Annotated in this window: 53 protein-coding genes (2 of these 53 cut by a window edge); 25 read left to right on the forward strand and 28 right to left on the reverse strand. The window is 60.4% G+C overall.

The genetic code is table 11. From position 1 onward, the window contains the following. A protein-coding gene (locus tag O3S81_RS21420) for an alpha/beta hydrolase (protein WP_269346482.1) crosses the window boundary here: on the forward strand, positions 1 to 114 show its 3' end. Its footprint begins 726 nt before the window's first position; 114 of the gene's 840 nt are visible here — the last part of the coding sequence; its start codon lies off the left edge, out of view; the stop codon is at positions 112 to 114. A 103-nt stretch (positions 115 to 217) separates the two neighbouring features. Here O3S81_RS21420 and O3S81_RS21425 read toward each other — a convergent pair whose 3' ends face one another. Genes O3S81_RS21425 through O3S81_RS21440 form a run of 4 tightly spaced genes read right to left on the reverse strand, consistent with a single transcriptional unit; the run spans position 218 to position 3,191 of the window. Next, positions 218 to 1,024: an ABC transporter ATP-binding protein gene (locus O3S81_RS21425; RefSeq protein WP_269346483.1), complete on the reverse strand. Its 807-nt coding sequence runs from the start codon at positions 1,022 to 1,024 to the stop codon at positions 218 to 220. Between the two features lie 11 nt (positions 1,025 to 1,035). Beyond that, a complete protein-coding gene (locus tag O3S81_RS21430; protein ID WP_269346485.1) occupies positions 1,036 to 1,740 on the reverse strand; it encodes an ABC transporter permease in 705 nt (234 codons plus the stop codon). Continuing rightward, the gene (locus O3S81_RS21435) at positions 1,740 to 2,465 is read right to left on the reverse strand and encodes an ABC transporter permease (RefSeq protein ID WP_269346487.1); all 726 of its coding nucleotides are present in this window, start codon (positions 2,463 to 2,465) and stop codon (positions 1,740 to 1,742) included. Before O3S81_RS21435 ends, O3S81_RS21430 begins: the two co-directional genes overlap by 1 nt. A gap of 21 nt (positions 2,466 to 2,486) precedes the next feature. Beyond that, the gene (locus tag O3S81_RS21440) at positions 2,487 to 3,191 is read right to left on the reverse strand and encodes a GntR family transcriptional regulator (RefSeq protein ID WP_269346489.1); all 705 of its coding nucleotides are present in this window, start codon (positions 3,189 to 3,191) and stop codon (positions 2,487 to 2,489) included. A 213-nt stretch (positions 3,192 to 3,404) separates the two neighbouring features. On the opposite strand from O3S81_RS21440, the gene speB reads away from it, so the two are divergent. From speB to O3S81_RS21470, 6 genes are all read left to right on the forward strand, one after another. Continuing rightward, positions 3,405 to 4,466 carry an agmatinase gene (gene speB, locus O3S81_RS21445; RefSeq protein WP_269346490.1) on the forward strand — a complete coding sequence of 354 codons (1,062 nt, stop codon included), beginning with the start codon at positions 3,405 to 3,407 and terminating at the stop codon, positions 4,464 to 4,466. A gap of 49 nt (positions 4,467 to 4,515) precedes the next feature. Further along, a complete protein-coding gene (locus tag O3S81_RS21450) occupies positions 4,516 to 5,355 on the forward strand; it encodes a lysine/arginine/ornithine ABC transporter substrate-binding protein (protein ID WP_269346491.1) in 840 nt (279 codons plus the stop codon). A 104-nt stretch (positions 5,356 to 5,459) separates the two neighbouring features. Further along, positions 5,460 to 6,842: an aspartate aminotransferase family protein gene (locus O3S81_RS21455; RefSeq protein ID WP_269346493.1), complete on the forward strand. Its 1,383-nt coding sequence runs from the start codon at positions 5,460 to 5,462 to the stop codon at positions 6,840 to 6,842. 11 nt (positions 6,843 to 6,853) lie between these two features. After that, entirely contained in the window at positions 6,854 to 8,446 is a 1,593-nt protein-coding gene (locus O3S81_RS21460; RefSeq protein ID WP_269346494.1) for a gamma-glutamyltransferase family protein, read from the forward strand. 95 nt (positions 8,447 to 8,541) lie between these two features. Continuing rightward, a complete protein-coding gene (locus O3S81_RS21465; protein WP_269346495.1) occupies positions 8,542 to 9,822 on the forward strand; it encodes a 4-aminobutyrate--2-oxoglutarate transaminase in 1,281 nt (426 codons plus the stop codon). A 3-nt stretch (positions 9,823 to 9,825) separates the two neighbouring features. Beyond that, on the forward strand, positions 9,826 to 11,304 hold the full coding sequence (locus O3S81_RS21470) for an NAD-dependent succinate-semialdehyde dehydrogenase (RefSeq protein WP_269346497.1): 1,479 nt from the start codon (positions 9,826 to 9,828) through the stop codon (positions 11,302 to 11,304). Between the two features lie 135 nt (positions 11,305 to 11,439). Here the strand turns inward: O3S81_RS21470 and O3S81_RS21475 are convergent, their stop codons facing one another. Further along, positions 11,440 to 11,652, reverse strand: a complete 213-nt coding sequence (locus O3S81_RS21475) for a hypothetical protein (RefSeq protein WP_269346498.1) — start codon at positions 11,650 to 11,652, stop codon at positions 11,440 to 11,442. A 76-nt stretch (positions 11,653 to 11,728) separates the two neighbouring features. Between O3S81_RS21475 and O3S81_RS21480 the strand changes: the two genes are divergently transcribed. Continuing rightward, positions 11,729 to 12,091, forward strand: coding sequence for a hypothetical protein (locus O3S81_RS21480; RefSeq protein WP_269346775.1), 363 nt, complete (start codon positions 11,729 to 11,731; stop codon positions 12,089 to 12,091). A gap of 115 nt (positions 12,092 to 12,206) precedes the next feature. Here O3S81_RS21480 and O3S81_RS21485 read toward each other — a convergent pair whose 3' ends face one another. From O3S81_RS21485 to O3S81_RS21515, 7 genes are all read right to left on the reverse strand, one after another. Beyond that, a complete protein-coding gene (locus O3S81_RS21485) occupies positions 12,207 to 13,136 on the reverse strand; it encodes a sugar ABC transporter substrate-binding protein (RefSeq protein WP_269346499.1) in 930 nt (309 codons plus the stop codon). Between the two features lie 33 nt (positions 13,137 to 13,169). Beyond that, positions 13,170 to 14,135: an ABC transporter permease gene (locus tag O3S81_RS21490; RefSeq protein ID WP_269346500.1), complete on the reverse strand. Its 966-nt coding sequence runs from the start codon at positions 14,133 to 14,135 to the stop codon at positions 13,170 to 13,172. Next, positions 14,132 to 15,130 (reverse strand): ABC transporter permease, encoded by a 999-nt coding sequence (locus O3S81_RS21495; RefSeq protein WP_269346501.1) that lies wholly within the window; start codon positions 15,128 to 15,130, stop codon positions 14,132 to 14,134. Before O3S81_RS21495 ends, O3S81_RS21490 begins: the two co-directional genes overlap by 4 nt. Then, entirely contained in the window at positions 15,127 to 16,626 is a 1,500-nt protein-coding gene (locus O3S81_RS21500) for a sugar ABC transporter ATP-binding protein (RefSeq protein ID WP_269346502.1), read from the reverse strand. The genes O3S81_RS21495 and O3S81_RS21500 overlap by 4 nt, the downstream gene beginning before the upstream one ends. Before the next feature lie 80 nt (positions 16,627 to 16,706). After that, positions 16,707 to 17,564: an amidohydrolase family protein gene (locus tag O3S81_RS21505; protein ID WP_269346503.1), complete on the reverse strand. Its 858-nt coding sequence runs from the start codon at positions 17,562 to 17,564 to the stop codon at positions 16,707 to 16,709. Positions 17,565 to 17,575: 11 nt separating this feature from the next. Next, complete coding sequence (locus tag O3S81_RS21510; RefSeq protein ID WP_269346504.1) at positions 17,576 to 18,421, reverse strand: fumarylacetoacetate hydrolase family protein; 846 nt, start codon at positions 18,419 to 18,421, stop codon at positions 17,576 to 17,578. Between the two features lie 21 nt (positions 18,422 to 18,442). Next, complete coding sequence (locus tag O3S81_RS21515; protein WP_269346505.1) at positions 18,443 to 19,954, reverse strand: UxaA family hydrolase; 1,512 nt, start codon at positions 19,952 to 19,954, stop codon at positions 18,443 to 18,445. Positions 19,955 to 20,167: 213 nt separating this feature from the next. On the opposite strand from O3S81_RS21515, the gene O3S81_RS21520 reads away from it, so the two are divergent. Together O3S81_RS21520 and O3S81_RS21525 are read left to right on the forward strand one after the other, a co-directional pair. After that, positions 20,168 to 21,220, forward strand: coding sequence for an aldo/keto reductase (locus O3S81_RS21520; protein WP_269346777.1), 1,053 nt, complete (start codon positions 20,168 to 20,170; stop codon positions 21,218 to 21,220). Between the two features lie 199 nt (positions 21,221 to 21,419). Beyond that, complete coding sequence (locus tag O3S81_RS21525; protein WP_269346506.1) at positions 21,420 to 22,169, forward strand: GntR family transcriptional regulator; 750 nt, start codon at positions 21,420 to 21,422, stop codon at positions 22,167 to 22,169. Positions 22,170 to 22,198: 29 nt separating this feature from the next. Here O3S81_RS21525 and O3S81_RS21530 read toward each other — a convergent pair whose 3' ends face one another. The 9 genes from O3S81_RS21530 to O3S81_RS21570 all read right to left on the reverse strand — a co-directional run bounded on the left by O3S81_RS21530 (position 22,199) and on the right by O3S81_RS21570 (position 30,610). Continuing rightward, a complete protein-coding gene (locus O3S81_RS21530) occupies positions 22,199 to 22,528 on the reverse strand; it encodes an L-rhamnose mutarotase (RefSeq protein ID WP_269346507.1) in 330 nt (109 codons plus the stop codon). A gap of 10 nt (positions 22,529 to 22,538) precedes the next feature. Then, on the reverse strand, positions 22,539 to 23,285 hold the full coding sequence (locus tag O3S81_RS21535) for an SDR family NAD(P)-dependent oxidoreductase (RefSeq protein WP_269346508.1): 747 nt from the start codon (positions 23,283 to 23,285) through the stop codon (positions 22,539 to 22,541). A gap of 237 nt (positions 23,286 to 23,522) precedes the next feature. Further along, positions 23,523 to 24,452 (reverse strand): sugar phosphate isomerase/epimerase family protein, encoded by a 930-nt coding sequence (locus tag O3S81_RS21540; RefSeq protein ID WP_269346509.1) that lies wholly within the window; start codon positions 24,450 to 24,452, stop codon positions 23,523 to 23,525. Between the two features lie 56 nt (positions 24,453 to 24,508). Then, a complete protein-coding gene (locus O3S81_RS21545) occupies positions 24,509 to 25,450 on the reverse strand; it encodes a sugar phosphate isomerase/epimerase family protein (protein ID WP_269346511.1) in 942 nt (313 codons plus the stop codon). 78 nt (positions 25,451 to 25,528) lie between these two features. Further along, positions 25,529 to 26,701 (reverse strand): Gfo/Idh/MocA family protein, encoded by a 1,173-nt coding sequence (locus O3S81_RS21550; RefSeq protein ID WP_269346513.1) that lies wholly within the window; start codon positions 26,699 to 26,701, stop codon positions 25,529 to 25,531. Between the two features lie 83 nt (positions 26,702 to 26,784). Next, positions 26,785 to 27,687, reverse strand: a complete 903-nt coding sequence (locus O3S81_RS21555; protein ID WP_269346514.1) for a sugar phosphate isomerase/epimerase family protein — start codon at positions 27,685 to 27,687, stop codon at positions 26,785 to 26,787. 23 nt (positions 27,688 to 27,710) lie between these two features. Then, positions 27,711 to 28,532: an ATP-binding cassette domain-containing protein gene (locus tag O3S81_RS21560; RefSeq protein WP_269346516.1), complete on the reverse strand. Its 822-nt coding sequence runs from the start codon at positions 28,530 to 28,532 to the stop codon at positions 27,711 to 27,713. A 9-nt stretch (positions 28,533 to 28,541) separates the two neighbouring features. Further along, complete coding sequence (locus O3S81_RS21565; RefSeq protein WP_269346518.1) at positions 28,542 to 29,546, reverse strand: ABC transporter permease; 1,005 nt, start codon at positions 29,544 to 29,546, stop codon at positions 28,542 to 28,544. A gap of 98 nt (positions 29,547 to 29,644) precedes the next feature. Then, positions 29,645 to 30,610, reverse strand: a complete 966-nt coding sequence (locus O3S81_RS21570) for a substrate-binding domain-containing protein (RefSeq protein ID WP_269346520.1) — start codon at positions 30,608 to 30,610, stop codon at positions 29,645 to 29,647. A 148-nt stretch (positions 30,611 to 30,758) separates the two neighbouring features. On the opposite strand from O3S81_RS21570, the gene O3S81_RS21575 reads away from it, so the two are divergent. Then, a complete protein-coding gene (locus tag O3S81_RS21575) occupies positions 30,759 to 31,799 on the forward strand; it encodes a LacI family DNA-binding transcriptional regulator (RefSeq protein WP_269346522.1) in 1,041 nt (346 codons plus the stop codon). 45 nt (positions 31,800 to 31,844) lie between these two features. Here the strand turns inward: O3S81_RS21575 and O3S81_RS21580 are convergent, their stop codons facing one another. From O3S81_RS21580 to O3S81_RS21595, 4 genes are all read right to left on the reverse strand, one after another. Continuing rightward, positions 31,845 to 33,347 (reverse strand): HAL/PAL/TAL family ammonia-lyase, encoded by a 1,503-nt coding sequence (locus tag O3S81_RS21580; RefSeq protein ID WP_269346523.1) that lies wholly within the window; start codon positions 33,345 to 33,347, stop codon positions 31,845 to 31,847. After that, entirely contained in the window at positions 33,340 to 34,173 is an 834-nt protein-coding gene (locus O3S81_RS21585; RefSeq protein ID WP_269346525.1) for a quaternary amine ABC transporter ATP-binding protein, read from the reverse strand. Before O3S81_RS21585 ends, O3S81_RS21580 begins: the two co-directional genes overlap by 8 nt. Then, entirely contained in the window at positions 34,166 to 35,023 is an 858-nt protein-coding gene (locus O3S81_RS21590; protein WP_269346527.1) for an ABC transporter permease, read from the reverse strand. Before O3S81_RS21590 ends, O3S81_RS21585 begins: the two co-directional genes overlap by 8 nt. Before the next feature lie 95 nt (positions 35,024 to 35,118). After that, positions 35,119 to 36,156, reverse strand: a complete 1,038-nt coding sequence (locus tag O3S81_RS21595; protein ID WP_269346529.1) for an ABC transporter substrate-binding protein — start codon at positions 36,154 to 36,156, stop codon at positions 35,119 to 35,121. A gap of 527 nt (positions 36,157 to 36,683) precedes the next feature. Here O3S81_RS21595 and hutC point away from each other — a divergent pair. After that, positions 36,684 to 37,424, forward strand: coding sequence for a histidine utilization repressor (hutC, locus tag O3S81_RS21600; RefSeq protein WP_269346531.1), 741 nt, complete (start codon positions 36,684 to 36,686; stop codon positions 37,422 to 37,424). Between the two features lie 38 nt (positions 37,425 to 37,462). Here hutC and O3S81_RS21605 read toward each other — a convergent pair whose 3' ends face one another. Then, positions 37,463 to 38,077, reverse strand: a complete 615-nt coding sequence (locus O3S81_RS21605; protein WP_269346533.1) for a TetR/AcrR family transcriptional regulator — start codon at positions 38,075 to 38,077, stop codon at positions 37,463 to 37,465. Between the two features lie 301 nt (positions 38,078 to 38,378). On the opposite strand from O3S81_RS21605, the gene O3S81_RS21610 reads away from it, so the two are divergent. The 4 genes from O3S81_RS21610 to O3S81_RS21625 all read left to right on the forward strand — a co-directional run bounded on the left by O3S81_RS21610 (position 38,379) and on the right by O3S81_RS21625 (position 44,562). Continuing rightward, positions 38,379 to 39,455, forward strand: coding sequence for an efflux RND transporter periplasmic adaptor subunit (locus O3S81_RS21610; RefSeq protein WP_269346535.1), 1,077 nt, complete (start codon positions 38,379 to 38,381; stop codon positions 39,453 to 39,455). Continuing rightward, positions 39,455 to 40,540, forward strand: coding sequence for an efflux RND transporter periplasmic adaptor subunit (locus O3S81_RS21615; RefSeq protein WP_269346537.1), 1,086 nt, complete (start codon positions 39,455 to 39,457; stop codon positions 40,538 to 40,540). Before O3S81_RS21610 ends, O3S81_RS21615 begins: the two co-directional genes overlap by 1 nt. Then, complete coding sequence (locus tag O3S81_RS21620; RefSeq protein ID WP_269346539.1) at positions 40,537 to 43,608, forward strand: efflux RND transporter permease subunit; 3,072 nt, start codon at positions 40,537 to 40,539, stop codon at positions 43,606 to 43,608. Before O3S81_RS21615 ends, O3S81_RS21620 begins: the two co-directional genes overlap by 4 nt. Before the next feature lie 237 nt (positions 43,609 to 43,845). Beyond that, on the forward strand, positions 43,846 to 44,562 hold the full coding sequence (locus O3S81_RS21625) for a FadR/GntR family transcriptional regulator (RefSeq protein WP_269346540.1): 717 nt from the start codon (positions 43,846 to 43,848) through the stop codon (positions 44,560 to 44,562). Here the strand turns inward: O3S81_RS21625 and O3S81_RS21630 are convergent. After that, a complete protein-coding gene (locus tag O3S81_RS21630) occupies positions 44,531 to 45,958 on the reverse strand; it encodes an aspartate ammonia-lyase (RefSeq protein WP_269346542.1) in 1,428 nt (475 codons plus the stop codon). The two genes, O3S81_RS21625 and O3S81_RS21630, sit on opposite strands and share 32 nt — an antisense overlap. A 270-nt stretch (positions 45,959 to 46,228) precedes the next feature. Between O3S81_RS21630 and O3S81_RS21635 the strand changes: the two genes are divergently transcribed. From O3S81_RS21635 to O3S81_RS21675, 9 genes are all read left to right on the forward strand, one after another. Then, on the forward strand, positions 46,229 to 47,686 hold the full coding sequence (locus O3S81_RS21635) for an amino acid permease (RefSeq protein WP_269346543.1): 1,458 nt from the start codon (positions 46,229 to 46,231) through the stop codon (positions 47,684 to 47,686). Further along, positions 47,683 to 48,636: an asparaginase gene (locus O3S81_RS21640; protein ID WP_269346544.1), complete on the forward strand. Its 954-nt coding sequence runs from the start codon at positions 47,683 to 47,685 to the stop codon at positions 48,634 to 48,636. The genes O3S81_RS21635 and O3S81_RS21640 overlap by 4 nt, the downstream gene beginning before the upstream one ends. Positions 48,637 to 48,952: 316 nt before the next feature. Then, a complete protein-coding gene (kdpF, locus tag O3S81_RS21645; protein ID WP_006313429.1) occupies positions 48,953 to 49,042 on the forward strand; it encodes a K(+)-transporting ATPase subunit F in 90 nt (29 codons plus the stop codon). Between the two features lie 133 nt (positions 49,043 to 49,175). Further along, positions 49,176 to 50,879, forward strand: a complete 1,704-nt coding sequence (gene kdpA / locus O3S81_RS21650) for a potassium-transporting ATPase subunit KdpA (protein ID WP_269346548.1) — start codon at positions 49,176 to 49,178, stop codon at positions 50,877 to 50,879. A 9-nt stretch (positions 50,880 to 50,888) separates the two neighbouring features. Then, on the forward strand, positions 50,889 to 51,053 hold the full coding sequence (locus O3S81_RS21655; protein ID WP_269346550.1) for a hypothetical protein: 165 nt from the start codon (positions 50,889 to 50,891) through the stop codon (positions 51,051 to 51,053). Between the two features lie 44 nt (positions 51,054 to 51,097). Beyond that, positions 51,098 to 53,182 carry a potassium-transporting ATPase subunit KdpB gene (gene kdpB / locus O3S81_RS21660; protein ID WP_269346552.1) on the forward strand — a complete coding sequence of 695 codons (2,085 nt, stop codon included), beginning with the start codon at positions 51,098 to 51,100 and terminating at the stop codon, positions 53,180 to 53,182. Between the two features lie 12 nt (positions 53,183 to 53,194). Next, the gene (gene kdpC / locus O3S81_RS21665) at positions 53,195 to 53,761 is read left to right on the forward strand and encodes a potassium-transporting ATPase subunit KdpC (RefSeq protein WP_269346554.1); all 567 of its coding nucleotides are present in this window, start codon (positions 53,195 to 53,197) and stop codon (positions 53,759 to 53,761) included. 54 nt (positions 53,762 to 53,815) lie between these two features. Beyond that, a complete protein-coding gene (locus O3S81_RS21670; protein WP_269346556.1) occupies positions 53,816 to 56,518 on the forward strand; it encodes a sensor histidine kinase in 2,703 nt (900 codons plus the stop codon). Positions 56,519 to 56,578: 60 nt separating this feature from the next. After that, positions 56,579 to 57,268: a response regulator transcription factor gene (locus O3S81_RS21675; RefSeq protein WP_269346558.1), complete on the forward strand. Its 690-nt coding sequence runs from the start codon at positions 56,579 to 56,581 to the stop codon at positions 57,266 to 57,268. Positions 57,269 to 57,298: 30 nt separating this feature from the next. On the opposite strand, the gene O3S81_RS21680 is transcribed toward O3S81_RS21675, so the two are convergent. Beyond that, positions 57,299 to 57,671: the 3' end of a threonine aldolase family protein gene (locus O3S81_RS21680; RefSeq protein ID WP_269346559.1), read on the reverse strand. Its footprint extends 680 nt past the window's final position; the window shows 373 of its 1,053 coding nt (coding positions 681-1,053); its start codon lies off the right edge, out of view — the gene reads right to left on this strand; it ends in the stop codon at positions 57,299 to 57,301.

Below are 57,671 nucleotides of genomic sequence, written 5' to 3' on the forward strand. Positions count from 1 at the left end.
TCTGCAAGGATCATGGATGTGCCCCACCGCAACCACATGAGCGTCGTGCTCGAACTCGGCGACCCAACTTCGGTGCTCGGCAAGTGTCTCGCCGATATGATCGCGGGTGCCTAGCTCGGGCCTCATTACCAGGCTGTCTCTCCATCTGCCGTCACTCTAGATATTGTAGCGCAGCGAGGCAGGTCGAGAGTGGTGTAGTGAGCAGTCGCTCTACTCGTTAAAGTCGTTCCGTTGCCAGGAATTGACTGAACCGTGCGGACGTCGGAGATGCAAACATCTGCGCGGGTTCGCCTTCTTCCTCGATTTGCCCCTTGTGGAGGAAAACGACCTTGTTGGAAACCTCGCGTGCGAAAGCCATTTCGTGCGTCACCACCAACATGGTCCGTCCTTCTTCAGCGAGTGAGCGCATGACTTTCAGGACTTCGCCGACGAGTTCGGGATCGAGCGCCGATGTCGGCTCATCGAACAGCATCACCCTTGGCCGCTGGGCGAGCGCACGGGCGATTGCAGCGCGCTGCTGTTGGCCGCCGGAGAGATGGCCGGGATAGGCATGCCGCTTGTCGGCAATCCCCACCCTTTCGAGCAGGGCTTCCGCTTCCGCGATACATTCGCCGCGGTCACGGCCCTGCACGTGGATCGGCGCCTCGATCACGTTTTCCAGAATGGTCATGTGTGACCAGAGATTGAAGCTCTGGAAAACCATGCTGACATGTTGCCTGATACGGTCCACCTGCCGTCTGTCCGCGGGCACCGCCTTGTTGCCGCGCTTTTTCATTCTGATGGTTTCACCGGCGATGGTGATATCGCCGCTGTCGGGCGTCTCAAGCATGTTCACGCAGCGAAGCATGGTCGATTTTCCGGAACCGGACGAACCGAGAATGGAGATCACGTCTCCTTCCCGCGCTTCGAGATTGATACCCTTGAGGACCTCGACCGGGCCAAACGACTTGTGGAGATTGCGCACCGAGACAGCGGCCACATTCTTTTCTTCGACGGCGACGGGGTTCAGCTTTGTGCTGGACATTATTCCCTCCTTCATGCGGCTTGCGCCGGTTGCAGACGCAGGTGCGGTGAAAGTCCGTATTCGACAATTGCGACGATGCGCGTGAGTATTAGGTTGATTGCCAGATAGATCGCACCAGCGACGCAGAACACTTCAAAGGCCCTGAAGCTGTCGGCAATCAGCTTTCCGGCCAGTCCCGTTACCTCCATGATCGTGATAACAGAGGCGAGTGCCGTCGCCTTGACCATGAGGACGATCTCGTTGCCGTAACCGGGCAGCGCCTGCCGGAAGGCGATCGGGAAGATGATGCGCCTGAAAAGCAGGAGGCCGGACATTCCGCAGGCGCGTGCCGCTTCCACCTGCTGTGCCGGAACCGATTGCAACGCACCGCGGAAAATCTCGCCGGAATAGGCCGTGGTGTTGAGCGTCAGCGCAATGACGGCGCACCAATAGGGTTCGCGCAGGATCGTCCAGAGGCCCCATGCCTGTAACGTCGGGCGAAACTGTCCCAACCCATAATAGATGAGGAATATCTGCACCAGAAGAGGCGAGCCGCGGAACACGAACACATAGGCGCTGGCGAATTTCTTGCCGGCCACGCCACCGGAAACGGCAAGGACAGCGAGGCCTGTTGCGAGCAGCGTTCCCGCCGATATCGAAATCGCCGCCATGCTCAAAGTCAGCGGCAATCCCTTGATAAGTGTCTCGAAGGTTTCCAGAAGGAAGGTGATTTCCATCAGATTGCCCTCCTGAAGCCGCGCATGGTCCGGTTTTCCAATCGCCCGAACAGGATCGAGGAGACCCAGGTGATCACCAGATAAAGGACAAGTGCCGTGAGGTAGAATTCGAATGGTTTGCGTGTCGAACCGGCGGCTATCTGCGATTGACGCAGGATTTCAACGAGGCCTGTGACGGATATCAGCGCCGATTCCTTCAGCACCAGTTGCCAGGTGTTGCCAAGCCCGGGTGTGGCGTAACGCAGCACGAGCGGAACAACGATGCGGCGAAATTTCCGCCATGGCCGCATGCCGACCGAATCCGCCGCTTCGAGTTCTCCACGTGAAACCGCGCGATAGGCGCCGCGCAGGACTTCTGCCTGATAGGCTGCCGAGACAATGCCGAGGGCAATCGTTCCCGTGAGGAAGGCCGGCATGCCGATGTAACCATCATAGCCGGCAAAGGCGCCGATGTAGCTGAGCAGCGCACCGCCGCCGAAATAGAAGAGATAGACCACGAGAAGATCGGGCACGCCACGCAGCACGGTCGTGTAGCAGCCGCCGATCCAGCGCAGCGGGGCGATCGATGAGAGCTTCATGCCGGCAACGATCGTGCCGAGCACCGATCCGGTTAGAAAACCGCACACGGATACGGCGATCGTCACCATCATTGCCGAGGCCAGAAGGCCGCCCCATCCTCCCTGTCCGAAGCCGACAAGCGCGACATAGTTTTTGATTGCATCCATTGGTTCCCCTTTTTTTATAATTCAGGCCAGCCCGGATAGTCGCCGGTGCTGCCATATCCTCTCAAGCTTCGACATGTTCTTGAGGGAGCTTTGTATGTGCGCGCTGGCCGCCTTGGCGGCCGCTTCCGGGTCACGGGCGATAATGGCGTCCGCAATTGCCCGGTGCTCGTCGAGGTCGGTATGTTCGAGATCCACCCAGAGAACTTCGAGCCACAGCGCCAGCCGAAGCTGCTGGTAAATCTGGTCCGTTACCCGGACGAGTGCGTCGTTCTTTGTTGCCTCGGCAATGACACGGTGGATGTGGAGGCCGAGATGAAGGTTCTCCGCCGCTGCCGAGGGCGCCATGGTGTCGGTATCCTTCAGCGCCACCATCTGGTCGATGACGTCCCGCAGGCGGTCCAGATCCTCGTCGGTTGCCTTCTCGCAGGCCAGTTTCGCCGCACACACGTCAATTGCCTCGCGCACGACGAGAAGGTTGCAGAAGCCGGTTATATCGAGATCCGCGACGGTATAGCCGAGATTGCGCTGGCCGGTGATCAGGCCTTCTTCTTCCAGCTTCATCAGTGCCTCGCGAAGGGGGGTCCGGCTCACGCCGAAACGTTTGGCGAGCGTGTTTTCCGAAAGGCGCTCCGATGGGCGAAGCTGCCCGTTGAGGATCAGATCCTTCAACTGGCTATATGTCGCTTCCCGCAGCGAAACTTTGGGCTCGTTAACTTTTGCGGACACCGTCGCCTCATTTCTCTCGCCACTGGCGAAGCTTTCCGTCGCTTGCTCTGGTTCGTTTCGGCAAGGCCGGTTCAAATTTCGAGCTTGCATCCAAATTGATGTACAAATATGTATACAACATTGAGCACATCAATCAATCATCTTTTCTCGGTCTTGAGAGATGAAAGTTGCGGCGCTCGTTCGGATGCTGAAAGACGAGTTTCGGGAGGGTAAATGACGGAAATTCTGGACATGGACGCGCTTCGCGCCCGCTTCGGCAAAGCATCCGGCGGGGATGTCTTCGATCCTGAATTCGCGCAGGTGGCCAGGCTCGTTTTTGGTGAGGGCGATAGCCGGCAGGCACCCTATTGCGGGTTGCCGTCGCTGCTGCGCGCGCCCTATCGCCCGGATCTGGCGCCTTCATTCGAAGGGCTGGATGTGGCGCTTCTGGGTGTGCCGATGGACCTCGGTGTCACCAACCGTCCAGGTGCGCGGTTCGGGCCAAGAGCGGTCCGCAATGTCGAGCGCGTCGGTCCCTACGAACATGTTCTGAGGGCGGTGCCGACGGCCCATGTCCGTGTTGCCGATGTTGGCGATGTGCCATTTCGCAGCCGTTTCGATCTTGCCGCATCACATGAAGATATCGAGCACTTCATAGGTTCGATCGTTGCTGCCGGGGTGGTGCCACTGTCCGTTGGCGGCGATCATTCTATGGGATTGCCGATTTTGCGCGCCATCGGGCGCGACAGGCCGGTCGGCATGATCCATATCGATGCCCATTGCGATACGGGCGGCTCCTTCGAAGGGTGCAAATTCCACCATGGCGGCCCGTTTCGGCAGGCCGTGCTGGACGGCGTTCTCGATCCGCGACGGACGATCCAGATCGGCATTCGCGGTAATTCCGAATATCTCTGGGAGTTTTCCTACGCTTCCGGAATGACAGTCATCCACGCCGAGGAAGTGGATGAAATGGGGCTGAAGGCGGTGATCGCCAAGGCGCGTGAAATCGCCGGTGACGGCCCCACTTACGTCAGCTTCGATGTGGATTCGCTCGATCCGGCGTTTGCGCCGGGAACCGGAACGCCGGAGGTGGGTGGCCTCACCTCTGCGCAGGCGCTCGGAATTCTTCGCGGTCTCAAGGGTCTCGATATTGTCGGCGGCGATGTGGTCGAGATAGCGCCGCAATACGATCCCTCGACGAACACCGCGCAGGTTGCCGCACAGGTCCTGTTCGAACTGCTTTGCCTGACGGCGGAGGCTTTCACAATCAGAAAAGTACCAGGGAGAAATGCCTGAACATTTGAAATTCAACCGCCGAGCATCGATGCGAGGCCAACAAAGGGGAATGATAATGAAAAAAATGAAACTCATCTCTGCCGCGATGCTGCTTGCAGCAACCGGCGCCCATGCACAGTCGGCACCCAAAGAAATCACCATCGCGACGGAAGGTGCTTACGAGCCATGGAACTTCACCGGGCCTGACGGCAAGCTCGCCGGCTTCGAAGTTGATCTCGCCAACGACCTCTGCGCCAAAATGAAGGTCAAGTGCACCATTGTTGCCCAGGACTGGGATGGATTGATCCCGTCGCTCAACGCCAAGAAGTTCGACGCGATCATGGCGTCGATGATCGTCACGCCGAAACGACTCGAAGTTATTTCCTTCAGCAAGCCCTATGCGTCCACTGCTGCGACCTTCATGGTGCAGAAGGATGGACCACTGGCAAAGCTGCCGGGAACCGGCACAACGGTCGATCTGAACGGTGACGCCGCTGCCGTCGATGCCGCCCTGAAGCCGGTGCGCGATGCCATCAAGGGCAGCAGCGTCGGAGCCCAGGTCTCGACCGCCAACGTCGCATTCCTCGACAAATATCTGAAGGATGCGGTGACAACCCGCGAATACAAGACGACCGAACAGCACGATCTCGACCTTCAGTCCGGGCGTATCGACGCCGTCGTTGCCCAGAAGACGGCTTTGAGCGCAACGCTCGGGAAAGCCGAATTCAAGGACTACACGCTGGCCGGCCCGACATTTACCGGCGGCGTCTTCGGCCAGGGCATCGGCGTTGGTCTGCGCAAGGACGACGCGGCACTGAAGTCGATGTTCGACACGGCGATCGATGCGGCAAAGGCCGACGGGACGATCGACAGGCTTGCCCAGAAATGGATCAAGACGACCGTCAACTAAGACGGACGATCGTAACCAAGATAAAGGCCCGGCAGGCACCTTGGGAGATTGCCGGGCTGACCGAATGCGCGCCCGCGCCTTGAACGACCGATGGAGAAACCGACGTGACGGCTCTGCTAAATTCACTGGAAGCACGCGATACCGCCTTTGTGCTTCATCCATATACCAATGCCTCGCAACACCTGAAGGATGGCCCGATGGTCATTGCCAAGGGTGAAGGCGTCTATGTCATCGACAATGATGGCAACCGGTACATCGAGGCGCTGGGTGGATTGTTTTGCGCGTCGCTGGGTTTCAGCGAAGCGCGTCTCGTTGACGCTGCCTATCGGCAGATGAAGGAATTGCCCTTCTACCATAGCTTCGGCGGCAAATCGCATGAAACGGCGATTGAACTGGCCGAGCGCCTGATCAAGCTCTCGCCGGTGCCGATGTCGAAGGTGTTTTTCGCCAATTCCGGTTCGGAAGCTAACGACACGGCGATGAAGCTGGTCTGGTATTATCACAATGCGATCGGCAAACCGGAGAAGAAGAAGATCATCTCGCGGCAGAGGGCCTATCACGGCGTCACGATCGCTTCCGCAAGCCTGACGGGCCTTGCCAACAACCACCGCGACTTCGATCTGCCGATAGACCGGATTCTCCACACGGATTGCCCTGAATTTTACCGTTATGGCCATGAAGGGGAAACCGAAGAGGAATTTGCCAGCCGATGTGCCGCATCGCTCGAGCAACTGATCCTCAAGGAAGGTCCGGAAACCATCGGTGGCTTTTTCGCCGAGCCCCTGATGGCATCGGGCGGCTGCATCGTGCCGCCTGCGACCTATTACGAAAAAATCCAGGCCATCCTGTCGCGTTATGACATCCTGCTGGTCGCCGACGAGGTGATCTGCGGTTTTGGTCGGCTGGGTACCATGTTTGGTTCTGAAAGCTTCGGCATGAAGCCTGATATCATCACCATGGCCAAGCAATTGTCGGCGGCCTATCAGCCGATTTCTGCCGTCATGATCAATGGCAGGGTGCACGAGGCGGTGGTAGCCGAAAGCCAGAAGATCGGCACCTTCGGACACGGCTTCACCTATAGTGGCCACCCGGTTGCGACGGCCGTCGCGCTGGAAACGCTGAAGATCTATGAAGAGCGGGACATATTGGGCCACGTCAATTCCGTCATCCCGCTGTTTCAGCGACGGCTGCACGAGCTTCGAGATCACCCGCTGGTTGGTGATGTGCGCGGGCGCGGCATGATCGGTACGCTGGAACTTGTTCGTGACAAGGCGACCAAGGAGGCGTTCAAGCCCACTGATGGTGTTGCGATCTATGCCGGCAAGCGCGCGCAGGCGCACGGCGTCATCACACGCGCGCTCGGCGACAACTTCTCCTTCTGCCCGCCGCTGATCATGACCGAAGCGGAGATCGACGACATGTTCGATCGTTCGACCAAAGCGCTCGACGAAACATATGACTGGGCAAAGACCAGCAATCTCATCTGACGGGGAAAACCATGCGGAACTTTGAACAGCCCGGACGTTCGCTTGTCGTTGCACGCAACGGCATGGCTGCCACCTCTCATCCCCTGGCGACGCTCGCCGCGATTGAAATCCTGAAGGCAGGCGGTGCCGCAATCGACGCGGCGGTCGCAGCCTGTGCCGTTCAATGCGTGGTCGAAGCCGGATCGACGGGTATCGGCGGCGATTGTTTCGCCCTTCTGGCGGCAAACGGCGGCGACAGGATAACAGCCTTCAATGGTTCCGGCCGCACACCGGCGGCGGCCGAGCTCTCCTGGTACAGGCAAAATGGCATTCAGGCGATCGACCGTTCTTCCCCGCATGCCGTGACCATTCCGGGGGCGGTCGATGCCTGGACGCGGCTTGTCGCCGACCATGGGCGCATGTCGATGTCCGAAATCCTGTCGCAGGCGATCGCGCTTGCACGGGGCGGGTACGCCATCACGCCGCGTGTCGCGTCGGACCTTTCGCACCAGAAGGCCATGCTCCTGCGCGAACCTGCAACGCGCCGCACATTCCTTGCAGGCGATGAGGTGCCGCAGGTCGGAGCCGTGCAGTATCAGCCCGAACTCGCCGATACGCTTGAAGCGATCGGCCGACATGGACGCGACGCTTTTTATCGCGGTTCCGTTGCCGAGGAGATGGTTTCTTATCTGCGCGAGAAGGGCGGCCTTCACACGAAAGAGGATTTCGCCGAGGCAGCGGGCGAATATGTGACGCCGATCAGCGCGGAGTATCGCGGCTGGACGGTGCATGAATGCCCGCCGAACGGGCAGGGCATCATCGCCTTGATGATCCTTAAAATTCTGGAACGGCACAGGCCGGCTGGAGACCCGCTTGATGCCGATAATCTGATGCGGGAAGTGGAGGCGACGCGGCTTGCCTATGCTGCCCGTGACCGGTGGCTTGCCGACCCTTCTTCATCGGGTGTGCCTACGGATTTCCTGCTTTCGGATGCGCTCGCCGACGAGTTGGCCTCGAAGATCGATCTCAAGCGCCCGGTCGATGCAAGGACGATAGTCGGTGGGGTTGCCCACTCAGACACGGTCTATATTTCGGTCATCGATAAGGATCGCAATTGCGTGAGCTTTATCAACTCCATCTTCCACCCTTACGGCAGCGGCCTGATGGCCCCCAAATCCGGCGTGCTTTTCCATAATCGCGGCCAGAGCTTCGTTGTGGAGGAGGGGCATCCGAATGCGATCGGCGCTCGCAAGCGGCCGATGCATACGATCATTCCAGGCATGGTGACGAAAGACGGCAGGAGCGTGCTGTCCTTCGGGGTCATGGGTGGCCACTACCAGGCCATGGGCCACGCCCAGTTCCTGTCGAAATTGTTCGATTACGGCATGGACATGCAGGCGGCAATCGAGTTGCCGCGCCTGTTTCCCCTGCCGGGAACCGCGAAGGTGGAGATGGAGGAAAATATTCGCCTCAAGGTCGGCGAGGTCTTCACGGAGCGTGGTTTCAGCGTGCAGCCGCCCAATTGGGCAATTGGCGGCGCGCAGGCAATCTGGATCGATTGGGATAACGGGTCTTTGCTCGGCGCATCCGACCACCGCAAGGATGGTTGCGCGATCGGTTATTGATCGGCGCTGAGCCGCTGGCGCGGCACGCAAGAACAGACGCGGGCGACGAGGAAAAGCGCCTGCCCAACACTCACAGGTCAATTGGAGGAACAGCAATGTCGAATTCGGCTATAGCCGCCCGCAGGGCCGACGCGATTTCGCGTGGTGTCGGCGTTACCACCCAAATCTATGCCGACAAGGCGCAGAACGCTGAAATCTGGGATGTCGAAGGTCGGCGCTACATCGATTTTGCGGCTGGCATCGCCGTCGTCAACACCGGCCACCGGCACCCGAAAGTCATCGCTGCGGTGAAGGATCAGCTCGATCATTTCACCCACACCTGCCATCAGGTCGTGCCTTACGAAAATTACGTGCGTCTGGCCGAGCGCCTTAATCAGGCCGTTCCCGGCAATTTCAGGAAGAAGACGATTTTCGTCACCACCGGTGCCGAGGCGGTGGAAAATGCCGTCAAGATTGCCCGCGCGGCAACCAACCGTTCCGCGGTCATCGCCTTCAGCGGCGCATTCCACGGCCGCACCTTCATGGGTATGACGCTGACCGGCAAGGTCGTTCCGTATAAGGCCGGTTTCGGCGCCATGATGCCCGATGTCTTTCACGTTCCGTTTCCCGTCGAATTGCATGGCCAGACGGTGGAGGCCTCGCTTTCGGTTCTCGACAAGCTGTTCAAGGCGGATGTCGATCCCGGTCGTGTCGCGGCCTTCATCATCGAGCCGGTTCAGGGGGAGGGCGGCTTTTACGAAGTGCCGCGCGCCTTCATGCAGAAGCTGCGCGAAATCGCCGACAAACATGGTATCCTGCTGATTGCCGACGAGGTTCAGACCGGTTTTGCCCGCACGGGCAAGCTTTTTGCCATGGAGCATTTCGGCGTGGTTGCCGATATCACCACCATGGCCAAGGGGCTTGGTGGAGGGTTTCCGATTGCGGCTGTTACCGGTCGCGCCGAGATCATGGATGCGCCGGGGCCGGGTGGTCTGGGTGGAACCTATGGCGGCAACCCGATCGGCGTCGCTGCCGGCAATGCCGTGCTGGATGTGATCGAAGAAGAAGGGTTGAGCGAGCGGGCAACGCAACTCGGCAACCGATTGAAACAGAGACTGCAGTCGCTGACCGACACCGTTCCGCAGATAGCCGATGTTCGCGGCCCGGGTTTCATGAATGCCGTCGAGTTCAATGTTCCCGGCTCGGCAGCGCCCAACCCGGATTTCGCCAACAAGGTGCGCGAGAAGGCACTGGAGAACGGTCTGATCCTGTTGACCTGCGGGGTTTATGGAAACGTCATTCGTTTCCTGGCGCCGATCACCATCGAGGACGGGATTTTCAACGAAGCGCTCGGCATTCTCGAAACGACATTGCGGCAATGTGCTGCGGAGGCCTGACCCATGACCATTTCCGAAAAGCTGCTGTCAAAACTGAAGGACCCGTCGCTTGCAACGGCCAGGGCGCTCATCGGTGACGCGTGGGTCGGTGCCAGTGATGACGGAAAGACCTTCGAGGTGACCAACCCATCCACCGGTGAGGTCATCGCAACGCTGCCAGATATGAGCAGCGCTGAGGCGGCACGAGCCATAGACGCGGCCTATCAGGCCCAGAAACAGTGGGCGAAAAAGACCGGCAAAGAGCGGGCGATGGTGTTGCGCAAGCTCTATGATCTGCTTGTGGCCAACGCCGACGATCTCGCAACGATCCTCACCATGGAAATGGGTAAGCCCTTCGCCGAAGCAAAGGGCGAAATTCTCTCCGGCGCCGCTTATGTCGAATGGTTCGGTGAGGAAGCCAAGCGGGTTTATGGGGATACCATCCCCGGACATCAGCAGGACAAGCGCCTCATCGTCATCAAACAGCCGGTTGGTGTCGTTGCGGCAATCACGCCATGGAATTTTCCGAATTCCATGCTGTGTCGCAAACTTGCCCCCGCAGCGGCGGCTGGCTGCGCCGTGGTGTCGAAGCCGGCGGCGGAAACGCCACTTTCGGCACTGTCGCTTGCCGTGCTTGCCGAACGCGCAGGCCTGCCGGCCGGTGTCTTTAATGTCATCACCTCGCAGGATGCGGTGGCGATCGGCAAGGAATTTACTGCCAACGACAAGGTGCGCAAGCTAACCTTTACCGGTTCGACCAATGTCGGGAAGATATTGATGCGACAGGGGGCCGACCAGGTCATGAAACTGGGGCTGGAACTCGGCGGCAACGCCCCGTTCATCGTTTTCGATGACGCCGATCTGGATGCCGCAGTCGAAGGCGCCATGGTTTCGAAATACCGAAACAACGGTCAGACCTGCATCTGCGCCAACCGGATTTATGTCCAGGCGGGGGTCTACGAGGCATTTGCAGAAAAGCTTGCCGCAAAAGTGTCGGCGCTGAAGGTCGGCGATGGTTTCGCGCCGGACGTCAGTACCGGTCCTCTCATTACCGAGAAGGCCATGGCCAAAGTGGAGGAGCATATTGCCGATGCCCTCGGCAAGGGTGCCTCCGTTTCCGTTGGCGGAAGGCGGGATGTGCTCGGTGGCCTGTTTTTCCAGCCGACAGTTCTAACCGGCGTGAATGCCGGCATGAGGATCGCGCGGGAAGAAACATTTGGTCCCGTCGCCCCGCTCTTCCGTTTTGAAACTGAGGAGGAGGTTATCTCCATGGCGAACAATACGGAATTCGGCCTGGGCTCCTATTTCTATTCCAGAGACCTCTCAAGAGTGTTTCGCGTGGCGGAAGCGTTGGAATACGGAATGGTCGGCATCAATACCGGGTTGATTACGACAGAAGTCGCGCCTTTTGGCGGTGTCAAGCAATCCGGGCAGGGGCGCGAAGGCTCAAGATACGGCCTCGATGATTACACGGAGATTAAATATCTGTGTTTGAGCATATGAGTCTGGATGTCGGTGATGTTTGGTTTGGTACGAAAACTATCAAAAGCAAGGACGACACCGGAAAGGGCAAACGACAAAAATCGTCCTGTTGGCCTTGGCCGTTGAGGCGGGTCCTACAGGTTGTCTAGGGCCACACTACTGGCGCACTCCTTGGCTTAAGAAGCTATTGTTTTCCCGGGGTTTATCCTTTTCAGCTTCCGCCTCTTTAATTTTGGGACTGCCGGTAAGGAACTTCCTGAAGTCGAAACCTTCAGGAAGATTTCCTGCCGGACTGAAAAGGCTCAATCCTTTGGATATCGTCATATCCAGGATCGAGCGAAAGAGCAGGCGCAGTTTTATCTGTGCCATTGCCTCTCGTGGCAGAGGCGTTATCATGACCATGCTGTAGGACGGTGAGCTTTGGGAGGAGTGATACGTGAGACGGATGTGGCCAGACGAATTTGCCTTTCTGCTGGATGATGCGGAAGAGGTTGACCTGCATATTCCATCGGCAGAACATGACGATGGTTCGCCGGGGAAAATGATATCCAGAAAGGCCTTGAAGGCCCGTATCAGCCAGCAGGATTTTGAGAAAATCTGGCCTCTCGCGGAGGCTCGCTATCGGCTGAGCGGCAGGTTTTCAGGCAAGGCGATCACGTTGATCGCCAACAACCCGCACTACCAGAAATGGCATCCCTCCGATGGCGGCAGCGTCGAGAGCGTTTCTGATAGCGGTCAGAAATATACGACGCGCTATGTGGTGGTATATTTTCTTCTGGATGATGTTCGCGAACCTGCCGACGCCTGAAGTCGGCAAGGCCGGTTCCCGCCAATGACATTAAAAGGGCCGCGCAACCCACTTGTTGCGCGGCCCTTTTCTATCTGCTGGTGTGAAGACCCCGCTTATCTCCGATGCGCATCGTTCAGAAGGCGGGCTTTTCCTTCTCCACATTCGCCTTCGTCACAACCGTCAGCGGAATGGGCAGGCGGGCGTCGATCGTCTTGCCGTTCAGCACATCCGCCATGGCGTTGATCGCCAGCAGGCCATCCTCGATCGGGGACTGCACGATGGTGGCGTACATTTCGCCGTTCCGGATAGACTCGAAGGCGTCCTTCTGGCCGTTGATGCCGACAATGGGCGGCGTGGCCTTACCGGGTTTGGCTTCTTTCCAGGCGTCGATGAAGCCGCGCGCCATGGTGTCGTCATTGGCGTAGACGCCGGTGATCTTGTCGCCGAAGCGGGTGATCAGGTCGCGGCTGGCGACGAGCGCCTTCTGCTGGTCGAAATCCGCATTGACGGTATCGAGAACCTCGATCTTGCTGCCGAGCGCCTTCAGCTTGGCGTTGAAGCCGTCGACGCGGCCGATGGTGGTGCCGTTGCCGGCCTGGCCGGCGATGATGACGATGGAACCCTTGCCGTCCAGCGCCTTCTGAAGCGCTTCGGCCGCCATCTCACCTTCGGAATGGACATCCGGGCCGGTGAAGGAGGTGACGAAAGGTTTGGCAGCGTCATTCATCGGCGAGTTGATGAGATTGACGGGAATGCCGGCCGCCTTGGCCTTTGCGAGGCCGGGAATATAGGCCTGCGGATCGAGCGGCCATAAAATGATGCCGGCGGCCTTGCGGGCGATGCAGGTATTGATCTGCTGCACGCCGGTCTGAACGTCGAAATTCTGGCTGAGGCTGAGAACCTCTACCCCGAGTTCCTTGGCCCGCGCATCGATGGCCTTGTTGGCCGGCGTGACATAGGCGTGGGAATCAGCGGCCGTAACGTAACACACCGTCTTGGCCTCGGCGAAACCGGCCGAGGCAATAAGCGCTGCCATACCGGCAAACAGGGTCTTTTTATTCATGATCACAAACTCCTCCTTAAGTGACATGTCTGGTTAAAGGGATTTCAGTATCGGCATTGCCGGGCGCGGCCTTGCGCGCACGGTGCGGTCGAGCACGACCAGCAGGATCAGGATCAGGCCGTTGACGATCTGCTGGACATAGGCGGGTACGGACTGGAACTCCATTGCCGTGGTCAGCGCTGCAATCGTCAGAACCCCGCCGAGCGTGCCAAGCGCTGAACCGCGGCCGCCTTCCAGCCGGGTGCCTCCCACCACCACGGCGGCAATGATAACGACGGTGATTTCCGCACCGAAGACCGGCGAACCCGTATTGGTCGTCAGGCTTTCGAAAACGCCTGCCAGACCGGCCAGCGCGCCCGCGAAAACGAAGCTCAGGAACAGCGTCCTGCCGGATGGTATGCCGCTCGCCTCGGCGGCGATGGGGTTCGATCCGACCGCGAACAGGTTGCGGCCTGAAACGGTGCGCCTCAGCCAGAAATCGAGCAGCACGATGCCGGCCAGAAACAGGGCGCTGCGGGCCGTGAAGAACTCCGCATAGACCTGCGAAAGCGTGACGGCGAAGGTGATATCGGTGCCCGAGACCGGCTGGCTGCCGGTCACCCAATGCGCCAGGGAGCGGAAAATCAGCATGCTGGCGAGCGTCGCCACCAGCGCGTTAATCTTCAACCCGACGGTGAGAATGCCGTTGAAGACACCCGCGGCGACGCCCGTCAGCACGCCAAGCGCGGCCGCCGGCCATATGCCAAGCTCAGCCTGCAGGGAAATCGCCACGATGCCGGAGAGGGCAAAAACCGCACCGACGGAAAGATCGATCTGACCGGCGATAAGCAGCACCGTCAGGCCGATGGCGACGATGCCGATCGACGCGCCGCGATCGAGACCAAGGCTTGCGGTGGTAAGGCTGACGAAGCCGGGCACGGTGAACGCGGCGATGACCAGCGTCGCGCCCAATATGATCGCCACCCGATAGCGCGACAGTGCAGACAATAATCCGTTCATGCCACGGCCTTCCGGCGAAGCGCGACGTCGAGGGCAACCGCGAATGCGATGAGCAGCCCGAGGACGAAGCCCTGAATGGGGGTGGGAACGCCCTGCAGTACCATGACATTGGTCAAGAGCTGGACGAGGATGAGGCCGGCGATGGCGCGCGGCACGGAGCCGAAGCCGCCCATGATCGAGATGCCGCCAACTACGACGGCGGTGATGGCACTGAACTCATAACCTGTTCCGACCAGTGGACGCGCGCTTTGCAGCGTAAGGCCTAGCAGGCCGCCGCTGAGGCCGGACGCCAGCCCGGTGATGACGAAAGCCCCGGCCTTGACCGCCCTGACCGGCACGGTGCTGGCCCGCGCCGCCCGGTAACTGCCGCCGGTGGCGAGTGTCCATCGGCCCCAGATGGTGCTCGACAGGACGAAATGGCCGGCCGCTGCGACGGCGAGAAATACCAGCACGACAAGCGGAATGCCGAGGATGCGGATTTTGACGAAGGCGGCGATGGCAGGATCGGTCCCATAAACGATGACACCGCCGACCGCCGCCTGCACGATGCCGAGAATGATGGTGCCGAGACCGAGGGTGGCGATGATAGGATTGACGCCGACATAACCGATCAGCAATCCGTTGACGAGACCACAGGCGCCGGCGAGTGCGACCGCGACCAGGAAGGCCGGAACGGCGCCGATCTCCGGCTGCAACGCCAGGGACAGGATCGCGCCACAGGCGATGGTCGCCGGTACGGAGAGATCGGCAAGCCCGCCGGTGACGAGAACGAAGGTCATGCCGACAACCACGATGCCGACGATGGCCATGGATGTCAGGATGTTGATGAAATTGCCTGTCGTGAAGAAGACCGGGCTTGAAAGCGAGCCGTATAAGGTCACGAGAAGAATGGCCAGCAGGAGGCCGCCTTTGGCGAACAGGCCGGCCAGCCGCCCGCCGCTATGAAAGCGCGGGGCGACATTCTGTTTTTCGGTGATTGCGGTGATGTCGCTCACGCTGGTTCTTCCCCTGTTGCAAGCGCCATGATGCGCTCCTCCGTCAAGTCTCCACGTGCAATCGGGGCGGAAGCGCGTCCGTCGCGCATGACCACCACCCGGTCGCAGACCCCCATCACTTCAGGCAGTTCGGAGGAGATCATCACCACCGCCATGCCGCCGGCCACGAGTTCGCCGATGATGCGGTGGATTTCCGCCTTGGCGCCGACATCGACGCCGCGTGTCGGTTCATCGAGGATCAGCACCTTCGGCCCCGCCGCCAGCCAGCGTGAAATGATCGCCTTTTGCTGGTTGCCGCCCGAAAGCAGGTTGATCCGCCGCTCCGGATCGGGCGGAACGATGGAAAAATCGCGCGTATATTTCGCCGCCAGCCCGCGATCCCCGCTCATGCCGATGCGGCCGAGGCGGCTTAAGCGCCGCAGCACCGGCAGGCTGATGTTTTCGCGCACGCTCATGGACGGCACGATGCCGTCGCCTTTTCGGTCTTCGGGAACATAGGCTATGCCGGCCTTGACGGCTGCCGCCGGCGAGCCGACGGTAACGGCCTTGCCGTCTATCTCGATGTGACCGGCCGTCAATGGCGCAAAGCCGAAAATCGCCTGGGCGACCTCGGTGCGACCGGCCCCTACCAGGCCGGTCAGCCCAAGGATTTCACCCGATCGAACATCGAAACCGACATCGTGGAATTTGTCGCCGTCGCTCAGTCCCGTGACCTTGAAGGCCACCGGGCCGATCTTCGATGGCGTTTTGGGAAAGACATTGGCAACTTCGCGGCCGACCATGAGGCGGATCATTTCGGCGGCGGTGATGCCGGCGGCCGGTCGGGTTTCGATCATGCTGCCGTCGCGCAGGATGGTCACGTCGTCGGCAATCTCCAGCACTTCCTTCAGCCGATGGCTGATATAGATGATGGCGATGCCCTGGCTCTTCATCTTGCGCAGGATGGAAAACAGCGCTGCAGTCTCGTGTTCGCTCAGGCTGGATGTCGGCTCGTCGAGGACGATGATGCGTGGATCGGCGGAATAGGATTTGGCGATCTCGACGAGTTGCTGCTGGCTGATCGTCAGATCGCCGAGCCGCGCTTTCGGGTCGATTGCCGCTTCCAGTTCCTTCAGAACCGCGGCCGCCTTACGCAGCATGGCCTGCCTGTCGACCAGAAAGTGACGGCGCGGCATGCGGCCGAGATAGATATTTTCCGCAACGGTAAGGTCCGGGACGAGGTTCAGTTCCTGATGTACCATGCGGATGCCGAGTTTCTGGGCGTCGGCCGGCCGGCGCATATGCACCTCCACGCCGGCAATTTCCGTCGTGCCGGTCGTTGGCACGTAGCTGCCACTCAGAATTTTCATCAGCGTCGATTTACCCGCGCCGTTTTCACCGACGACGGCATGAATGCGTCCGTATTCGACCGTGAAATTGACGTTGGACAGCGCCTTCACGCCGGGAAAAATCTTGCTGATCCCCCGCATGCGCAGCGCACTCGCCGTTGCCGCCATGTTCTCCTCCCAGAGCATTCCAAGCTTTGTTACATTAATATAATAGTTATGGCAAGCGGACGCCCGCGTGCCGCCGGAACTTATTTCCGCGCGCCGTTCAGACGGTAGAATCGCGCAGCGTTGCCTCCCAGAACGCCGGCCATCTCGTCATGGGAAATATGGTTCTGCAAAACCGCGCGCAGCGCATTGATGACTTCCGCATAGGAGCCGGCAAGCAGGCAGACCGGCCAGTCGCTGCCGAACATCAGCCGTTTTGCCCCGAACACCGAGACGGCATGTGCGACGAAGGGCGCAAGGTCGTCCGGCGACCAGCTGTCACGGCAGGCCTCGGTGATCATTCCCGACAGTTTGCAGAACACATTGGGATGCTGCGCGACACGGTGCAGGTCATCCGCCCAGCCCTGCGTCATCCCGGTCGCGATAGGCGGCTTCGACAGGTGGTCGATGACGGCGCGGAGGCCAGGTACCGCCTCCAGCGCCTTGGCCACATGGGCAAGATGGCGCGGATAGGTCAGGAAATCGAAAGCGATGTTACGGTCGCGGATCGCGCTGAGACTGGAAAGCGCCGCCGGACGCAGAATATAGGCATCATCATCGATATCCTGGAGCATCGGGCGCAGGCCGACGAATTTTGGATGGTCGACGAGTGCATCCAGCTTGGTGGCAAAGGCCGGGTCTTCCATGTCGAGCCAGCCGACGACACCGGCGATGAAATCTTCGCTGGCGGCCAGATCGAGAAGAAAAGCCGTTTCCGCCTCGGTCGCTGCTGCCTGCACGACGATGGTGCGGTGGACGCCGGCGCGCCGCAGAAGCGGGGTGAGATCGCTCGGCAGATAATCCCGATAGAGCGGCTCGCCCATCGCCGGCGACATCCAGCCGTAATCGCCGCGTGCGATCCGCCAGAAATGCTGATGGGAATCGATGACGGCGGCATCCATGCGCTTGCCCTTCAAATATCGGCCCGGACACGCTGGATCTGCGTGCCAAGCCCTTCGATCCCGAGTTCCACGATATCGCCGGGCTTCAGCCAGCGCTGCGGCGTCATGCCCATGCCGACACCCGGCGGCGTGCCGGTGGAAATGATATCGCCGGGATGCAGGCTCATGAACTGGCTGAGATAGGAGACCAGAAAGGAAACGCCATAGACCATGGTGCGCGTCGATCCGTTCTGCATCGTCTCACCATTGACCTTCAGCCAAAGCCTAAGATTTTGCGGATCGACGATCTCGTCTTTCGTCACCAGCCATGGCCCGACCGGCCCGAACGTGTCGCAGGATTTACCCTTGGTCCATTGCCCGGAACGTTCGGTCTGGAACGACCTTTCGGAGACGTCGTGCAAAACGCAATAACCGGCGACGTGGTCGAGCGCCTCAGCCTCGCTCACATATTTGGTGGTCTTGCCGATGATGACGCCGAGTTCGACTTCCCAGTCGGTTTTGGCCGAATTGCGGGGAATAAGAACATCGTCGTTCGGACCGACAATCGCCGAGGTCGCCTTCATGAAAATGACAGGCTCGGGCGGCACCGCCATGCCGGACTCTTCGGCGTGATCGGCATAATTCAGGCCGATGCAGATGAATTTGCCGGTGCCCGCAACACAGGGGCCGAAACGCGGTGTACCCTCCACCGGTGGCAGCCGGTCGGCGGGAATGGCGGCAAGCTGCGCCAGTTTTTCCGGGGCAAGCGTTTCTCCGGCGATATCCCCGACATGATCTGAGAGATCGCGCAGAATGCCGGTCTCATCGATCAGGCCGGGTCTTTCGGCGCCGGCTGTGCCATATCGGACGAGTTTCATGACATCTCCTGCTTAATGGGCTTACATCGTCGCGCCGATGGACCAGGGAACGAACTCGCTGTCGCCATAACCGAGAAGCTCCGATTTCGTGCGCTCGCCGGAGGCGACGGCCAGTATTCGGGCGAAGATTTCCTCGCCCTTCTGCTGTAAGGTCGTGCCGTCCAGCACGTCACCGCAATTGATGTCCATATCTTCCCCCATCTTGTCGAAGATGTAGGAATTGGAGGCGAGCTTGATCGAGGGGGTGGGCTTGCAGCCGAAAGCGGAGCCCCGCCCGGTGGTGAAGCACAGGATATTGGCCCCGCCCGCCACCTGGCCGGTTGCTGAAACGGGATCGTAACCGGGCGTATCCATGAAGACCAGTCCCTTGGCGTCTACCGGTTCGGCATAGTTGAACACCGCTGTCAGATTGGTCGAGCCGCCCTTCATCGCCGCTCCCAGCGATTTTTCGAGAATGGTCGTCAGGCCGCCCGCCTTGTTGCCGGGAGAGGGATTGTTGTTCATCTCCATATCGTGCCGTCGGGTGTAGTTCTCCCACCAGCGGATGCGTTCGGCCAGCCTCTCGCCCACCTCTGGCCGTTCCGCCCGGCGGATCAAAAGATGCTCCGCGCCATAGATCTCCGGGGTTTCCGAGAGGATTGCGGTGCCGCCTTCGGCGACCAATATATCGGCGGCAATGCCAAGCGCCGGATTGGCCGTGATGCCGGAATAACCGTCTGAGCCACCGCATTGCAGCGCAAGCATCAGTTCCGAAGCGGGGGCGGGAACCCGGCTGACAAGATTGACCATTGGCAGCATCTCGCGGATGGCCGCGACGCCCGCCTCCACCGTCCTGCGCGTGCCGCCGAGTTCCTGAATGGTGAACGTGCGGAAGGTCTCGCTTTCTTTGACGCCGAAAGCATCCATCCAGCGCGGGATCTGAAACGCCTCGCAGCCCAGCCCCACCATCAGCACGCCGCCAATATTCGGGTTCTGCGCCACGCCCCATTGGGTACGCTTCAGCAATTCATAGGCCTCGCCATGAATATCCAGCCCGCATCCGGTGCCGTGAACGAGCGATATGACGCCGTCCACATTCGGGAACTGGCCGAGAATGCCCGAGCGATTGATCTCGTCGGCGATGAAGCGCGAGGCGGTGGCGGAACAGTTCACCGAGGTGAGGACGGCGATGTAATTGCGGGTGCCGAAGCGCCCGCTGGCACGCCGGAAGCCATCGAAGCTGCGTCGCTTTTCCGGCTCGACATAACGCGTGGGCTTTGCTTCCTCACCGCTCGCATAACCGCGTTCGAAGCTCTGCATCGTCACGTTATGTTCGTGGACCCATTGCCCCGGCTCGATATCCTGCGTGGCGAAGCCGATGATCTGGCCATATTTGATGATGGGCGCACGGCTTGCGATTGCCCGCACGGCCATTTTGTGACCCCGCGGAATACGATCACGAACGGCAATCTCCGCCACGGTCTCACCCGGCGCGATCGGTTCTACGGCGACGATGATGTTATCGGTCTCAGTCAGTTGGATGTAGCGAGCCATGATTTCTCTGCATGAAACAGGCGGAAACCGGAAATTCGGTCTTCGCTGTATATTGAAATACTAGTATAATGCAACATGGTCAAGAGGTGCCTGCAAGTGGCGACGCAAGCATTTTCAGTACATGAAGCGGGCGCTACACCTGCATCGGCGGCTTCCTCCAAAGAATCTTGATTTCATATTATATTAGTGTAACGATACGCCAATGCACAGGAGATTGCGATGCGGGCAAGGGATAAACGACGTCTGGGAGCCACGAAGCTTTCCGTAACGGCACTCAGCATGGGCTGCGCGTCGCTTGGCGGGCTTTATACGCCGGTGAGTGCCGCCGATGCGCTGGCGACGCTTCAGGCGGCATGGAATAGCGGCATCCGTTATTTCGATGTGGCACCCATGTATGGGCTCACCCGGGCGGAGCATCTGCTCGGGCAGTTTCTGCGTGAGGAACCGCTGCGCGATGAGGCTGTCGTCAGCACCAAGGTCGGCAGGCTTTTCGCCAACGACCGGCCAGGTCACCGCCTGCCACCGGAGCCGCCGAAAAATCCGCTGGATCCGGGCTGGCAGAATGGGCTGCCGTTTCGCGAAATCTTTGATTACAGCTATGACGGCATCATGCGCAGCTTTGACGACAGCCAGCAGCGCATGGGTACCGATCATCTCGATATTCTCTTTATCCACGACATTGGCGTCCTCACCCACGGTGAAAGAAATGCCGCGCTCTGGCGGCAATTGACGTCGGGCGGTTTCAGGGCACTCTCGGAATTGCGTGAGGCGGGCCTGATCGCCGGCTTCGGGCTCGGCGTCAACGAGGCGGAGGTGATCGCCGCCGCCATGGATGAGGTTCGCCTCGATTGCTGCCTCCTGGCCGGCCGGCACAGCCTGCTTGAACAGGATGCGGTGCCGTTGCTTGATCGCGCCCGGCGGCAGGGCACCGCCATCGTCATTGGCGGGGTCTTCAATTCCGGCATTCTGGCGACGGGCACAGCGGCCAACGCCAAGTTCAACTACAAGGATGCGCCTGCCGAGATCGTCCGGCGCACGGAGGAACTGGCGCGGGTCTGCGCCGCTTTTAACGTGCCGCTGGGGGCGGCGGCGGTGCAGTTCCCGCTGTTTCATCCCGCGGTCGCTTCGGTGCTGGTGGGGGCCAAACATCCCGATAAGCTGTTGCAATCGGTCGGATGGTTCGAGACGGACATACCGGAAGAATTGTGGCAGGCCTTGCAGGAAAACGGCCTGCTGGCGCCGATGCCGGTCTTGACCGAAACATGAGGAGCATCGACGCAGGACTGCCATGACGGGACCGGGCACTTCCAAGAGGATGGCGGTGAAAATCAAAAGCCGCCGGGTTCATCGTGTCTTCTTCCATGCACGGCTTGCTTCGAAATCATGAGGGAGGTTGGTTGCGGGCCAGAAACCGGCTAAAGAAATTTCTGCCGGTGAGTCCGGTTTTTGATGGGAGAATACGGACGTGTCAAAAGAAGAGGCGAATGCCGGCCGTTCCTTGCAGGACAAATCCGATTTGACCGGGTTCCTCAATGGCGTGACGATCACGCGGAATATGCCGCTTCGCGACCAGATCTACCAGCTCGTTCGCCGCGCCATCGTGACCGGCAGGCTTGCGCCCGGTTCACCGGTCAATGAAATAGAGATTGCCGAGCGTCTCGGCACGTCGCGCACGCCGGTACGCGAGGCCGTGAAACGTGTCGAAGATGAGGGGCTGATCGACGTCCGCGCCCAGGCCGGAACCTTCGTCAGACCCATCAGCCGCGGGCAGGTGCAGGAAGCCTATATCATCCGCATAGCGCTGGAGCGGGAAAGCGTTCGCCGTGCGGCGGAAACCATCAGCGCGGATGCGGTGCAGCGCCTGCGCGACATTATCGATCTCCATGCCCTTTCAGTCAAAAGAGGTCGCTTCGAGGATGCGATCGATCACGATGATGCCTTTCACCGGGTCATTGCCGAGGTCAACGGCTATTCCATGCTGTGGCGCGTGGTGGACATTACCAAGGCGCAGATGGATCGTTGCCGCCTTCTGTCGCTGCCTTCGCCGGGAGCAGGTGAAACGACGATCGAGCAACACAGCGCCATTGTTGACGCCCTGGAGGCGCATGACCCGGAAGCGGCCGAAAGGGCGATCAAGGAACATCTGGAGACCTCGCTCAGCAATACGCTGAAACTGCTCGGCAGTATTGAAGCCAGTGGTCTTGCCGGCGTTTGAGGCGGGCCCGGAAGAGGACGGTGCCGTGGTCAATCCATGTGGAAGACCTCGGTCATCTGCGTCCACCATTCTTCCGGCCGACGCGTTGGGAACGGCAATTGCAGAGGCTCGCAGATCGCCCACCATTCCCGCATCCGTTGGCCCTTCGCCATCTCCGCCATATCGGCGGAGAAATCATCTCCCGTATATTCCCAATAGCCGAAGAGCAGGTTCTCCGGTTCTTTCAGAAAAATCGAATAATTTGTGATATTGGCGCGGGTGATGGCCTCCAGTACCTCCGGCCATACATTGGCGTGGAGCCTCTTATATTCCTCGACCGTACCGGGCCTGAGGTTGAGGCAAAATCCCATGCGCGTCATCGGAGGTTCCTCAATAGGTCGTCCGGCCGCCGGAAAGGTCAAAAACCGAGGCGGTGGTGAAGCTGTTTTCGCGGCTCACCAGCCATGCGACCATTGCGGCAGCCTCTTCGACTTCCAGAAAGCGACCACGCGGAATTCGCGTCAGCATGTAATCGATGAATTCCGGCGTCAGCGTTTCGAGAATCCGGGTGCGTGCCGTTGCCGGCGTGATCGCGTTGACGGCAATATCATGTCCGGCAAGTTCCTTGCCGAGCGATTTGGTCAGGCCGATCACGCCAGCCTTGGCTGCGGAATAGGCTGAGAGCTTGGGATTGCCCTCCTTGCCGGCGACCGAAGAAATATTGACGATCCTGCCGTAATTCCTGGCCTTCATGGAAGGGATCACGGTCTTGTTGACATAAAAGGTGCCGTTCAGGTTCACCTCGACGACACGTCGCCATTCCTCAATGTCATAGTCCTCAAGGGTGGCATTGCCCCCGGCAATTCCGGCGGAGTTGACGAGGATCGACACGGGACCGGTCTCGGCTTCGACCTCGGCATGAACGCGTGCAAGGTCGGCAAAATCGGTGACATCAACGACCTTGCCGCTGGCACTTTCCCCAAGCACGCCGCAGGCCTGCTCGATCGCTGCCTCGCTCATATCCCAAAGGCTGACCTTCGCCCCGGATTCGATAAGTCGCCTTGCAATGGCAAGGCCAATTCCCTGTGCGCCGCCGGTCACCACGGCAACCTGTCCGTTGAGATCAATCCTGTTCATGTCATCCTCCACCTGACTGTGAGAGGAACTATTATACTAGTATTTTGAATTTAAAAAGAGGAAATCGCGCTCTCGCTCTGACGTGCGATCAGGGATGGTTTTGCCGGAGGGTGGGCGTGGAAAACTGCCGAGGGCGCGGCCTGACGCAACGTGGCGGCGCAGACAGGTTTCGCTTTATCGAGCAAACGGGGCTTGATCCGGCACCACGGGATGGGCGGTGTCCGGCGTGACTGCGCTTCAGAATCCGTTTGCGGAGAGAAATGCCCTGCTGGCCGCCAGATCGGCAAGAACGCCGCCGGCGTTACGCGGATCGCGCTCCTGCTCGATGGTGATGTAGCCGCCATAGCCAAGTTCCGTCAGGAGGCTGCGGATAGCCGGATAATCGATCGAACCGCGGCCGATCGGGCACATGACGCCCTTGGCGCAGGCGTCGAAGAAGCGGATGTGTTCTCCCGTCACCTCTTCAAAAACCGCGGCGTCGATATCCTTGAAATGAATATAGTCGACACGGCCCCAATAGCGGCGAAGCGTGGCGGCGGGGTCCATTCCGGAATAGGTCATATGGCCGGTATCGAGGCAGAGGCCCGCAAGATCGGCGGGAATATCCTCGATGATCCGTTGCAGCTCGTCTGCAAATTCGATGTAGCCGCCGGCATGCGGATGGATCGTGGCGCGCACGCCATATTTGTCACGCGCGAGCGTTGCGATGGCGCGGATGTTTTCGACCATGCCGTTCCATGCGGCTTCATCGAGGCGCGGCGCGCGGTCTGAATGGCCGGCGGCATAATCGCGTTCGTCATGGCCCCAGTCCATCACTGTCAGGTAGGGGGCAGGAAAACGCTGGCAGGCATGGGTTTCCGGTTTCGGCAGGCGGGTAATCAGTGCGCAGATCTCGTCGGTCTGGCGCAGCAGGTTGTTGCGGTTTTCCGGTGAGACCAGATCATCGAAGATCGTGCCGGCGACGATCTTCAGACCACGCTCGTCCAGCGCCTGCGAAACGCGGCTGAGATCGAGCGGCAGATAGCCGTAGGGACCAAGTTCCAGCCCGCCGAAGCCGGCGGCCTTTGCCTCGTCCAGCACTTTTTCCCAATCGGGCAGATGGGGGTTCTTGACGTCGTCGACGCCCCAGCAGCAGGGAGCGGTGGTGATGGTGATCGGGTTGGTCATGGCGTCCTCGTGGCGCGATCGGTATCGAGCCGCATTTCTGCGGCCCGGAGCGGGTCTCAGCGGCTGATGGTGGCCTGAAGGGCATCGATGGAGGACTGGATGCCCGCCTCGGTGGACATGGTGAAATCTTCCATTTCCAGGCTGACCCAGCCGTTGTAACCGGCCATGCGCACCACGGAGAAGAACTCCTTCCACCATTGCAGGTCGCGGCCGGCGCCCACCGCCACATAATTCCAGCTGCGGTTGGCGACATCAGTCACCTCTTTCAGCTCCAAGAGGCCGTTGACATCCGCCAACCCGCGTTCGATGCGGGTGTCCTTGCCGTGGCAATGATGGATTGCGCCGCCGAGTGCACGGGCAGAGGCGATGGGATCGGCCCCCATCCACATCAGATGCGACGGATCGAGATTCATGCCGACCGTCGGGCCGACCTCGTTGCGCAGGCGAAACAGGGTTTCCGGGTTCCAGACGAGCATGGCCGAGAAATTCTCGAGTGCATATTTCTCGACGCCGGCTTCCTTGGCGAGCTTCACGAGCCCATGCCAGAGCGGGAAGGCGCGATCTTCCCATTGGTAACGGTCGCGCTCAGGCATCTCGTTCGGCCAGCTCTTGGTGTAGACGAGCCAGTTCGGCACGGTGTCGCCAGGCGCTGCCTCCGGCAGGCCGGACATGGTGACGATCTTCGTCACGCCGATTTCGCCCGCCAGCCGGATGGTGTCTTGCATCTCCTTCAGGTGGCGCTTGCCCATATCGCTGGGATCGAGCGGGTTGGCCGAGCAATTCAGCGCAGCGATTTCGAGGCCGCGAGCCTCGATTTCCTGCAGCCTGGACCTGAGAAGCCCCTTGTCCGCCAGAAGTTCGTCGGCGCGGAAATGCGGGCCGCTCGACCAGCCGCCGCCGGTCATCTCGATGCCTTCGACGCCAAGCGCGACGCATTTGTCGAGCATCTCGGTGAAGGGCAGGTTTGCCATGACATCAGTACAAATCGCGAGTTTCATCGTGTCGTCTTTCTGAAAAAAATGGGGACGCGCTTGAGGAGGAGGACGGGAGAGTTGTCCGGCGCGTCCCCAAGCCGATTATGCGAAATCGATCCAGGCGGCGCCGGCATCGGCTGAGCGGACGCAGTTTTCCAGCCAGCGAACACCTTCGGTGCCAGCCGTGATGCCGGGATAATGGTGGGTCTTCAGAAAGGCCCTGTCGCCGCGATTGGCCGCGTCGATCGCCTGGGCGATCCAGAGATAGATGTTCGACCAGCTATCGCCGAGACCTTCGGTATGCAGCGCGCCCATACGGTCGATGGCGAGGCTTTCCTGTTCCAGATAGGGCATGCCGTGGTGCAGGATGCGGCCGGGCTCCCCCTGAACCTCGTAGATCAGCTGGTCGGGATGGGAATCGGACCATTCAAGCGAGGCCTTGGAACCGACGAAACGGTAACGCTGCGATCCCATATTGCCGGCATTGATGGAGGAGACCCAGAGGCGACCGCGTGCGCCATTGTCATAATGCATCAGAACGGTGGCGTGGTCTTCCAGCGGCGCGCGGGTGGGGATGAAGGCCTTGCGGTCGCAGAGCAGGCGTTCCACCCGCATATGGGGCAGGACGACTTCCGAGAGATAATAGAGATGCGTGCCGATATCGCCCAAAACGAAGGTCGGGCCGGCGGTGCGGGGATTGGTGCGCCATTTGACGGCCTCGCCCGCGCCCACATCGTCACCGGCGTTGAAGCCGTGGGTATATTGCAGGTCGACGATGCGGATATCGCCCAGCATTCCCTTTTTCACCATGGCCGCCATCTGTTGGACGAGCGGGTGCCCGGTAAAGCCATAGGTGACGCCAACGATCAGGCCCTTCTGTTCGGCCAGTCGCGCCACCTCGTCGCATTCAACCACGGTGAAGAATAGCGGTTTTTCGCAGATGACATGCAGCCCGGCCTCAAGGCAGGCCTTGGTGATTTCGTAATGGGTGAAATTGGGGGTGGCGATGGATACGACATCCACGCCGTCTTCGCGTGCCGTTTCGCCGGCAATCAGCGCCTTGTAATCCTGATAGCAGCGTTCCGCCGCCACGCCGAGATTGACGCCGAAATCGCGGCCCCTTTCGGCATCGAGATCGAAGGCGCCTGCAACGAGCTGGTAGTTGCCATCACGAAGCGCGCCGGTGCGGTGTTTATAGCCCACCTGTCCCGTGCGTCCGCCGCCTACCATGGCCCAGCGCAGCGGGCGCGAAATCAGTCTTTCTCCATTGATCATGTCAGTCGCCTTTTGATTGGATGTTCCGAATGGCCCGTGGCCGCAGGCAAGCTCCGCCTCGGCATCGGTGCCGGTTTGCCGCGCTATTTCTTGAAATAGAGGTCGATATAGTCCTGCATCTTGCTTCGCATGAACCGGCTCGATTCATCCGCCCTGTCCTCCCAGGCGAAAACGCAGGAGGTCATGATGCCGTCGAAGCCGATTTCGGAAAGCGTGCCGAAGAAGTCGTCCCATGGCACTTCGCCCTGGCCGATATTGAGATGCTGATGCACCCGCGCCTGCGTGCCGGGCGGATTGAGGATGTAACGCAGCCCGGAACTGGCCTTATGGTTGAAGGTGTCGCCCACATGTACATGGGCGAGCACATCCTTCGCCTCCCGCAGCATCGCCTTGGTGTCGTCGCCGAAATAGAAGGTATGCGGGGCGCAATAGAGGAACTTGACGTTCTTCGAATTGACGGTGCGGATGATATCGAGCGCCGGCTGCAGCGTTTCGCACCAGTCTTCGGGATGCGGCTCGACATGCAGATTGATGCCTTCGCGCTCGAAGATCGGCACCAGTTCTTCCATCGAGCGCCACCAGGCGTCCTCGCAGGCCTCGATCATCGAGCCGGTATGGCAGCAGTAACATGATCCCTTGTCGGGATGTGGTCCGCGGCCGAATTCGGAGTTCATCGTGTCGACCTCGAGTTCGATGGCGATCTCGATGGCGCGTTTCCAGTGCTTTACCGCTGCCTGGCGTTCGGTCTCGTCATTGGAAGCCCAGCGATACATGGGCAGCAGCGAGGCGATGCCGACATCGGCGTCTTTCAGCGCCTTCCTGAACGACCGGATGCGCTCGGGAAAGACGCGCGGCGCCTTGAACCATTCAAGGAAATCGGCGCGTGGGCTGAGTTCGATCCAGTCGTAGCCGAGTTCCTTCACCTTGGCGGGCAGCTCATCGAGGCTGGTGAAACGGTGCATGTGGGGGTCGATGGCGATTTTCATCGGTCTTGATCCTTCTCTACGTCTTAATTGGATGGCTGCTGCGGCGGGTGGCCGTCATGGCTGGCCATGTAATTTTCCACCTCGGCACCGAGATCGGCGAGCGCCTCGCCGCCGGCCATCAGATCGGTGATTTCCTCGCGGGATTTTTCGCCCTTGCGGAAATTGGCAGCGACCGCACCGCGGATGAGCACGGCGAAATGATCGCCTACGGCGATGGCGTGGGTGACCTGATGGGTGATGAAGATCACCGCGATGCCGCGCTTGCACGCTTCCAGCACGATACGCAGAACGTGGGACGCCTGTTTCACGCCAAGTGCCGCCGTCGGTTCATCGAGGATCAGAACACGGGCGCCAAAATGTACGGCGCGGGCGATGGCAAGTGATTGCCGCTCGCCACCGGAAAGCCCGCCGATCAGCCGGTCGCCGTCGTCGATGCGGGTAATGCCGAATTCCTGCACCGCCTTGACGGCAATTTCATTGGCCTTCTTGCGGTCGTAGACCCGGAAAGGCCAGAAGCCTTTGGTGGGTTCAGCGCCGACGAAGAAAGAGCGGCCGATGCTCATTAGCGGAAAGGTTCCGCCGAACTGGTGTACGGTGGAAATGCCCATGCGCTGCGCATCACGTGGCCCGTCGAAATGAACCGGCTTGCCATCCATCAGCACTTCGCCGGAACTGGGCTGGTAGACGCCGGCGAGCGTCTTGATGAGCGTGGATTTGCCCGCGCCATTGTCTCCCAGCAGGCAGAGCACTTCGCCTGCCCGCACCTTCAGCGAGATATCGTGAAGCACGTCGATGGGGCCGAAGGATTTGTTGACGTTTCTGAGTTCGAGAATGGGTGTCGTCATGGTCCGGCCTCACTTCTTCTTCGGTGAATAGGTGAGCGCCATGACGCGGAAGGTGTTGTTCATCAGCACCGCCAAAAGCAGCATGACGCCGATGATGAGGCTCGACCAGTTGCGGTCAAACGAGGTGAAATAAATGCCCTGATTGACGATGGCGAAGGTGATGGTGCCGAGAAATATGCCGATGACCGAACCGAAGCCGCCGGTCAGCAACACCCCGCCCACGACGACCGCGATGATGGAGTTGAAGATGAAGGTCATGCCGGCCGAAACCTGGGCGACATTGAACAATATGGCCTGGCAGACGCCGACGAAGGCGGCGCTGACGGAGGAAAGGACAAAAAGCGTGACCGTCAGCTTGTCGGTGGGGATGCCGGCGTTGCGGGCGCTCACCCGATCACCGCCCATGGCGAATATCCAGTTTCCGAAGGGCGAATAGTGGACATAGAAGATATAGATCGCCGTTAGCAGCAGCCACCAGACGATGCTGACCTGAAAACTGCCGCCGATGAATTGGCCGAACAGGAATTTGGCAATCGGGCCGGACTGGGCGGGGCTCAACGCCACGCTGGTCGTGCCGGTCAGCAGCACGGAAAAACCGAGGATCAGCCCCTGCACCGCAAAGAGCGTGCCGAGCGTGACGATCAGTGACGGCACCACGGTCCGTATCACCAGAAAGCCGTTGATAAGCCCGACAAGCACCCCAAGGCCAAGCGCGCCGATGATGCCGAGCCAGATCGGCATGCCGTAATAACCGGTGATGATGGCGACGGTCAGAGCGCCGGCCGGGATCATCGCGCCGATGGAAATATCCAGTTCGCCTGAAATCATCAGCAGCCCGACGGGAATGGCGACGATACCGAGATTGGCGGCGACATTCAGCCAGCTTGCGGCACCTGCGGGCTTGAGGAATTCAATGCTGCCGAAGACAACGAAGAAGACAAGAACAAAAACAAGGCCAAGAAAGGCGCCGGATTCCGGGCGGCGCAGAAGGTCGCCCAAAGAGAGATTTTTCACGTCGTTCACTCCACTATTGATGCTGGGGTTTGCTGCGATGTTCCTGCCGCCTTGCCCCGAGCCCGAATTCGGGATCGGGACAGGGCGTGGGTCATCGCTCAGCGCGCACCCTTGGCGACGCCGGCAAGCGTGGCTTCGATGTTGGATTTGTCGACGATTTTGGGTCCGGTCAGGATCGGCGCGGTTGGCAGGTCGGTGCCGAAATCGATGGCCGAGGCAAGCAGCGTCACGGCGAGCAGGGATTGCAGATAGGGCTGCTGGTCGATTGCAAAACCCTGCGTGCCGTCCTTGATGCGGTCGAGGCCGGACTGGTTGAGGTCGAAAGTGCCGAGCAGGGCGGCTTCGGTCTTCCCGGCCTGCATGACGCCGATGGCGGCGGAATCCGCGTCGCCTGCCGAAATGGTGAGGACGCCATCGATCTTGCCGTCCTGAAGCAAGGTTGCCTTGATCGCCTCGGCCACAGCGGTAGCATCGCCGAAACTGGTGGCCGGAAGCGGCAGCTGCTTGCCGGCGCCGCCGGCTTTGGTGATGCCGTCGATGACGCCTTTGCAACGCGTCTCCTGATTGGCGGCTCCTGGAACGGTGTTGACGCAGATGACGTTCTTTTTGCCCTGTTTCGCGAAATATTCGCCGCCCGCGACGCCGGCAATATATTCATCGGAGCCGACATAGTTGATCGCGCCGAGTTCCCTGGCCTTCTCGTGCCCTCCGGCATTCATGAGAATGACCTTGATGCCGGCACTGATGGCCTCCCGTATCGCCGGGTCCTCACCTTCCGGGACCCAGTTCGGAATGACGAGACCGTCGACCTTCTGGCTGATGGCGGTCTGGATCAGTTGCACCACATCGGGCGCAAAATTGTCATAGGTCTGCAGGCGCAGGTAATTGACCTTGCCGCCGTTCGCCTCGACCACGAGGCGCGCGTCATCCAGACCTTTTTTGATGAGGTTCCAGAACGCATCGTCATTTTTGCCGCCAACGACGGCGATATTGGCCGCAGATACGCCGGATGCCAGCGCCAGCGATGCGGCGCCCGCTATGAGAAATTTCCTGAAAAATGCCATTGTTTCCTCCCTGTCCGTTCTCCCGACGGACGAAAATGACAGGATGATTTATATCTTTCATTCCTTCGGAAATGGAATTTATATTTCATTTGATGTTGCATTTAATATCATTTCATGTCATTCACGAATGATACGATTGTGAGGCCAGATGAATCGACCGACCATTGCCGATCTTGCCAAAGCCGCCGGCGTCAGCATTTCCACGGTGAACCGGGTGCTGCACGGTTCGAGCGCCGTGCGTGAGGATACGATCGACCAGATATTGCAGGCGGCGGAGGAGATCGGTTTTTATGGTCTTGGCACCATCAGGGACCGGCGCCGCGAGGCCATGCCCCATTTCCGGCTAGGTTTCCTGTTGCAGCAATCCCATCGGCCGCTTTATCGGTTGTGGGCGGAAGGCATTGTTACGGCGGCGCGCCAGAGGACGGACAGTGTCATAGAGCCGGATGTCGTTTTCGAAGATGATCTCTCACCGGAGGCGGTTTCCGCCAATCTTCTGAAGATGGGGCAATCCTGCAGCGCGATTGCGGTCATCACGGCCGATCACCCGCTCGTCAGCCAGGCGATTGACGAGCTGCGGAGCAGGAGCGTTCCGGTGGTCACCTATGTGTCCGATCTGTCGGCGGCGAGCCGTGCGGGGTTTGTGGGAACCGACAGCTGGAAACGCGGCCGCACGGCGGCATGGTTTCTCAGCCAGACGGTGAAGGGGGAGGGAGTGGTGGTGCCGCTGATCGGCAGCAACCGCTATCAGACCCAGGATGTCTCGGACGCAAGCTTCCGCTCCTATATGCGCGAAAACACGCCCGAACTTCAGGTGGCCGAAACGCTGCTGACCCACGAGGAGCCGGAAAACGCCTATGTCATCATCCGGGACATGATTGCTGCCGAACCCGGCCTCAGAGGGATTTATGTCAATGGCGGCGGCATATCGGGGGTCCTGCGTGCGCTCCGGGAACTGCCGGCCGAGAAACAGCGCGGCATCAAGATCGTCTGCAACGATATCGGTCCGGAAACGCGCAAGGGCCTGAACGAAGGGCTGATCACCGCCGCGCTTCCGCTTCCCCTCGACAAGATGCCGCATCAATTGATCGACGTGATGTTACGGCGTATCGAAAACGGAGATTCGTCCTCCGTCGAACAGCGGATCGTTCCTTTCGAGATACTGACGCCCGAAAGTATCTGGACATAGGAACGCGCTGCCCGCTGTTGGAACAGGGTGAGAGCGATGATGCCTTCAGTTGAAGGCTTCAGTCGCACGGGTTTCTTGCAGCAGGTCACGAACGGCGGTCACCATATCGTTGAGCGGACGGTCGTCACGGTAGAACGGCACCGTCATCCGAACACGCCGGTAGAGCGCATCCGTGCCGGGTGCTCGGCCATCCCGGTCGGGCTGCATATCGTAAGCCTGTGCCGCACACATGATCTCGATCGCGAGAATGGTTTCCAGATTGCCGATAATCGAAAGCGTCTTGTCGGCAGCGGCTGTGGCGTGCGTTAATATATCCTCCTGCAATGCGGAGGTGATGCCGCCATCGAGGCTGGCGGGCGCAGCGAGGCGGCGGTTTTCCGCGGCAAGCGCTGCAGCGGTATACTGGATGATCATGAAACCGGAGCAGACACCGTCACCATCCGCGAGAAAGGCCGGTAGACCGCTCACGAGTGGATTGACGAGCCGGTCGATGCGACGCTCGGAAATCGCCGCAAGTTCGGCCGTGGCCGTTGCCAGCCCATCCATGGCGAGGCCAAGCGCAGCACCCACGGCATGGGCCTGGGAGTGGACTTCGGGCGCCTGCGACGTGCCGGCGACGACAGGGTTGTCGGTGACGCTTGCGAGTTCTCGGTTCACGACGTCGGCGATCTGCGCCACGCTGTCGCGCACGGCGCCATGCACCTGCGGCACGGCGCGCAGGCTCAGCGGATCCTGCGTGCGGGAACCGGCCGACCGGGCGAGAAGCGGGCTTGCCGCCAAAAGACGGCGCAGGTTTTCGCCGACGGCCTGGATGCCGGGCGAGATACGCAAGGCGAGCGGTCCCGCAGCGAAGGGGTCTGCCTGTGCGCCCAGATTTTCATAGCTCATGGCCGCTGCCGCATCGGCCCAGTCAAGCAGGCGGGTGGTGCGGGCAAGCGCGAGGCTGGCGAGGCCCGTGGCGCAGGGTGTACCGTTGACGAGGCTCAGCCCTTCTTTCGCCCGCAGAACCATGGGTGCCAGGCCAAGCGCTTCGAGCGCCTGCCTGCCGCTGATCAATTCGCCCCGGTGGCGGGCCCGGCCTTCGCCGATCAGCACGAGGCCTATGGCCGCGGCATGGGTGAGGTAACCCACCGAACCCTTCGAGGGAATGAGGGGAAGGATATCGCCGTTCAGCAGGGTCAGCAGTGTTTTCACTGTCTCCACCTGCACGCCGGAATAACCATGCGCGAAGTTGTTGATCTGGGCGGCCATGATGGCGCGTGTTTCTTCGCGCCCGAGCGGCTCTCCGACGCCGCAGGAATGGCTGAGCAGGATGTTGCGGGAGAGCGCCTGCTGCTGGGGAATATCCACGATCACATCGCAGAGCGCGCCTACACCGGTATTGATGCCATAACCGCGCACGCGCTTTTCGACGAGGGCATCGACGATGGCGCGCGCGCGGGCAATGCGTTGCCAGGCATCATCCGACAGGTGAAGCGTCGCACCCTTTGCGACAGCGGCAATCTGCTGCCAGGTGAGAGGGCGATCGATGGTGATCGTCTCAGCCATGCTGGCTTTCTCCCGCCGCACCCGCGCGGCGTTCCACGAAACGGGCGACGTAGTCGTTTGCGGGGCTGTTGAGGATCTGGTCCGGGGTTCCGACCTGAACCAGCTTGCCATCCTTCAGGATCGCGATCTGCGCACCGATACGAAGCGCCTCGTCGAGATCGTGGGTAATGAAGACGATGGTCTTGTGCAGGTTCTTTTCAAGCTGCAGCAGCTGGTCCTGCATGTCGGCGCGGATCAACGGGTCGAGCGCCGAAAAGGCCTCGTCCATCAGGATGACATCGGTATCGGCTGCGAGCGCCCGGGCGAGACCGACACGCTGTTTCATGCCGCCGGAAAGCTGGTGCGGAAACTTGTCCTCATAGCCCGAAAGTCCAACGGTCTCGATCCACTTCATGCCGATGGGCCGTGCATCCGCCTTGGTCAGCCCGCGTACGCGCTGGCCATAAACCACGTTCTGCAACACGGTGCGGTGCGGCATCAGGCCGAAATTCTGGAATACCATGCTGACGCGACGGTTGCGGAAATCCCGCAGCTCCTTCGCCTTGAGGGCGAGAACATTGTCTCCACCGACGAGAATCTCGCCGCTTGTCGGTTCGATCAGGCGGTTGATGTGGCGCACCAGCGTCGACTTGCCGGAGCCGGAAAGACCCATGATCACGAAAATGCGGCCGGCTTCGATGTCGAGGCTGACATTGTCGAGGCCGACACTGCATCCCGTCTTTGCCAGGATTTCGCTTTTCTCTGCGCCCTGCTGGGCCATGCTCAGCGCAGCTTTCCAGTTGCCGCCGAATATCTTGGACACGTTGCGGATATGGATATCAGTCATTGCCCATTTCCTTCCGGCTGGATCGGCCAAAACCCTGGGTGATGCGATCGAGCACGATTGCGAGAATAACGATGCCGAGACCTGCTTCCAGACCCTTGCCGACATCGAGCGTCTGGATGCCGTTCAGCACCTGCTCGCCAAGGCCGCGCGCGCCGATCATCGAGGCGACGACGACCATGGAGAGTGCCATCATGATCGTCTGGTTGAGACCGGCCATGATGGTCGGTGTGGCAAGCGGCAATTCGACACCGAAAAGGATCTGTCTCGGGCTGCCACCGAAAGCGGTCGCCGCCTCCACCACTTCCCGGTCCACCTGCCGGATGCCGAGATCGGTCAGGCGGATCAGCGGCGGCACGGCATAAATGATGGTGGCAAGCACGGCCGGAACCTTGCCGAGGCCGAACAGCATGATGGCGGGGATGAGATAAACGAAGCTCGGCATGGTCTGCATGACATCGAGGATCGGCAGGGTGATGCGCCGCGCCCATTCGCTTTTCGCAAGCAGGATGCCCATGGGCACGCCGATGACGATGGAGATGAGGCTGGCAATCAGCATCAGCGCCAGTGTCTGCATCGTCAGGTCCCAGAGACCGAGCGCGCCAACGATGAACAGCATGACGGCGACCATGATGACCAGCGAAATCTTTTTCGCGGCAAACCAGGCGAGCATCAGAAAGACCAGAAAAATGGCCCACCACGGCAGCCCGCGCAGGGCCCATTCTACGAAGAGGATCGCCTGCAGGATCGTCTGCGAGATCGCCTTGAAAACGTAGCCGTAGTTCACCACCAGCGAGCGCACGATTTCATTGATCGGGCCGCGGATGGAAATATGGAAAACTTCAGGAAACATCGGTGTAGTCCTCGCGCCTGCCGACTCCGATCTGCGGAGCCGACCCCTGTCCTGACGGGAAAATGCGCGCCGGAAGCCCGGCGCGCCTGCCATCCTTACTTGACGGCGGCTTCGATACGCGCCTTGGCGTCGGCCGAAACCCAGCCACCCCAGATATCGGCCTTGGTCTGCAGGAAGGTCTTGGCAGCGGCGGTCGCATCGACCTGCTTGTCCGTCATATAGGCCAGGCTGGCGTTGATTTCCGCCAGCGGGAAAGTCGCCTTTTCAAGGATCGCCATGATTTCCGGCGCGTCCTTCGCAAAGGTGCTGTTCACGCCATAGGCCACCTCGACGGAGGGGAATGCGCAGCCGGCATCGCGCTTTCCGTCCGCGCTTGTCAGTTCCTTCCAGCAGGCGTCGCTATAGGCGGGCTCCTGCAGCTGGATGAGCTTGTATTTGCCCATGATCGCCGTCGGGCTCCAGTAATAGAACAGCATCGGCTCGCCCTGAAGGTAGCCGGCGGCAATTGCGGCATCAAGCGCGGTGCCGGTGCCGGGACGGAAGTTCACATAGTTTCCTTCGAGCTTGTAGGCCTGAAGCTTGGCGGTGTTGACGCCTTCGCAGGTCCAGCCCGACGGGCAGTTGAGGAACCGACCCTTGGTCGGCTCTTCCGGGTCCTTGAACAATTCGACGATCTTCGGATCGGAAAGCTGGTCGACGCTCTTCAGATCGGGAGCCTTCGCTTCGATGCCTTTTGCGGGGTCGCCCTTGACCAGATATTCCGGCACGAACCAGCCTTCGGCGGCGCCGACAAAGGTCTTGCCGACCGACTTCACCTGGCCGGCTTCGGCGGCCTTGTTCCAGACATCGGAACGGCCGATCCATTCTTCGGCGAAGATTTGCACGTCGTTATTGGCGGTCGCCTGTTCGAGCGTCACGGAATTGCCGGGGATGGAATCGACCTTGCAATCATAGCCCTTGGACAGGATTTCCTTCATGACCTCGGTGATGAAGGCGCCGCTTTCCCAGTCGATACCGGCGAAGGTGATGGTCTTTCCGGCGCTGCAATAGCCTTCCGCCCTGGCGGCGCCGGCATATGCTCCCATGACAAGCGCGGTCGTGGCCAGCGCGATTTTCAGTTTTGAATTCAGCATTGCATTCCCCTTTTGGTTTGATGATTGGCAACTTGCTGGCATGCGTTTTTCAGGTTCGGCCGGGCACTCCGTTCAAGTGATAAGCCTTGGGGCCGGTTGTCATCGAATCGCTGTGGAAGTCGAAGCTCGCCGTAAATCGGCTTGTTGAAAGTTCACTATACAACTTTGAAATATTCGCATGGCGCGGATGCTTTGGAAATATTGCGGCCGCGGCGCATGCGGTGGGCTGGTTTTGGGAAGAATGATCTTGCGGCGGGCAACGAACTGGTTCGGCCGCCCATGCGGCGGCAGCTTTGCCTAGGCAGTTCCCGCCACGGCGCTGGGCGGGCATGCGGCTCTCGCCCCGAACGCCGGCGGCTGACTTGCGGCTGTTAGAGATCGAGTCCTCGCTCGCCATTATTTTTCCCTCAAGTTGTATATGTAACTTCACACATTTACAAAAGACAAGCAAGATAGGATGTGATAATTTTGTGCTCGTACGGATTCTGGCTGCGTTTTGTGCAGTCGCCCGATTTTTAGGAGTTTCAATGCTGCCCGTCACCGAAAGCGAGTTTTCTGTCCCGGGTGATCGCTCCTCCCTGCCGCTCTATGAGCGTGTGAAAGAACAGATCAAGGAAAAGATCGCCAGCGGAGAGTGGTTGACGAACCACAGGATACCTTCTGAAAACGAGATGGTCGACATGCTGGGTGTCAGCCGCATGACGGCAAACCGTGCCCTGCGGGAACTGGCAACCGAGGGTGTGATCGTGCGCGTGCAGGGGCGCGGATCCTTCGTCGCCCCGAAAAAGCGAAGCGCCGGCATGATGGGCGTGCGAAACATCGCTGACGAGATCAAGGAGCGCGGTTCCACGCATCGGCCGAGCCTGATTTTGGCTCAGACGGAGGTCTGCGGGCCGGATCTCGCAACCGCGCTGGAGATTGCTGTGGGAGCGAAGGTGTTTCACTCCATCATCGTCCACCATGAGGATGATGTGCCGATCCAATTGGAGGATCGTTTCGTTAATGCGGAGATTGCGCCGGATTATCTGATGCAGGATTTCAATACGCTCACGCCGAATGCCTATCTGACGGCGGCGGCACCCATTTCCCGGACGGAGCAATTCATCGAGGCCGCATCGCCCCAGCCATGGGAATGTAAATTGATGGCCATCAGCCGGAACGAGCCTTGCCTTCTCGTGCGCCGCCGAACCTGGTCGGCAAGCCGTGCCGTCACATCCGTGCGGCTGTTGTATCCCGGTTCGCGATACCGGCTCGAAAGCCAGGAATAGCCCTCGATCTTACCAAAATGCTGCGGCGCCTTTGACGATCAGGCCAGTAGCCCGCGCATGATCAGATCGAGATGAATCGACAGGACGGCCCGCCTGTCCAGGCTGCGCCGGTCATCGAAGATCAGCCGGAACACCAATGTTCCCACCATGGGGGACATCACCACCTTGGCGAGTTCAGGGGGGTTGGCCCTGAATCTTTTCTTCGCCACGCCCTCATCCAGGATCGTATCGATGCGCGCGAAGACCGGTACCATAAGCGTGTCATGGTGCTGGTCGATGAGTTCAGGGAATTTTGCGCCTTCCGCGACGATCAGGCGGAACAATTCGCGCATTTTCCGGTTGTCGACCAAGGCATCGAACAGGAATTCGAGCAGCGAGTGAAGCTCCTCGACGGGATCGTCGGATTTATGCGTATAGGCCTTGAAGGCCTCCTGAAACGGCAACGAGGCATGTTTGACCATCGCCTCGAACAGCGCCTCCTTGGTCTCGAAGTAGACATAGACCGTGCCCTTGGTCACCCCCACCCGTTCGGCGATGTCCTCCACCCGCGTCGCCGTGAATCCCCTTTTGATGAATTCCTCGAATGCGGCGTCGAGAATTTGCAGCGGACGTTGTATCTTCTGTTCAGCGCGTGTCAGTTTTTCTTTCGCCATGGCCCCGGATCCTTCTTTGTTTTTGGCGCGTGCCCCTTTTGTCCGTCGATTGGCGGAAACGAGTGATGGTTGCCTATAGCACCGGCGCAAAAACCGGAATGGATTTTTGTGGAGGCGCACGCATGGTTCAATATGCCGGAACATCGCCGATGCGCCCGCAGGGATGTGCCGGACGACGGGAAATGATCATTCGGGAAGCTGGCCCGATATCCGGCCAAATCCCCGATCGGCGGCATGAGAATTTCATTGACTATTCAGTTAGTCAAATATTATAGGATGAGGCGAAGATCAAGAGGTCACCATGAAAACCATCCTTATCGCGGCGGCGCTTGGCGGCATTTTCGCCCTGTCGTCCTGCAGTAATGAAGAACCGCCCGCCGAAAAGCCGCTTCGCACCGTCGATGTGGTGGCGGTCCAGAAAAAGCCCGTCGATCGCGGCAGCGTCATAACCGGAGAAGTGCGGGCAAGGGTCCAGACGGACCTGTCGTTCCGGGTCAGCGGCAAGATAACCGAGCGGCTGGTGGATGTGGGGGCGCGGGTGAAGACCGGGCAATTGCTCGCCCGCATCGACCCCGAAGAACAGAAGGCCGACATCGATGTTGCCCTGGCCAACCTGCAATCGGCCGAAGCGCAGCAGACGCAGGCGCAGCTGACGTTCGACCGCCAGCAGAGCCTGTTCAGGACGCAGGTGACCTCGCGCTCGGCGGTCGACAAGGCCCAGGAAACCCTGCTCACCACACAAGGGGCGGTGAGATCGGCGCAGGCGCAGCTCGATACGGCGCGCGATGCGCTGTCCTATACCGAGCTCAAGGCCGATGCGGATGGCGTGATCACGGCGCGCAATGTCGAGGTTGGCCAGGTGGCGCAGGCCGCCCAGCTCGTCTTCACGCTGGCGCATGACGGGCCGCGCGATGCGGTCTTCGATGTCTACGAATCCCTCTTTCTCGAGCGCGATATCGACAATATCGTCAATGTCAGCCTCCTTTCGGATCCTGGCCAAACCGTTGCGGCGCCGGTGCGCGAAATTTCCCCGACGATCGATCCGGATAACGGAACGATCCGGGTCAAGGTCGGGCTGAACGGCAACATGACCATGCCGCTCGGCGCGCCCGTATCCGGTCATTTTCGCTTCAAGCAGGTCGACGCGATCGAGCTTCCGTGGTCGGCGATGACCTCGCAGGATGGCCTCCCCGCCGTCTGGCTGGTCGATCCGCGATCCTCGGAAGTCGCGATGCGCCCGGTTCAGGTCGCCGATTACGAGACCGGTCAATTTGTTGTCACGGAAGGGCTCAATCCGGGTGATCTCGTCGTCACTGTCGGTACCAAATTTCTCCGCACCGGTGAAAAGGTCGCCTATGAAAAGGGGCAGGCACAATAATGTTCAGGATAAACAGAAGCTTGTTTTTGCTCATTCCGGCCATTGCGCTCTCGTCCTGCCAGGAAAAGCAGGAAGCGGCCGCTGAAGCGCCACGTCCGGTGCTCTCCGTTGTCGTGGAGGAAAAGTCGGCGGATGCGCTTCGTCTGACGGGCACGGTGGAATCGCGCATTCAGACCGATCTTGGTTTTCGCGTTCTCGGCCGCATCATCGCCCGCAATGTCGATGTGGCCGATCTGGTCAAGAAAGGCGACGTTGTGGCGTCGATCGATCCGCTGGCGCTGGAACTTTCGGTGAAAAGCGCGCAATCCGATCTTTCTAATGCAGAGGCGCAGCTCGCCAATGCGGTGACGACCGAACAGCGCCAGCGTGTGCTGGCAGAAGCCCGCAGCGGCACGGAAGCGGCACTTGAAGAGGCGGAGCAGGCCACACGCACGGCCAACGCTTCCGTCGCCAAGGCCCGCGCCAATCTGGACAAGGCCGAGGAGCAGCTGGGTTATGCGCAGCTGCGTGCGGAATTTGACGGCGTGGTAACCGCCACATCAGGTGAAATCGGTCAGGTCGTTTCTGCCGGCCAGACGGTGGTGACCATTGCTCGCCCGGAAGTGCGCGACGTGGTGGTGGATGTTCCGCAATTTGCGGCACAGCGGCTGGAAATCGGCTCCACCTTCGAGATCGCCCTGCAGCTCGATCCGAAAATCCGCACCACCGGCGTGGTACGCGAGATCGCTCCGGAAGCCGAAACGGCAACCCGTACCCGCCGCACGAAAATCAGCTTGCAGGATGCCCCGCCGACCTTCCGGCTGGGCTCCGTCGTCACGGCGCTCGCGCTTGCCGCCTCCGAACCGCAAATCACGCTTCCCGCGTCAGCACTGTTGAAAACCGAGAATGGCTGGGGCGTCTGGATCGTCAATACCGATACGGCGACGGTGACCTACCGCCCGGTCACGATAGAAGGTGAACCCGCCGAGGGCGGCAGCGTGCGCATCACCGGCGGCGTCAAGCCTGGCGAACGCGTCGCCAGCGCCGGTGTTCACAAGCTCAAGGATGGACAAGCCATCAGGATCGATCAGGAGGTCCGTCAGTGAAGAAATTCAACCTTTCCGACTGGGCGCTCGAACACCGTTCGCTCATCTGGTATTTCATGCTGGTTTTCCTTCTCGCCGGCGTTTTCTCCTATCTCAACCTCGGCCGTGAGGAAGATCCGAACTTCACCATCAAGACCATGGTGATCAGCGCGCAATGGCCGGGCGCTTCGGCGGAAGAAGTGGCCCGCCAGGTGACCGACAGGATCGAGAAGAAGCTCGAGGAACTCGACAATCTTGATTATCTGCGCAGCCAGACGGTGGCCGGCCGCACGACGATCTTCGTGGAGCTGGTGCCGGAAACCAAGGCGCGCAATGTCGAGCCCACCTGGGTTCGGGTGCGCAACATGATCGGCGACATCAAGGGAGAGTTTCCCTCGGGCGTCGTCGGCCCCTTCTTCAATGACCGTTTCGGCGATGTCTATGGCAATATCTATGCTTTCACCAGCGATGGCCTCAGCCAGCGGCAATTGCGCGACCTGGTGGAAGATGCGCGTGCGAAGGTGCTGACCGTCGACAATATCGGCAAGGTTGATGTCATCGGCGCGCAGGATGAGGCGATCTATCTGGAATTTTCCACACGGCAGATCGCGGCGCTCGGCATCGATCAGCAATCGATCATCAAGACGCTGCAATCGCAGAACGCCGTCACCCAGTCCGGTTTCGTTAATGCCGGGCCGGAGCGCGTGGCGTTGCGCGTCAGCGGCCAGTTCACCTCGGAAGACAGCCTGCGATCCATCAATCTGCGCGTCAACAACCGCTTCTTCCCGCTGACGGAAGTGGCGACGATCCGGCGCGGTTATGCCGATCCACCATCCTCGCTGTTCCGTTTTAACGGCCAGCCGGCCATCGGCCTTGCGATCGGCATGAAAACCGGTGCGAACCTACTGCATTTCGGTGAGGCGCTGGATGCGGAGATGAAGCGCGTCGTTGCGGATCTGCCGATCGGCGTCGATGTGCACCGCGTGTCCGATCAGCCGGCCGTGGTCGATGAGGCGGTCTCGGGCTTTACCTCGGCTCTGTTCGAGGCCATCGCCATCGTTCTCGTCATCAGCTTCATCAGCCTTGGCCTCAGGGCCGGCATGGTGGTTGCCGTCTCCATTCCGCTCGTGCTGGCGATCACTTTCGTCTACATGGAATATACCGGCATCTCGCTGCAACGTATCTCGCTGGGTGCGCTCATTATCGCGCTCGGGCTTCTCGTCGACGATGCGATGATCGCGGTCGAGATGATGGTGGCGCGGCTTGAGGTCGGAGACGATCTCAGGAAAGCGGCGACCTATGTTTACACGTCCACCGCTTTCCCGATGCTCACGGGTACGCTGGTCACCGTTGCCGGCTTCATTCCCGTCGGTCTCAACAACAGCGCGGCGGGTGAGTTCACCTTCACGCTTTTTGTCGTGATCGCCGTTTCGCTCGTCGTGTCATGGATCGTCGCGGTGCTGTTTACGCCGCTGCTCGGCGTGACGATCCTGCCGAAGACGATGAAATCGCACCATGAGAAGAAGGGTCGTTTTGCCTCCGCCTTTTCCTGGCTTCTCGGCCGGGCGCTGCGGTGGCGCTGGGTGACGATCATCGCCACGGTTGCGTTGTTTGCCCTGTCCATCGGCGGCATGAGCCTGGTGCAGCAGCAGTTCTTCCCGTCATCCGACCGTGTGGAACTTATCGTCGACTGGAACCTGCCGCAGAACAGTTCGATTGCTGAAACCAACCGGCAGATGGCCAAGTTTGAGCAGGACATGCTGGCCAAGAATCCGGATATCGATCACTGGACGACCTATGTCGGTGAAGGTGCGCCGCGTTTCATCCTGTCTTTCGACGTGCAGACGCCTGACGTCACTTTCGGCCAGACGGTCATCGTCACCAAGGGGCTGGACGTGCGCGACAAGGTGCGCGCCGAGTTGCAGGATTATCTGGACCGTACATTCACCGGCACTGACGCCTTCGTGAAATTGCTCGATATCGGCCCGCCGGTCGGAAAACCGGTGCAATATCGCCTGAGCGGTCCCGATATCCAGAAAGTCCGTGAACTTGGCCAGGAATTGTCGGGCATCGTTGGAGAACACCGGCTGCTGTCCAATCTGGTCATGGACTGGAACGAGCCGACGCGCGTGGTCAAGGTCGATGTTCTGCAGGACAAGGCCCGCCAGCTCGGCGTCTCCTCGGAAGACATCGCCAATGCCATGAACAGCATCGTCGAGGGCTCCACTGTCACCCAGGTTCGGGATGATATCTATCTCGTCAACGTGGTGGCGCGGGCGCAGCTGGCGGAACGCGGTTCCATCGAGACCTTGCAGAACCTGCAATTGCCCGCGACCAACGGCAAGGCCGTGCCGCTCTCGGCGATTGCCAATTTCCGCTACGAACTGGAACAGCCCACCATCTGGCGTCGTGACCGGATCCCGACGGTTACCGTCAAGGCTGCCATTATCGGCCCGACCCAGCCTGCGACGATTGTGGAGCAGTTGAAGCCGAAACTCGAAGCCTTCGAGAAAATGCTTCCCGTCGGTTACAAGCTTGAGATTGGTGGCTCGGTTGAATCCAGCGCGGATTCGCAAGCGCCGATCGTTGCGGTCGTGCCCTTGATGCTGTTTGCGATGGCGACAATCCTGATGATCCAGCTGCAAAGCTTCAGCCGGCTGTTCCTGGTCTTCGCCGTGGCGCCGACCGCGCTGATCGGCGTGGTGGTGGCGCTGCTCTTCTCCAATGCGCCGATGGGCTTCGTCGCCATTCTGGGCGTGCTGGCGCTGATCGGCATCTTGATCCGCAACTCGGTCATCCTCGTGGTGCAGATCGAGCATCTGAGAAGCGAGGGGGTCTCGGCCTGGCGTGCCGTCATCGAGGCGACCGAGCACCGCATGCGACCGATCATGCTGACGGCGGCGGCGGCCACGCTTGCCCTCATTCCCATATCCCGGGAAGTATTCTGGGGTCCGATGGCTTATGCCATGATGGGCGGTATCGTGATCGGCACGGCGCTGACGCTGCTTTTCCTGCCGGCGCTCTATGTCGCGTGGTTCCGTATTCCGCGCGAGGATGAGAAGCCGGAGGGAGCGGAAGTAAAGGTGTGACGGCTGAAACGGAGTGAGGGCAGGTTTCCTCACTCCCCATAAAAATATCCGCCATCGTTGTTCCCATGGGCAGGATAATGTTAGGAAGTTCGGCTTAGCCGTAAGAGCGGCGGCCGTCCTTTCGTTTACGGGCGGTCGCATGAACTTGCTTATCGAATCCGCATGTCGCGCCTTGTAAAACCTTTCAGGATTTTGCGCCGATATTGCGGATCACATTGGGTGCCGGAGGGTTTGAAGATGGGCGGGTTGTCGGATTGGCTTGCGGAGGCACAGCCGATCAATCGCAAGAATGCCGCGGAAGCGGTGTTCGAGGATATCCGCTCCGCCATCACCTCGGGGCAGCTTGCGGTCGGTACCCGGCTGCCTGCCGAATCCCATCTGGCGGTGCGATATGGCGTCAGCCGGCCGATCATCCGTGAGGCGCTGCGCTCGCTTCAGACGCTGGGACTGACGCAGACCCGCACGGGCAGCGGCACTTATGTGATGACGCTGGCGCCGCCTTCCGAACTGAATTACGGAGCCTATTCCGCCCGCGATCTGATCGAGGCCCGCCCCTTCATCGAGGTGCCGGCCGCCGGCTGGGCGGCGCTGAGGCGCACGGATGCGCAACTGGCGGCCCTTCTGGATCTTTGCGACCGGATGGAGGCCGAAGAGAGGCCGCATCCCTGGGTGCTGCTCGACGGGCAATTTCACTGCGCCATTGCGGAGGCTTCGGCCAACGGGCTGTTCGCCAAGGTCGTGGCAGATGCCCGCGAAGCCCTTTCCCAGCAGTCCGAGATGGTGAACCTGATGGCGGGCCGCCGTGTAGCCTCGAATTTCGAGCACCGCCGGATCGTCGAGGCAATCCGGCGGAGTTCAGCACCCGAGGCGCGTGAGGCGATGGAAATTCACCTCGGCCAGGTGAAGCAGGTGGTGACGACGATCATTGGCGAAGATCGGCTTCGCCAGCCGTGACGGCCGGCAGGTTGGCAAGATGCCGCGGGCTCAGCGCCTGCTGCAATTGCGCTTCCGTCAGATACCCCCGTTCCAGAACCACCTGCGGCACGGTGCGGCCGCTGGCAAGCGCTTCCTTCGCCACTTCCGTCGCCGCGTAATAACCGATCAGCGGATTAAGCGCGGTGGCGAGACCGATCGATTCTTCCACACGCTGTGCCATGATGGCGGGATTTGCGACGATGCCCTCGACGCAGCGTTCCGCCAGGGTGCGGCAGGCGGCGCTCAGCTGGCTGATGCTCTGCGACAACGCCCGCACGATGATGGGCTCGAAAGCGTTCAGCTGCAGCTGCCCGGCTTCGGCGGCCATGGTGATGGTGATGTCGTTGCCGATCACCGCATAGGCGACCTGGTTGACCACTTCGGGAATGACCGGATTGATCTTGCCCGGCATGATGCTGGACCCTGCCTGAACCGAGGGCAGGGTGATCTCGCCGATGCCGGCGCGCGGGCCGGAGGAGAGCAGGCGAAGGTCGTTGCAAGTCTTCGACAGCTTGACGGCAACGCGTTTCAGCACGCCGGAGAGATGCACGAAGGCACCGGGGTCCTGTGTGGCTTCGATCAGGTCGGCAGCTGTCACGAGCGGCCGTTCGGTCAGCTCAGCCAGATGCTGGCAGGCAAGCGCGGCGTAACCGCGCGGCGCATTGAGCCCTGTGCCGATGGCGGTGGCACCGAGATTGATCTCGTGCAGCAGCGCGGCGGATTCGATCAGGCGGGCCTGATCTTCGCCGAGCATCACCACAAAAGTGCGGAATTCCTGGCCGAGCGTCATCGGCACGGCGTCCTGCAGCTGCGTGCGGCCGATCTTGATGAAACCGGCAAATTCCTGCGCCTTGCGGTCGAAGGCCTCCTTCAGCACGCCCATGGACGCCGCCAGATCGTCGATTGATTCGATCAGGCCGACATTGACCGCCGTCGGATAGGCGTCATTGGTCGACTGGCTGAGATTGACATGGTCATTCGGGTGAAGACGGGCGTAATCGCCTTTTTCGTGGCCAAGCAGTTCAAGCGCGCGGTTGGCGATGACCTCATTGGCGTTCATATTGGTGGAAGTGCCGGCTCCGCCCTGAATTTCATCCACCACGAATTGCTCGTGCAGCGCGCCGGCGCGAATTTCGCGGCAGGCTTCCGCGATTGCTTCCATACGCTCCGTGTCCAGCAGGCCGAGTTCGTGATTTGCGCGTGCGGCCGCCTCCTTCACATAGGCCAGTCCCCTGATGAGATAAGGGTTGTGGCCAATGGTCACCCCGGTGATCTTGAAGTTTTCCACCGCGCGTGCCGTGTGCACGCCCCAATAGACATCTGCCGGAACTTCCTTCGTTCCGAGCAAATCATGCTCCCTGCGCGTCACGCTCACTTTTTCCTCCACTGGCTTTTAAGCGTTGCAATATCTGTAAAGCTGTCTTGCAGATTTTTCGACCTTAATCGTGGTGGGGGAGAAGGTCAATCATATCGAATACCCTTGACGAACGGCATTATCTGCCATTATGAGGGCGAAAATCTGTCATGCAGCTTTACAGCATGCATGCATTCGCTGGCCATATTTCCAGCCTTGGGGACGACGCCAGTTCCACTTTGATTTCCGGCTTATTGCCGATTACAAGCGTTTTATCGGGAGGATAAATCCATGCATTCTGGAAAAACGGCACCCGCCGAACGTGAGGTCTTCATCGAAGAGGATCTCGGTTACCATAAAGCCCTGAAGCCGCGCCAAATCCAGATGATTGCCATCGGTGGCGCCATCGGCACGGGTCTCTTTCTGGGTGCGGGCGGGCGTCTCGCGCAGGCTGGCCCGGCGCTGGTTTTCGTTTATGCGCTCTGCGGTTTCTTCGCGTTTCTGGTGCTGCGCGCGCTTGGCGAGCTGATCATGCATCGCCCGAGCTCCGGTTCCTTCGTCTCCTATGCCCGTGAATTCTACGGTGAGAAGATGGCCTTTGCGGCCGGCTGGATGTATTGGCTGAACTGGGCCATGACCTCGGTGGCGGACGTGACCGCCGTCGCGCTCTATATGAATTTCTTCAAGCAATATGTTCCGTGGCTCGCCGGTATCGACCAGTGGGTATTCGCGATGACGGCACTTCTGGTCGTGCTGGCGATGAACATGCTGTCGGTGAAGGTCTTCGGCGAGCTTGAATTCTGGTTCAGCCTGATCAAGGTGCTGGCACTCGCAATCTTCCTCGTCGTCGGTATTTATTTCGTCATTTTCGGCACGCCGATCGAAGGCCATGTCACCGGTTTCAGCATCATCACCGATAATGGCGGCTTCTTCCCGAACGGTATTCTTCCCGCCTTCGTGATCATACAGGGGGTCGTCTTCGCTTACGCCTCGATCGAGCTGATCGGCACGGCTGCGGGCGAAACCGAAGATCCGCGCAAGGTCATGCCGCGCGCCATCCGTGCCGTGGTTCTGCGCCTCGTGGTTTTTTATGTCGGTTCGGTGCTGCTGTTCGCGCTGCTTCTGCCCTACACCGCCTACAAGGCCGGCGAGAGCCCGTTCGTGACCTTCTTTGGTTCCATCGGCGTGCAGGGCGCCGACGTGATCATGAACCTCGTTGTTCTCACCGCCGTGTTGTCTTCGCTCAATGCCGGCCTTTATTCCACCGGACGCATCCTGCATTCGATGGCGGTTTCCGGCTCGGCGCCGGCAGCACTTGCGAAGATGAACAAGAACGGCGTGCCCTATGGCGGCATTGCTGTCACCGCCGTCGTCACGGTTCTCGGCGTGGCTCTCAACGCCGTCGTTCCTTCTGCCGCCTTCGAAATCGCGCTCAACCTTTCGGCGCTCGGCATCATCTGCGCTTGGGCCGTCATCGTGCTCTGCCAGCTGAAGCTCTGGCAGCTTTCCAAGCGGGGTGAACTCGTGCGTCCGGATTTCCGCATGTTCGGCGCGCCCTATACCGGTATTCTCACGCTCATTTTCCTGTTCGGCGTGCTGGTGCTGATGGCCTTCGATTATCCCGTCGGCTCCTGGACCATCGCCTCGCTGCTCGTCATCATCCCGGCACTGATCATCGGCTGGTATCTGCTGCGTGACCGTATCTATCGCCTTGCGGGCGAACGTGCGGGCGCAGGAGCATTGCATTGAGCGGGCAGGGCGAAGCTCCACTGGTGGCGGTCATCGCCACCGGTGGCACCATCGCCAGCCGGCGTGGCGCCGATGGCGCCAGCACCCCCAGCCTTTCCGGCGAGGACCTGCTGGCGCTGGTTCCGCATGTCAACGCCCGGCTGAAGCCGGTCGACCTGATGGCGAAGGATTCGTCCAGCCTGACCCTGGCTGATATGCAGCGCATCAGCGATGCCGTTGGCATCGAACTCAGCGATCCCGCCGTGGCGGGCATCGTCATTCTGCATGGAACCGACGCGATGGAAGAATCGTCGCTGCTGGTGCATCTGCAGCACGCCCTTGCCAAGCCCGTTGTTTTCACCGGCGCGCAATTTACGGCGGATCACAAGGATGCGGATGGGCCGACCAATCTGGCGAAGGCGATAGAAACCGCGCTCGATCAGCGGAATGCCGAACAGGGTGTACTCCTTTCCTTCGGTGGTCGCTGTCTGCCGGCCTGGGGGCTTTACAAGCTGAGTGCGGATGCGGCGGATGCCTTCCGTTCGGCGCGGCCGCTTATCCACGCCGCAGCGCCGAAGCTTGCTGCTCCCGTCACGGATATCAGGGTCGATATCGTCGCCATTCATCCCGGCTGTGACGCGACCCATATCGATGCCAGCCTTGCGGCCGGTGCAAAAGGTATCGTGCTTGCCGCACTCGGTTCCGGCAATGCCAATCCGCTTATCGCTGACGCGGTAAAGCGCTGCGCAGAGCGCCGCGTTCCGGTCGTGGTTTCCAGCCGTGTGCCGGAAGGCCTGCTGGTTGCAAGTTATGGCGGCGGCGGCGGCGGACATGATCTCGTCGCGGCGGGTGCCGTGCATTCATCCACACTTCGGCCGGGGCAGGCCCGTATTCTGCTGGCGGCGCTGCTCGCCGGCAAAAGCCCGGCGGAAACCATCATGTCCGCCTTTGGCGAGCCGCTCTCTCATTAGGAAGCGGTAAGGGTGTCCGTTTCCGCGGGCACCAAAATTCCTATAGGATTCCTATTTTATTCCATCTGTCGCCGTCTCGAACCTTTATGCGGTTCGGGTGCATTCTTCTGTGCGGGAAGGGATGGTGTTCCCTTCTCAGCCAGAAAGAATGAAAAGCGACGTCCCACATGACGGCGCTTTTCTTCCTGTCCGGCTCCCAGATGAAAAAGGAGTCCCATCGATGATGGATCTTGTTCTGATCGGCGCAGCGACGGTGTTTTTCGCCCTCTGCTTTGCCTATACGCGCGCCTGCGACCGGCTTTAGATGGAGGCCGCGATGATATTCGATTATGTCCTGAGTGGTGCCGTCACCGTCTTTGTCGCCGCCTATCTCACCTATGCTCTCATTCGCCCCGAACGCTTCTGATCGGGAAGCGGCGGTTCGAGTGGCGGAGATAAACGGAATCGGATCCGCCGCTCTCTCTTTCTGTCTGAGCATCGGATTATCCGAAAACCGTATGACACTTTTCGGTCCGATGCTTTATTGAAAGTTCAATACCATGACCCCCAATGGATGGTTTCAGGTCCTGCTTTTCTGCGGGATCGTATTTGCGCTGGTGAAGCCGCTCGGCTTCTACATGGCGCGTGTCTTTAATGGCGAACGCACCCTGCTGTCGCCGGTTCTCGCACCCGTCGAGCGCGGTCTCTACGCCGTTGCCGGCACGAGCGAGCGCGAGGAACAGCATTGGACGACCTATGCGTTCTCCATGCTTCTCTTCAACCTGCTCGGCTTCGCTCTGCTTTATGCGCTGATGCGCTTTCAGGCCGTGCTGCCCTATAATCCGCAGGCGATGCCGGCCGTCGGGCCTGAATTGTCCTTCAATACGGCGGTCAGCTTCGTCACCAATACCAACTGGCAGAATTACGGCGGGGAAAGCACCCTGTCCTATCTGACCCAGATGGCCGGTCTCACGGTGCAGAATTTCGTTTCGGCCGCCACGGGCATGGCGATCGCCATCGGCCTCATCCGCGCTTTTTCGCGCGCTTCCGGCAAGGCGATCGGTAATTTCTGGGTGGATATGGTCCGCTCCACGCTCTACGTGCTCTTGCCGCTCTGCATTATTCTCACACTCGTCTATGTGTGGCTCGGCGTGCCGCAAACGCTCGGCGCCTATGTCACGGCGCAGACACTGGAAGGCGCGCAGCAGACGATTGCCGTCGGCCCCGTGGCGTCGCAGCTGGCGATCAAGATGCTCGGCACCAATGGTGGCGGTTTCTTCAACGCCAATTCCGCGCATCCCTTTGAGAACCCGGACGCCATTTCCAACATGATCCAGATGGTGTCGATCTTCGCGATCGGTGCCGCCTTCACCAATGTCTTCGGCCGCATGGTCGGCAACCAGCGTCAGGGCTGGGCGATCCTTGCCGCGATGGGCGTGCTGTTCATCGCTGGCGTCGCCGTAACCTATTGGGCGGAAGCGGCCGGAAACCCGCTGATGCACAGCTTTGGTCTCGCTGGTGGCAACATGGAGGGCAAGGAAGTCCGCTTCGGCGTGGCGCTTTCGTCACTCTTTGCGGTGATCACCACGGCTGCATCCTGTGGCGCGGTCAATGCCATGCATGGCAGCTTCACGGCGCTTGGTGGTCTCGTCCCGCTCATTAACATGCAGCTGGGCGAGGTGATCGTCGGCGGTGTCGGCGCGGGTTTCTACGGCATTCTGCTCTTCATCGTCATCGCCATCTTCGTGGCGGGGCTGATGGTCGGCCGCACGCCGGAATATCTCGGCAAGAAGATCGAAGCCAAGGAAATGAAGATGGCGGTTCTGGCCATTCTCTGCCTGCCGCTCGCCATGCTGGCCTTCACCGCCACGGCCACGGTTCTGCCCTCGGCGGTGGCGTCGATCGGCACGGCCGGACCGCACGGCTTCTCCGAAATCCTCTATGCCTATACTTCGGCGGCCGCCAATAACGGCTCGGCTTTCGGCGGTCTGACGGGCAATACGACCTGGTACAACATCACCCTTGGTTTCGGCATGCTGATGGGGCGTTTTCTGGTCATCATCCCGGCACTCGCCATTGCTGGCTCGCTGGTCACCAAGAAGACCGTTCCGGCATCGGCAGGCACCTTCCCGACCGATGGCCCGCTCTTCGTTGGCCTGCTTGTCGGCACGATCCTGATTGTCGGCGGCCTCACCTTCCTGCCTGCGCTCGCGCTTGGCCCCGTTGCCGAACATCTGGTGATGGCGGCAGGCCAGCTCTTCTGAGGTGATGCCATGAATGACGGCAAGTCCCGAAGTAACCGCATCGTTCCCGCCCGCAACGGCGCTCCCGGCAAGGGGAGCGCCACGCCCGGCGGCTGGTGCGCCTCCAATCTCATTCTTGCGATGATGGCGGCTCTGTTCGCCGCCGTCGTCGCCCTCGAAGTTATCACGGGCTGATCGATCCTTATCGGTCGCCCTGTTTCAAACGCTGGAGCCTCTTCATGAGCCAGTCCAAACAAGCGAGCATCCTCGATTCTCGCATTCTCGTGCCGGCAATCGCCGACGCATTCAAAAAGCTCAGCCCGCGCACGCTTGCGCGCAACCCGGTCATGTTCGTGGTGGCGACCGTGTCGGTGCTGACAACAGTGCTGTTCATCCGCGATCTCATCATCGGCGGCGCCAATCTCGCCTTTTCCTTCCAGATCAATCTCTGGCTCTGGTTCACAGTGCTGTTTGCCAATTTCGCCGAAGCCGTCGCCGAAGGGCGCGGCAAGGCGCAGGCGGATTCCCTGCGCAAGACCCGCACGGAAACCCAGGCGAAACTTCTGACCGGCGATGATCGCAGCCAGTATAAAATGGTTGCGGGCGACAGCTTGAAGGTGAACGATGTCGTTCTCGTCGAAGCAGGCGATATCATCCCCTCCGACGGTGAAGTCATCGAGGGTGTCGCCTCCGTCAACGAGGCGGCAATAACCGGCGAATCCGCCCCCGTCATCCGCGAATCCGGCGGCGACCGCTCGGCTGTTACCGGCGGCACGCAGGTTCTGTCGGATTGGATAAGGGTGCGCATCACCGCTGCTGCCGGCTCCACCTTCCTCGACCGGATGATTTCGCTGGTCGAAGGTGCCGAGCGCCAGAAGACACCGAACGAGATCGCGCTCAACATCCTGCTGGCCGGCATGACGCTGATCTTCGTTCTCGCCACTGCGACCATTCCGAGCTTTGCGACCTATGCCGGCGGTTCCATCCCGATCATCGTGCTGGTGGCGCTGTTCGTCACGCTGATCCCAACCACCATCGGCGCGCTTCTGTCCGCCATCGGCATTGCCGGCATGGACAGGCTGGTGCGTTTCAACGTGCTCGCCATGTCCGGCCGCGCCGTCGAGGCGGCGGGTGACGTCGATACGCTGCTGCTCGACAAGACCGGCACCATCACACTTGGCAACCGGCAGGCGACCGAGTTCCGCCCCATCCCCGGCGTTTCCGAACAGGAACTTGCCGATGCCGCGCAGCTCGCCTCGCTTGCCGACGAAACCCCGGAAGGCCGCTCCGTCGTGGTTCTGGCCAAGGAAAAATACGGCATCCGCGCCCGCGACATGCAGAAGCTGCACGCCAGCTTCGTGCCCTTCACCGCCCAGACCCGCATGAGCGGCGTCGATTTTGAAGGCGCCTCCATTCGCAAGGGTGCGGTTGATGCGGTTCTCGCTTATGTCGATGGCGGCGCTCTGCAACATGGCAATGCGGCGCTTGCCCTCAAAACCGAAACGGATGCCACGCGCGCTATCCGCGGAATAGCGGAAGATATCGCCAAGGCCGGCGGCACGCCGCTTGCCGTGGTGCGCGATGGTAAGTTGCTCGGCGTCGTGCAGCTGAAGGATATCGTCAAGGGCGGCATTCGCGAACGTTTCGCCGAGCTTCGCCGCATGGGCATCCGCACCGTGATGATTACCGGCGACAACCCAATGACGGCGGCTGCCATCGCTGCGGAAGCAGGGGTCGATGATTTCCTTGCCCAGGCAACGCCGGAAAACAAGCTGGAACTGATCCGCGAGGAGCAGGCCAAGGGCAAGCTGGTCGCCATGTGCGGCGACGGCACCAACGACGCACCGGCGCTGGCACAGGCCGATGTCGGCGTCGCCATGAACACCGGCACGGTGGCGGCGCGCGAGGCCGGCAACATGGTGGATCTCGACAGCGATCCGACCAAGCTCATCGAGATCGTCGAAATCGGCAAGCAATTGCTGATGACGCGCGGTGCACTGACGACCTTCTCCATCGCCAACGATATCGCCAAATATTTCGCCATCATCCCGGCGATGTTCCTGGCGCTCTATCCGCAGCTTGGCGTCCTGAACGTGATGGGGCTCTCAACGCCGCAGAGCGCCATCCTCTCGGCCATCATCTTCAACGCGCTCATCATCATCGCGCTTATCCCGCTGTCGCTGAAGGGCGTGAAATATCGCCCGATCGGTGCCGGCGCGCTGCTGTCGCGCAATCTGGTCATTTATGGCCTCGGCGGCATCATCGTTCCCTTCATCGGCATCAAGGCCATCGACCTCGCCATTACCGCGCTCGGTCTCGCCTGAGGAGTAAAGACAATGTTCAAACAGCTTCGTCCCGCACTGGTGCTGATCCTCGCCACCACTGCCATTACCGGCCTTGCCTATCCGCTGGGCATGACGGGTCTGGCGCAGGCGCTCTTTCCCGTTCAGGCCAATGGCAGCCTGATCGAGAAGGATGGCAAGGTGGTTGGCTCGCAATTGATCGGTCAGGCCTTCACCGGCGAGACCTATTTTCACGGGCGCCCCTCCGCCGCCGGCGACGGATATAACGCGGCCTCATCATCCGGTTCCAATCTCGGCCCAACGAGTGCCAAGCTCATTGACCGGGTGAAGACGGATTACGAGGCCGCAAAAGCCGAAAATCCGGCAGCCGATGTTCCCGCCGATCTGGTGACGGCATCGGGCAGCGGTCTCGATCCGCATGTCTCGCCTGAGGCCGCCTATTTCCAGGTGCCGCGTGTCGCCAGAGCAAGGGGTATGGATGAGGCCGCGCTGCGTGCCCTCATTGAGCGTCATGTCGAAGCGCCGGAACTCGGCTTCATGGGTGAGCCCGTCGTAAATGTACTGGCGCTCAATATGGCACTTGACGCAGCCGGCTCATAAACTGAAATGGCTATGGCTTCTTTGGAAGCCATAGCCTCGACCACTGGTGGTTAAATGCCTGACGACAATCGCGATATGCCGAGCCGACCGTCGCCCGATGCGCTGCTGGAAAATGCCCGGCGCGAGGCGCGAGGCCGGCTGAAGATTTTTCTGGGCGCTGCCCCCGGCGTCGGCAAGACCTATGAGATGCTGATGTCCGGCCGGGCGAAGCTCGCGGATGGTGTCGATACTCTTATCGGTGTCGTGGAAACCCATGGCCGCCGGGAAACCGAGGCGCTGGTCGAAGGGCTGGAGGTGATCCCCCGCAGGCGCATCGACTATCGCGGTCAGGTCCTGGAGGAAATGGATCTCGACGCCATCCTCGCTCGCCGCCCCGCTCTGGTTCTGGTCGATGAGCTTGCCCATACCAATGCCTCCGGCAGCCGCCACCCCAAGCGCTATATGGATGTTCAGGAAATCCTCGCGCAGGGCATCGATGTCTATACGACGCTGAACATCCAGCATGTCGAAAGCCTGAATGATGTGGTGGCGCAGATCACCCGCATCCGCGTGCGCGAAACGGTGCCTGACAGCATCATCGACCGGGCCGACGATGTGGAAATCATCGATATTACTCCCGACGACCTGATCAAGCGGCTGCACGATGGCAAGGTTTACCTGCCGCGTACCGCCCGGCGCGCCATCGAGAACTATTTCTCCCGAGGTAACCTGACGGCGCTGCGCGAGCTTGCACTACGCCGCACGGCGCAGCGGGTGGACGAGCAATTGCTCAACCACATGCAGTCCCATGCCATTTCCGGCCCCTGGGCGGCGGGAGACCGGGTTCTGGTCTGCCTCGACCATGGCGGCAACGGGCCGGGGCTGGTGCGTTATGCCCGAAGGCAGGCGGACCGCCTGCGTGCACCGTGGACGGCGCTGCATCTCGACACGCCGCGTTCACAGCAATTGTCGGAGGCGGAGAAGGACCGGCTGGCCGGCACCATGCGGCTTGCCCAGCAGCTTGGCGGCGAAACGGTGATCCTGCCGGCGCTTGATCTCACACGCGAGATCATCTCCTACGCCAACGCCAATAATTTCACCCACATCATCATCGGCCGCCCGCGAAAATCCTGGTGGCAGAGGATTTTTCAGCGCTCGCTGACGCATGATCTGATCGACCACGCCGGCGATATCAGCGTGCATGTCATTTCCGGCGATAAAAAAGAAGAGAAGCCGGGTCAGGTCGCAAAGCCGGCGCTGGCCCAATCGCATCGTTCCATAAGGCCCTATCTCAACAGCACGCTGTTTGTCGGTTTGGCAATCGTGGCCGGCATCGTGCTTGACCAGACGCTCGATGTTAGAAATCTGGCGCTGGTGTTCCTGATGGCGGTTCTGGCCGCTGCCGTGCGCGGCGGCCTGGGGCCGGCGCTTTATGCTTCGCTGCTTGGCGCTTTTGCCTTCAATTTTTTCTTCCTTGAGCCGCGTTACACGCTGACCGTTCGCGATCCGGAAAGCGTCGTGGCGCTGCTGTTTTACCTTGGTGTGGCGCTTGTCGCCTCCAATCTCACGGCGGCTGTGCAACGGCAGGCCGCTGCCGCGCGGGCAAGGGCGCGAACGACGGAAGATTTGTATCTGTTCTCAAAGAAGCTCTCGGTGACCGGAACGCTGGACGACGTGTTGTGGGCCGCCGCTTTCCAGATGGCCTCGATGCTGAAGGTTCGGATCGTTTTGCTTCTGCCGGAAAACAATACGATAGCGGTCAAGGCGGGATATCCGCCCGACGATACGCTGGTGGATGCCGATATTGCCGCCGCCCAGTGGGCATGGGAACACAACAAGGCTGCGGGCAGGGGCGCAGATACGCTTCCCGGCGCCAAGCGGCTTTATCTGCCGTTGCGCACCGGCAGTGGCGCCGTCGGTGTGGTGGGGCTGGACGACGACCGGCTCGGGCCGCTGCTGACGCCGGAACAGCAACGGCTGTTTGATGCGCTGGCCGATCAGGCGGCGCTTGCCATAGAGCGCATTCAACTCGTCTCGGATGTCGACAGGGCAAGGCTTGCGGCGGAAACCGACCGGCTGCGCACGGCGCTCCTGACCTCCATTTCCCATGATCTCAAGACGCCGCTTGCGGCCATTCTGGGTTCGGCTGGAACGTTGAAGGATTTTGCCGAGGATATTCCGCCGGATGCGCGCGCCGAACTGCTGTCGACGATCGTCGAGGAATCCGAACGGCTGAACCGTTTCATCTCCAACCTTCTCGATATGACGAGGATCGGTTCGGGCGCGATGGAGCCGAATTACGGTCTGCATTTCCTCGGCGACATGGTCGGAACGGCGTTGTCGCGTGCGGCGAAGATCGTCGTCCGGCACGAGGTCGTTCTCGATATACCCTCCGACCTGCCGATGCTGAAGGTCGATCCCGTGCTTTTCGAACAGGTGCTGTTCAACCTCATCGACAATGCGGCCAAATACGCACCCGAACACACGATCATTGCGATACGCGGCTGGCGGCAGGGAAAAAATATCTTCCTGTCGGTTGCCGACGAGGGGCCGGGCATTCCGCCCGATGATATCGAGCGGGTCTTCGACAGTTTCTACCGGGTGCGAAAGGCGGATCATGTGCAGGCGGGAACGGGGCTCGGTCTCTCCATCTGCAAGGGTTTCATCGAGGCGATGGGTGGCTCGATCCGCGCGGAAAACAGATCGGGCCGTAGCGGAGCGCAATTCATCATAGGCCTGCCCGTCGCCGTCGATACGCCGGTGCTGGATCATGATTAAGGCGCTATTGCCGGTGAGAGATGGTCATGCATTCTGCCATGCCGCTGAAGGAGATCGGGAATGACCAATTCCGCCGTTCGTATTCTGATCGTCGATGACGAGCCGCCGATCCGCAAGCTCCTGCGGGTGGGCCTGTCGACGCAGGGATATGCGGTGAGCGAAGCGATGAATGCGAAGGTGGCGGTGGAGCTGGTCCGGGAAGACAGGCCCGATCTCGTTGTTCTCGATCTCGGCCTGCCGGATATGTCGGGGCGTGATCTTCTGGAAAAGTGGCGGGCAGAAGGGCTGGCGCTGCCGGTCATCATCCTTTCCAGCCGCACGGATGAGGCGGGTATCGTCAGGGCGCTGGAACTCGGGGCGGATGACTACATCACCAAGCCTTTCGGCATGAACGAGCTTGTCGCTCGCATCCGTGTCGCGCTCCGCCATCGCCTCCAGAGCCAGGGCGAAAGGCCGGTGTTTCAGACCGGTGATCTCTCGGTCGATCTTGTCCGGCGCATCGTCAAGGTGGAGGATCGCGAGGTGAAGCTCTCGCCCAAGGAATATGATATCCTGCGGGTTCTGGTGCAGCATGCCGGCAAGGTGCTGACGCACCGTTTCCTGCTGGAACATGTCTGGGATGAATTGACCGACGTGCAATATCTGCGGGTCTATGTGCGCCAGTTGCGCCAGAAGATCGAAAAAATTCCGGATCAGCCGCGCTATATACTGACGGAGACCGGGGTGGGTTACCGGTTGCAGGAGGTTTGAGGGCGCCGCAAGGCGACGCCCTCCGATAGTTCAAACGGCAGCGCAGATCGACAGGAATTCGTCCACATCGGCCTCGGTCGTCGCAAAGCTGGTGACCATGCGGATTAGCACTTCGTCCTTGCTGACTTTTTCCGGCATGTCGCGCGGCTCCAGCCAGTCATAGAACTTCGCGCCCTTTTTTGTCGCTGCTTCCGCAGCTGCCTTAGGCAGAATGGCGAAAACTTCATTGGCCTGGGTCGGCCAGGCGAGGCGGGCGCTGTTCAGTGAGCCGAAACCGGCGCGCAGCCGGTTGGCCATGGCATTGGCGTGGCCGGCGAGGCCGAGCCACAGATCGTCCTGCAGATAGGCTTCGAACTGCGCGGCGATGAAGCGCGATTTTGAAAAGAGCTGGGCGGTGCGCTTG

The organism is Agrobacterium sp. SOY23, assembly GCF_027212525.1.
GTDB classification, from domain to species: Bacteria; Pseudomonadota; Alphaproteobacteria; order Rhizobiales; family Rhizobiaceae; genus Agrobacterium; species Agrobacterium tumefaciens_I.

Coding starts and splice junctions, on each gene's coding strand:
- speB (WP_269346490.1), top strand. CDS start 3,405: ATGACGGAAATTCTGGACATGGACGCGCTTCGCGCCCGCTTCGGCAAA.
- O3S81_RS21625 (WP_269346540.1), top strand. CDS start 43,846: ATGGGCGGGTTGTCGGATTGGCTTGCGGAGGCACAGCCGATCAATCGC.
- O3S81_RS21505 (WP_269346503.1), bottom strand. CDS start 17,564: ATGGATGCCGCCGTCATCGATTCCCATCAGCATTTCTGGCGGATCGCA.
- O3S81_RS21540 (WP_269346509.1), bottom strand. CDS start 24,452: ATGACCAACCCGATCACCATCACCACCGCTCCCTGCTGCTGGGGCGTC.
- O3S81_RS21450 (WP_269346491.1), top strand. CDS start 4,516: ATGATAATGAAAAAAATGAAACTCATCTCTGCCGCGATGCTGCTTGCA.
- kdpC (WP_269346554.1), top strand. CDS start 53,195: ATGTTCAAACAGCTTCGTCCCGCACTGGTGCTGATCCTCGCCACCACT.
- O3S81_RS21470 (WP_269346497.1), top strand. CDS start 9,826: ATGACCATTTCCGAAAAGCTGCTGTCAAAACTGAAGGACCCGTCGCTT.
- O3S81_RS21490 (WP_269346500.1), bottom strand. CDS start 14,135: ATGAACGGATTATTGTCTGCACTGTCGCGCTATCGGGTGGCGATCATA.
- O3S81_RS21605 (WP_269346533.1), bottom strand. CDS start 38,077: ATGGCGAAAGAAAAACTGACACGCGCTGAACAGAAGATACAACGTCCG.
- O3S81_RS21555 (WP_269346514.1), bottom strand. CDS start 27,687: ATGAAAATCGCCATCGACCCCCACATGCACCGTTTCACCAGCCTCGAT.
- O3S81_RS21570 (WP_269346520.1), bottom strand. CDS start 30,610: ATGGCATTTTTCAGGAAATTTCTCATAGCGGGCGCCGCATCGCTGGCG.
- O3S81_RS21475 (WP_269346498.1), bottom strand. CDS start 11,652: ATGGCACAGATAAAACTGCGCCTGCTCTTTCGCTCGATCCTGGATATG.
- O3S81_RS21595 (WP_269346529.1), bottom strand. CDS start 36,156: ATGCTGAATTCAAAACTGAAAATCGCGCTGGCCACGACCGCGCTTGTC.
- O3S81_RS21585 (WP_269346525.1), bottom strand. CDS start 34,173: ATGACTGATATCCATATCCGCAACGTGTCCAAGATATTCGGCGGCAAC.
- O3S81_RS21545 (WP_269346511.1), bottom strand. CDS start 25,450: ATGAAACTCGCGATTTGTACTGATGTCATGGCAAACCTGCCCTTCACC.
- O3S81_RS21615 (WP_269346537.1), top strand. CDS start 39,455: ATGTTCAGGATAAACAGAAGCTTGTTTTTGCTCATTCCGGCCATTGCG.
- kdpB (WP_269346552.1), top strand. CDS start 51,098: ATGAGCCAGTCCAAACAAGCGAGCATCCTCGATTCTCGCATTCTCGTG.
- O3S81_RS21550 (WP_269346513.1), bottom strand. CDS start 26,701: ATGATCAATGGAGAAAGACTGATTTCGCGCCCGCTGCGCTGGGCCATG.
- O3S81_RS21465 (WP_269346495.1), top strand. CDS start 8,542: ATGTCGAATTCGGCTATAGCCGCCCGCAGGGCCGACGCGATTTCGCGT.
- O3S81_RS21480 (WP_269346775.1), top strand. CDS start 11,729: ATGTGGCCAGACGAATTTGCCTTTCTGCTGGATGATGCGGAAGAGGTT.
- O3S81_RS21590 (WP_269346527.1), bottom strand. CDS start 35,023: ATGTTTCCTGAAGTTTTCCATATTTCCATCCGCGGCCCGATCAATGAA.
- O3S81_RS21675 (WP_269346558.1), top strand. CDS start 56,579: ATGACCAATTCCGCCGTTCGTATTCTGATCGTCGATGACGAGCCGCCG.
- O3S81_RS21575 (WP_269346522.1), top strand. CDS start 30,759: ATGAATCGACCGACCATTGCCGATCTTGCCAAAGCCGCCGGCGTCAGC.
- O3S81_RS21535 (WP_269346508.1), bottom strand. CDS start 23,285: ATGAACAGGATTGATCTCAACGGACAGGTTGCCGTGGTGACCGGCGGC.
- O3S81_RS21500 (WP_269346502.1), bottom strand. CDS start 16,626: ATGGCGGCAACGGCGAGTGCGCTGCGCATGCGGGGGATCAGCAAGATT.
- O3S81_RS21485 (WP_269346499.1), bottom strand. CDS start 13,136: ATGAATAAAAAGACCCTGTTTGCCGGTATGGCAGCGCTTATTGCCTCG.
- O3S81_RS21425 (WP_269346483.1), bottom strand. CDS start 1,024: ATGTCCAGCACAAAGCTGAACCCCGTCGCCGTCGAAGAAAAGAATGTG.
- O3S81_RS21670 (WP_269346556.1), top strand. CDS start 53,816: ATGCCTGACGACAATCGCGATATGCCGAGCCGACCGTCGCCCGATGCG.
- O3S81_RS21460 (WP_269346494.1), top strand. CDS start 6,854: ATGCGGAACTTTGAACAGCCCGGACGTTCGCTTGTCGTTGCACGCAAC.
- hutC (WP_269346531.1), top strand. CDS start 36,684: ATGCTGCCCGTCACCGAAAGCGAGTTTTCTGTCCCGGGTGATCGCTCC.
- kdpF (WP_006313429.1), top strand. CDS start 48,953: ATGATATTCGATTATGTCCTGAGTGGTGCCGTCACCGTCTTTGTCGCC.
- O3S81_RS21560 (WP_269346516.1), bottom strand. CDS start 28,532: ATGACGACACCCATTCTCGAACTCAGAAACGTCAACAAATCCTTCGGC.
- O3S81_RS21510 (WP_269346504.1), bottom strand. CDS start 18,421: ATGAAACTCGTCCGATATGGCACAGCCGGCGCCGAAAGACCCGGCCTG.
- O3S81_RS21635 (WP_269346543.1), top strand. CDS start 46,229: ATGCATTCTGGAAAAACGGCACCCGCCGAACGTGAGGTCTTCATCGAA.
- O3S81_RS21655 (WP_269346550.1), top strand. CDS start 50,889: ATGAATGACGGCAAGTCCCGAAGTAACCGCATCGTTCCCGCCCGCAAC.
- O3S81_RS21515 (WP_269346505.1), bottom strand. CDS start 19,954: ATGGCTCGCTACATCCAACTGACTGAGACCGATAACATCATCGTCGCC.
- O3S81_RS21430 (WP_269346485.1), bottom strand. CDS start 1,740: ATGGAAATCACCTTCCTTCTGGAAACCTTCGAGACACTTATCAAGGGA.
- O3S81_RS21610 (WP_269346535.1), top strand. CDS start 38,379: ATGAAAACCATCCTTATCGCGGCGGCGCTTGGCGGCATTTTCGCCCTG.
- O3S81_RS21530 (WP_269346507.1), bottom strand. CDS start 22,528: ATGACGCGCATGGGATTTTGCCTCAACCTCAGGCCCGGTACGGTCGAG.
- O3S81_RS21435 (WP_269346487.1), bottom strand. CDS start 2,465: ATGGATGCAATCAAAAACTATGTCGCGCTTGTCGGCTTCGGACAGGGA.
- kdpA (WP_269346548.1), top strand. CDS start 49,176: ATGACCCCCAATGGATGGTTTCAGGTCCTGCTTTTCTGCGGGATCGTA.
- O3S81_RS21580 (WP_269346523.1), bottom strand. CDS start 33,347: ATGGCTGAGACGATCACCATCGATCGCCCTCTCACCTGGCAGCAGATT.